This is a genomic window from Nocardia brasiliensis (assembly GCF_011801125.1).
Lineage (GTDB): Bacteria > Actinomycetota > Actinomycetes > Mycobacteriales > Mycobacteriaceae > Nocardia > Nocardia brasiliensis_C.
Genome location: NZ_CP046171.1, coordinates 2,511,664 through 2,569,334 on the forward strand (window position 1 = coordinate 2,511,664; position 57,671 = coordinate 2,569,334).

50 protein-coding genes (2 of these 50 only partly in view) are annotated in these 57,671 nt (G+C 69.7%); 34 read left to right on the plus strand and 16 right to left on the minus strand.

Features of this window, described 5'->3' with window-relative positions:
- Positions 1-107: the start of a phytoene desaturase family protein gene (locus F5X71_RS11390; RefSeq protein ID WP_167461912.1), read on the minus strand. 1,456 nt of this gene lie to the left of the window's left edge; only the first 107 of its 1,563 coding nucleotides appear in the window; its start codon is at positions 105-107; its stop codon lies off the left edge, out of view.
- 7 nt (positions 108-114) lie between these two features.
- Positions 115-750, minus strand: a complete 636-nt coding sequence (locus F5X71_RS11395) for a GNAT family N-acetyltransferase (RefSeq protein WP_167461913.1) — start codon at positions 748-750, stop codon at positions 115-117.
- Between the two features lie 145 nt (positions 751-895).
- On the opposite strand from F5X71_RS11395, the gene F5X71_RS11400 reads away from it, so the two are divergent.
- From F5X71_RS11400 to F5X71_RS11515, 24 genes are all read left to right on the plus strand, one after another.
- On the plus strand, positions 896-1,336 hold the full coding sequence (locus tag F5X71_RS11400) for an SAV_6107 family HEPN domain-containing protein (protein WP_167461914.1): 441 nt from the start codon (positions 896-898) through the stop codon (positions 1,334-1,336).
- Between the two features lie 147 nt (positions 1,337-1,483).
- Positions 1,484-1,909, plus strand: a complete 426-nt coding sequence (locus tag F5X71_RS11405) for a DUF3040 domain-containing protein (protein WP_167461915.1) — start codon at positions 1,484-1,486, stop codon at positions 1,907-1,909.
- A 461-nt stretch (positions 1,910-2,370) separates the two neighbouring features.
- Entirely contained in the window at positions 2,371-2,802 is a 432-nt protein-coding gene (gene mraZ, locus F5X71_RS11410) for a division/cell wall cluster transcriptional repressor MraZ (protein ID WP_014983152.1), read from the plus strand.
- A 196-nt stretch (positions 2,803-2,998) separates the two neighbouring features.
- The gene (rsmH, locus tag F5X71_RS11415; protein ID WP_167461916.1) at positions 2,999-3,988 is read left to right on the plus strand and encodes a 16S rRNA (cytosine(1402)-N(4))-methyltransferase RsmH; all 990 of its coding nucleotides are present in this window, start codon (positions 2,999-3,001) and stop codon (positions 3,986-3,988) included.
- 285 nt (positions 3,989-4,273) lie between these two features.
- The gene (locus F5X71_RS11420; protein WP_167461917.1) at positions 4,274-5,101 is read left to right on the plus strand and encodes a hypothetical protein; all 828 of its coding nucleotides are present in this window, start codon (positions 4,274-4,276) and stop codon (positions 5,099-5,101) included.
- Between the two features lie 134 nt (positions 5,102-5,235).
- Positions 5,236-6,999, plus strand: coding sequence for a peptidoglycan D,D-transpeptidase FtsI family protein (locus tag F5X71_RS11425; protein ID WP_167466390.1), 1,764 nt, complete (start codon positions 5,236-5,238; stop codon positions 6,997-6,999).
- 91 nt (positions 7,000-7,090) lie between these two features.
- A complete protein-coding gene (locus F5X71_RS11430; RefSeq protein WP_238815841.1) occupies positions 7,091-8,728 on the plus strand; it encodes a UDP-N-acetylmuramoyl-L-alanyl-D-glutamate--2,6-diaminopimelate ligase in 1,638 nt (545 codons plus the stop codon).
- Positions 8,725-10,230, plus strand: coding sequence for a UDP-N-acetylmuramoyl-tripeptide--D-alanyl-D-alanine ligase (locus tag F5X71_RS11435; protein WP_167461918.1), 1,506 nt, complete (start codon positions 8,725-8,727; stop codon positions 10,228-10,230). Before F5X71_RS11430 ends, F5X71_RS11435 begins: the two co-directional genes overlap by 4 nt.
- 76 nt (positions 10,231-10,306) lie before the next feature.
- A complete protein-coding gene (mraY, locus tag F5X71_RS11440) occupies positions 10,307-11,383 on the plus strand; it encodes a phospho-N-acetylmuramoyl-pentapeptide-transferase (RefSeq protein ID WP_029893591.1) in 1,077 nt (358 codons plus the stop codon).
- A gap of 49 nt (positions 11,384-11,432) precedes the next feature.
- Complete coding sequence (murD, locus tag F5X71_RS11445; RefSeq protein ID WP_167466392.1) at positions 11,433-12,875, plus strand: UDP-N-acetylmuramoyl-L-alanine--D-glutamate ligase; 1,443 nt, start codon at positions 11,433-11,435, stop codon at positions 12,873-12,875.
- Positions 12,872-14,320, plus strand: a complete 1,449-nt coding sequence (gene ftsW, locus F5X71_RS11450; RefSeq protein ID WP_167461919.1) for a putative lipid II flippase FtsW — start codon at positions 12,872-12,874, stop codon at positions 14,318-14,320. Before murD ends, ftsW begins: the two co-directional genes overlap by 4 nt.
- On the plus strand, positions 14,317-15,414 hold the full coding sequence (murG, locus tag F5X71_RS11455; protein ID WP_167461920.1) for an undecaprenyldiphospho-muramoylpentapeptide beta-N-acetylglucosaminyltransferase: 1,098 nt from the start codon (positions 14,317-14,319) through the stop codon (positions 15,412-15,414). Before ftsW ends, murG begins: the two co-directional genes overlap by 4 nt.
- A complete protein-coding gene (gene murC / locus F5X71_RS11460) occupies positions 15,411-16,901 on the plus strand; it encodes a UDP-N-acetylmuramate--L-alanine ligase (protein ID WP_167461921.1) in 1,491 nt (496 codons plus the stop codon). Before murG ends, murC begins: the two co-directional genes overlap by 4 nt.
- A 54-nt stretch (positions 16,902-16,955) precedes the next feature.
- Entirely contained in the window at positions 16,956-17,702 is a 747-nt protein-coding gene (locus F5X71_RS11465; RefSeq protein WP_167461922.1) for a cell division protein FtsQ/DivIB, read from the plus strand.
- A 410-nt stretch (positions 17,703-18,112) separates the two neighbouring features.
- The gene (ftsZ, locus tag F5X71_RS11470) at positions 18,113-19,339 is read left to right on the plus strand and encodes a cell division protein FtsZ (protein ID WP_167461923.1); all 1,227 of its coding nucleotides are present in this window, start codon (positions 18,113-18,115) and stop codon (positions 19,337-19,339) included.
- A gap of 98 nt (positions 19,340-19,437) precedes the next feature.
- Positions 19,438-20,163, plus strand: a complete 726-nt coding sequence (gene pgeF, locus F5X71_RS11475; protein WP_167461924.1) for a peptidoglycan editing factor PgeF — start codon at positions 19,438-19,440, stop codon at positions 20,161-20,163.
- Positions 20,163-20,927 (plus strand): YggS family pyridoxal phosphate-dependent enzyme, encoded by a 765-nt coding sequence (locus tag F5X71_RS11480; RefSeq protein ID WP_167461925.1) that lies wholly within the window; start codon positions 20,163-20,165, stop codon positions 20,925-20,927. Before pgeF ends, F5X71_RS11480 begins: the two co-directional genes overlap by 1 nt.
- Before the next feature lie 108 nt (positions 20,928-21,035).
- Positions 21,036-21,191 carry a hypothetical protein gene (locus F5X71_RS11485; protein WP_167461926.1) on the plus strand — a complete coding sequence of 52 codons (156 nt, stop codon included), beginning with the start codon at positions 21,036-21,038 and terminating at the stop codon, positions 21,189-21,191.
- Positions 21,188-21,997 (plus strand): cell division protein SepF, encoded by an 810-nt coding sequence (locus F5X71_RS11490; protein WP_167461927.1) that lies wholly within the window; start codon positions 21,188-21,190, stop codon positions 21,995-21,997. Before F5X71_RS11485 ends, F5X71_RS11490 begins: the two co-directional genes overlap by 4 nt.
- Before the next feature lie 89 nt (positions 21,998-22,086).
- Positions 22,087-22,389, plus strand: coding sequence for a YggT family protein (locus tag F5X71_RS11495; RefSeq protein ID WP_014983168.1), 303 nt, complete (start codon positions 22,087-22,089; stop codon positions 22,387-22,389).
- A 68-nt stretch (positions 22,390-22,457) separates the two neighbouring features.
- Positions 22,458-23,309, plus strand: coding sequence for a DivIVA-like cell division protein Wag31 (wag31, locus tag F5X71_RS11500; protein WP_167461928.1), 852 nt, complete (start codon positions 22,458-22,460; stop codon positions 23,307-23,309).
- A gap of 47 nt (positions 23,310-23,356) precedes the next feature.
- On the plus strand, positions 23,357-23,557 hold the full coding sequence (locus tag F5X71_RS11505; RefSeq protein WP_167461929.1) for a hypothetical protein: 201 nt from the start codon (positions 23,357-23,359) through the stop codon (positions 23,555-23,557).
- Between the two features lie 273 nt (positions 23,558-23,830).
- The gene (gene ileS, locus F5X71_RS11510; RefSeq protein WP_167461930.1) at positions 23,831-26,986 is read left to right on the plus strand and encodes an isoleucine--tRNA ligase; all 3,156 of its coding nucleotides are present in this window, start codon (positions 23,831-23,833) and stop codon (positions 26,984-26,986) included.
- 357 nt (positions 26,987-27,343) lie between these two features.
- The gene (locus tag F5X71_RS11515; RefSeq protein ID WP_428981485.1) at positions 27,344-27,832 is read left to right on the plus strand and encodes an NlpC/P60 family protein; all 489 of its coding nucleotides are present in this window, start codon (positions 27,344-27,346) and stop codon (positions 27,830-27,832) included.
- A gap of 102 nt (positions 27,833-27,934) precedes the next feature.
- Here the strand turns inward: F5X71_RS11515 and F5X71_RS11520 are convergent, their stop codons facing one another.
- Positions 27,935-28,819, minus strand: a complete 885-nt coding sequence (locus tag F5X71_RS11520) for a UTP--glucose-1-phosphate uridylyltransferase (protein WP_203218286.1) — start codon at positions 28,817-28,819, stop codon at positions 27,935-27,937.
- A 310-nt stretch (positions 28,820-29,129) separates the two neighbouring features.
- Between F5X71_RS11520 and F5X71_RS11525 the strand changes: the two genes are divergently transcribed.
- From F5X71_RS11525 to F5X71_RS11545, 5 genes are all read left to right on the plus strand, one after another.
- Positions 29,130-30,128 carry an IS481 family transposase gene (locus F5X71_RS11525; RefSeq protein ID WP_167461933.1) on the plus strand — a complete coding sequence of 333 codons (999 nt, stop codon included), beginning with the start codon at positions 29,130-29,132 and terminating at the stop codon, positions 30,126-30,128.
- Between the two features lie 67 nt (positions 30,129-30,195).
- Positions 30,196-30,537 carry a TfoX/Sxy family protein gene (locus F5X71_RS11530; RefSeq protein WP_167461934.1) on the plus strand — a complete coding sequence of 114 codons (342 nt, stop codon included), beginning with the start codon at positions 30,196-30,198 and terminating at the stop codon, positions 30,535-30,537.
- Entirely contained in the window at positions 30,534-31,967 is a 1,434-nt protein-coding gene (locus tag F5X71_RS11535) for a DNA polymerase IV (protein ID WP_167461935.1), read from the plus strand. Before F5X71_RS11530 ends, F5X71_RS11535 begins: the two co-directional genes overlap by 4 nt.
- A 160-nt stretch (positions 31,968-32,127) precedes the next feature.
- Entirely contained in the window at positions 32,128-32,661 is a 534-nt protein-coding gene (locus tag F5X71_RS11540; RefSeq protein ID WP_167466393.1) for a hypothetical protein, read from the plus strand.
- A gap of 123 nt (positions 32,662-32,784) precedes the next feature.
- Positions 32,785-36,090: an arabinosyltransferase domain-containing protein gene (locus tag F5X71_RS11545; protein WP_238815842.1), complete on the plus strand. Its 3,306-nt coding sequence runs from the start codon at positions 32,785-32,787 to the stop codon at positions 36,088-36,090.
- Between the two features lie 10 nt (positions 36,091-36,100).
- Here F5X71_RS11545 and rarD read toward each other — a convergent pair whose 3' ends face one another.
- On the minus strand, positions 36,101-37,036 hold the full coding sequence (gene rarD / locus F5X71_RS11550; RefSeq protein ID WP_167461936.1) for an EamA family transporter RarD: 936 nt from the start codon (positions 37,034-37,036) through the stop codon (positions 36,101-36,103).
- Between the two features lie 35 nt (positions 37,037-37,071).
- Here rarD and F5X71_RS11555 point away from each other — a divergent pair, with 35 nt between their 5' ends.
- Together F5X71_RS11555 and F5X71_RS11560 are read left to right on the plus strand one after the other, a co-directional pair.
- Positions 37,072-39,495 (plus strand): HAD-IC family P-type ATPase, encoded by a 2,424-nt coding sequence (locus F5X71_RS11555; protein WP_167461937.1) that lies wholly within the window; start codon positions 37,072-37,074, stop codon positions 39,493-39,495.
- Between the two features lie 80 nt (positions 39,496-39,575).
- Positions 39,576-40,394: a PhzF family phenazine biosynthesis protein gene (locus F5X71_RS11560; protein WP_167461938.1), complete on the plus strand. Its 819-nt coding sequence runs from the start codon at positions 39,576-39,578 to the stop codon at positions 40,392-40,394.
- A gap of 224 nt (positions 40,395-40,618) precedes the next feature.
- On the opposite strand, the gene F5X71_RS11565 is transcribed toward F5X71_RS11560, so the two are convergent.
- The 3 genes from F5X71_RS11565 to lspA all read right to left on the minus strand — a co-directional run bounded on the left by F5X71_RS11565 (position 40,619) and on the right by lspA (position 42,958).
- Positions 40,619-41,263: a hypothetical protein gene (locus F5X71_RS11565; protein ID WP_167466395.1), complete on the minus strand. Its 645-nt coding sequence runs from the start codon at positions 41,261-41,263 to the stop codon at positions 40,619-40,621.
- Positions 41,264-41,348: 85 nt separating this feature from the next.
- The gene (locus tag F5X71_RS11570) at positions 41,349-42,275 is read right to left on the minus strand and encodes an RluA family pseudouridine synthase (protein ID WP_167461939.1); all 927 of its coding nucleotides are present in this window, start codon (positions 42,273-42,275) and stop codon (positions 41,349-41,351) included.
- Positions 42,272-42,958 carry a signal peptidase II gene (gene lspA / locus F5X71_RS11575; RefSeq protein ID WP_428981468.1) on the minus strand — a complete coding sequence of 229 codons (687 nt, stop codon included), beginning with the start codon at positions 42,956-42,958 and terminating at the stop codon, positions 42,272-42,274. Before lspA ends, F5X71_RS11570 begins: the two co-directional genes overlap by 4 nt.
- Positions 42,959-43,037: 79 nt before the next feature.
- On the opposite strand from lspA, the gene F5X71_RS11580 reads away from it, so the two are divergent.
- Together F5X71_RS11580 and F5X71_RS11585 are read left to right on the plus strand one after the other, a co-directional pair.
- Positions 43,038-43,991 (plus strand): hypothetical protein, encoded by a 954-nt coding sequence (locus tag F5X71_RS11580; RefSeq protein WP_174817040.1) that lies wholly within the window; start codon positions 43,038-43,040, stop codon positions 43,989-43,991.
- Positions 43,988-44,710, plus strand: coding sequence for a hypothetical protein (locus tag F5X71_RS11585; RefSeq protein WP_167461941.1), 723 nt, complete (start codon positions 43,988-43,990; stop codon positions 44,708-44,710). Before F5X71_RS11580 ends, F5X71_RS11585 begins: the two co-directional genes overlap by 4 nt.
- 58 nt (positions 44,711-44,768) lie before the next feature.
- Here F5X71_RS11585 and F5X71_RS11590 read toward each other — a convergent pair whose 3' ends face one another.
- Both F5X71_RS11590 and F5X71_RS11595 read right to left on the minus strand, forming a co-directional pair.
- Positions 44,769-45,374, minus strand: coding sequence for an NADPH-dependent FMN reductase (locus F5X71_RS11590; RefSeq protein WP_167461942.1), 606 nt, complete (start codon positions 45,372-45,374; stop codon positions 44,769-44,771).
- Positions 45,371-46,270, minus strand: a complete 900-nt coding sequence (locus tag F5X71_RS11595) for an alpha/beta fold hydrolase (protein ID WP_167461943.1) — start codon at positions 46,268-46,270, stop codon at positions 45,371-45,373. The genes F5X71_RS11590 and F5X71_RS11595 overlap by 4 nt, the downstream gene beginning before the upstream one ends.
- Before the next feature lie 117 nt (positions 46,271-46,387).
- On the opposite strand from F5X71_RS11595, the gene F5X71_RS11600 reads away from it, so the two are divergent.
- Entirely contained in the window at positions 46,388-49,669 is a 3,282-nt protein-coding gene (locus F5X71_RS11600; RefSeq protein ID WP_167461944.1) for a BTAD domain-containing putative transcriptional regulator, read from the plus strand.
- Positions 49,670-49,834: 165 nt separating this feature from the next.
- Here F5X71_RS11600 and acs read toward each other — a convergent pair whose 3' ends face one another.
- The 7 genes from acs to F5X71_RS11635 form a co-directional block, all read right to left on the minus strand.
- Complete coding sequence (gene acs / locus F5X71_RS11605; protein ID WP_167461945.1) at positions 49,835-51,781, minus strand: acetate--CoA ligase; 1,947 nt, start codon at positions 51,779-51,781, stop codon at positions 49,835-49,837.
- A 52-nt stretch (positions 51,782-51,833) separates the two neighbouring features.
- The gene (locus tag F5X71_RS11610) at positions 51,834-53,462 is read right to left on the minus strand and encodes a solute symporter family protein (protein ID WP_167466397.1); all 1,629 of its coding nucleotides are present in this window, start codon (positions 53,460-53,462) and stop codon (positions 51,834-51,836) included.
- Positions 53,463-53,467: 5 nt separating this feature from the next.
- Positions 53,468-53,824: a DUF485 domain-containing protein gene (locus tag F5X71_RS11615; RefSeq protein ID WP_167461946.1), complete on the minus strand. Its 357-nt coding sequence runs from the start codon at positions 53,822-53,824 to the stop codon at positions 53,468-53,470.
- A gap of 145 nt (positions 53,825-53,969) precedes the next feature.
- Positions 53,970-55,724, minus strand: a complete 1,755-nt coding sequence (locus F5X71_RS11620; protein ID WP_167461947.1) for a cation acetate symporter — start codon at positions 55,722-55,724, stop codon at positions 53,970-53,972.
- 91 nt (positions 55,725-55,815) lie between these two features.
- On the minus strand, positions 55,816-56,193 hold the full coding sequence (locus tag F5X71_RS11625) for a hypothetical protein (RefSeq protein ID WP_167461948.1): 378 nt from the start codon (positions 56,191-56,193) through the stop codon (positions 55,816-55,818).
- A complete protein-coding gene (locus F5X71_RS11630) occupies positions 56,178-56,945 on the minus strand; it encodes a LytR/AlgR family response regulator transcription factor (protein WP_238815992.1) in 768 nt (255 codons plus the stop codon). Before F5X71_RS11630 ends, F5X71_RS11625 begins: the two co-directional genes overlap by 16 nt.
- Positions 56,946-57,024: 79 nt before the next feature.
- Positions 57,025-57,671 carry the 3' portion of a sensor histidine kinase gene (locus F5X71_RS11635; protein ID WP_167461950.1) on the minus strand. 553 nt of this gene lie beyond the right edge of the window, so the window shows 647 of its 1,200 coding nt (coding positions 554-1,200); the start codon falls outside the window, past its right edge; its stop codon occupies positions 57,025-57,027.

The following is a 57,671-nucleotide window of genomic DNA, read 5'->3' on the forward strand; positions in this document are numbered from 1 at the left end:
CCGAGCACCTCGTCGCGCTCGAGCACCTCGACCTCGTGTCCGGCGCACGCCAGATAGCAGGCGGCGACCAGCGCGTTGTGGCCGGAACCGACCACGATCACCGTCACGTGACCCTCACGACTGCTCGGTCGTGGCCGGGTACAGCGGCAACCGCCTGCCGAGGATGGCGAAGGGCCGGTTGTCGCCTGCGAACACGAAATTCCGCACCACGTCACCGAATCCCTGCCGCCGGTACAGCCGCCAGGCCCGGTTGTCCTCCCGATCCACCTCGGGGGTGGACAGCAGCACGGCCTGTTCGGTGCGCTCGCGCAGCAGCCGTTCGAGCAGCGTGGCGCCGATGCCGCGGCCCTGCGCCGTCGGGTGCACGTGCAGCTCGGTGAGCTCGAAGTAGTCCGAAAGCAGCTCGCGCGCAGAGTTTTCCGGCCAGCCGGAGCGTCGCATCCCGCTGTGCACCTGCTGGTGCCACCACTGGTGCGCCGCGCCACGGTAGCCGTAGGCGATCGCCACGATCGGCGCCGAACGCAGGTCCACCTCGCCGGAGTCCTCGGGGACGACGGCGGCGACCGCCTGCCAGCCCGCCCGTGTGGTGTGCTCGGTCCACATGGGCGCGCGATGGTGTTCGGTGCCGCGCGGATAGTCCATCGCCGCGACGTACACCGCCAGCGCATCGTGCAGCCGGGAGCGCAGGGTCGCGACGGAGAGGTCGACGACGACAGGTGCGGGAGTGTGATTGGGCTTGACGGCGGTCATGGCTCTCGTCGGTCCACAGCGCGGGCGCGGAAGTTTGTCGGTGGGCGTCTCTATATTCAATCTCAATTCAAACGTTCGAATGCCTGTTCGGTCACACCAAGGCTGTGTTGGCTCCAGGTGCTCAGGTCGTGAAGGGACTCCGGAGATGTCTGGTCGGATCGAACATCCAGGGCAGCCCGGTCGTGCGGGCAAGCTGCTGAAGCGGGCCGATGGCCTGCTCATGGAGGCGGCGGGGGAGCGTGACCCGAGGGAACGGTTCCGCACCGCCTATCTCGCCGCGTTGCGCGGCGCAGGCGCGGTGATCGCGCTGACCGGAGCCGATCGCGCGCCGCGGGCGCGCTCACGCAACGCGTGGGTGCTCATGCAGGGCGCCGCACCCGAGTTCACGATGTGGGCCGACTACTTCAGCTCGCGCTCGGAGTTGCGCGCCGCGCTGGAGGCCGGACTCGATCGTGATGTCGACGAGCGGGAGGCCGACGAGTTCTCTTCGCGGGTAGGCGCATTCCTGCACGACGTGGAGGATCTGCTGTCCGCATCAGCCCGTTTGCGACCCGCGCCGGGCTGGACGGGCGGCCTGACCGGATAGTGACAGGCGGCACGACCGCATAGTTATGGTCGACTAGGTGGTACGCCCCTGATCGAACTCGTATCATTGGTGACAGATAGCCGCCAAGGTCGGCTATCAGTCGCCTACCCGGAGGCGACAGCCACGCCTAGTGCCGGGGGAGGTACCGTGCCACTCTCCGAGCACGAGCAGCGCATGCTCGAACAGATCGAGAGCGCGCTCTATGCTGAGGATCCGAAGTTCGCGTCGTCCGTCCGCGGCGGACGCCTTCGCTCGACCTCGAGTCGTCGCAGACTCCAGGCCGCGGCCCTGTTCGTCCTTGGTCTGTTTCTACTTGTCGCCGGCATCGCTGCTCCAGTGAAGCCGGGCGGCTTTCCGATCATCAGTCTGGTCGGATTCATCGTGATGTTCGCCGCGGGCGTGCTTTTGCTGCTCGGCGGATCCAAGAGCATCACCACGGGCGATCGGTCCGGCGGTGACGCCGCTCCCGGTGGTCCGAGCAACGGACCGAGTGGGCGTAGCCGCCAACGCAAGTCGGGCGGCTTCTCCGAGCGCATGGAAGATCGCTTCCGACGCCGGTTCGAGCAGGAATAGGACTCGCCAGGCGGGTTCGGTGCGGACCGGTGACGACGTCCGCACCCACCGCGGTGAACAGCCTGCTCGGCGCCTGACAACTTCAGCACAGACGGCGACGCCGCACCGATGAGGTGCGGCGTCGCCGTCTCGTGTCTCGGGGTGGGTCGACGCGCCGCATCAAGATTCCCCACTCCGCCCCACGCGGTTGCCCCACTCTGCCCCCTCTGTGGCCGGGTTCGACCCGCACCCGGGGTGTTTGCTGAGTGTTTCCGGGCGTTTGTCCAGGCGGACCGTGCGTGTCGGCAGAACACGCAAAAAGTTCTCCACCTGGGTGATAGCTGGGGTGACCTGCGGAATCGTCTGGACGGGGAGCCAGATCACCGGCGGTTTCGATTGAAAGTGGGGGAAAGTGGGGTAATGTGGAGCGCGCACCACAGGAAAGGCCGACCATCGAGGTGATCGACTAGGGAGGTATCGAGTTGTTTCTCGGTACCTACACACCTCGCTTGGACGACAAGGGGCGACTCACGTTGCCTGCGAAATTTCGAGACGATCTGGCGGGAGGGTTGATGGTCACGAAGGGTCAGGACCACAGCCTTGCCGTGTACCCCAGAGAAGAGTTCACCGCGCTCGCTCGCCGAGCCGCGGCGGCGTCTCGAAGCAACCCGCAGGCTCGCGCGTTCGTCCGGGCACTCGCGGCCGGTACGGACGAACAGCGTCCGGACGCGCAGGGCCGGATCGTGTTGTCGGCCGAACATCGGCGCTACGCGAACCTGCAACGGGATTGCGTGGTGATCGGCTCGGTCGATTTCCTCGAAATATGGGACAAGCAGGCGTGGGACTCCTACCTCGCCGAGCACGAGGAGGATTTCTCGCAAGCGAGAGACGAGTCGCTGGGCGGAATCTTCTAGCCCCGAGCGAACGAGTGCCGCGCGGCCTCTGCCCGGACGCGGACCCTGACGTACTTCCCCGACGCCAGGTGCCGCGGCTCGGTCAGAGACCACGGGGCATTCGTCTCCGGCAACGGTTTCTTATGCAAAAGCATTGTGGAACAAGGCGACCCGTGCGCGGTGCGCAACGAAGCGAGGCAGATCCCGGGAGGTCGAGGTGAACCATGAACAGCACCTGGACGACCCGCGTGAGCCCCGGCATATTCCGGTTCTCCTAGGCCGCGCCGATGCGCTGCTCGGTCCCGCGCTCACCGAGCCCGGCGCCGTGTACCTGGACGCGACCCTCGGATTAGGCGGGCACGCCGAGCATTTCCTACGCACCTATCCCGGCCTGCGCCTGGTCGGACTGGACCGCGACACCACTGCCCTGAAATTGGCCGGTGACCGGCTCGCGCCCTTCGCGGACCGAATCACCTTGGTACACACTCGATATGACGGCATCGCGGCGGCGCTGAGCGAGGCTGGCCTGCGCGCCGTCGGCTCGGTCTCCGGCATTCTGATGGACCTCGGCGTCTCGTCGATGCAGCTCGACGAGGCCGAGCGCGGCTTCGCGTATTCGATCGACGCGCCGCTGGACATGCGGATGGACCCGACCACCGGGCGTACCGCCGCCGACGTGCTCAACACCTACAGCCACGGCGAGCTGGCCCGCGTTCTGAAAACCTATGGCGAGGAACGCTTCGCGGGCAAGATCGCCTCGGAGGTGGTACGCCGTCGGCAGCAGCGGCCGTTCACCACCAGTGCCGAGCTGGTCGAGCTGCTCTACGCGACCATTCCCGCGGCGACCCGGCGAACCGGCGGACATCCGGCCAAGCGGACCTTCCAGGCCTTGCGGGTGGAGGTGAACAGCGAACTCGATTCGCTGCGCGCCGCGCTGCCCGCGGCCATGGACGCGCTGCGGGTCGGCGGCCGGATCGTCGTCATGTCGTATCAATCGCTGGAAGACAAGGTGGTCAAGCAGGAGTTCGCGCCGCGCGCGGCCTCCAGGACCCCGGTGGACCTGCCGGTCGAATTACCGGGCATGGGACCGGAATTCCGGATGCTCACCCGCGGCGCGGAGAAGGCGACCGAGGCGGAGATCGAGGAGAACCCGCGTGCCGCTCCGGTGCGCATGCGCGCCGCAGAGCGAATCCAGGAGCGGGGATGAGACGCGCACACGTGGCGCTCGCCCCCGCGGCCGAGCGCGGATGGCCCGCCTGGACACGCGGCCGATGGAGACGGATGCGGGTGCGTCCCGCATCGATCACAGGAGGTCGGAGGGGACGCGTCGGCGCTGTCGCCCTCCGGCGGACCGGGTGCGGGACCTGGACAAGGGAGGCCGGACGTCCCGCACAGACTCTCGAGGGGACTGAAACATGAGCGAACGTAGTGAGCGAATCATGTGCCGGCGTGCCATGCACATGATCGGGTCGAGCGGCAGCGAGGCGCGATCATGAGTATTCGGACGCGGACCGTCCAGTCGCCGGGGCGCATCGCCCGCCGGGCGCACGAGTCGGAGCGGGTGAAGTCGGGCGCCGCGCAGCGGGCCTACGCGCGGCGCCGCACGCGCGCCGAAAGCCGTTCGGACACACCCGATCTGCCGCTGCGGCGGGGTTCGGTCATGGCCACGCGGATTCCGTTCGTGGTGGCGATCATCGCGCTGCTCGGCTGTGGTTTGGCACTGACGCTGCTGCTGACCACCCGCGCCGCCGAGGACAGCTACCAGCTCGGCGATATCCGGGCGACCAACAAGCGGCTCGCCGACGAGCGTGCGGCCCTGCAGCGCGAGGTCGAGGGCGCCGATTCCGCGCCGGAGCTGGCCGCCCGCGCCCGTGAGCTGGGCATGATCCCGGCCAAGGACCCGGCCCGCATCGTGCTCGCCCCGGACGGCACCGTCACGGTGATCGGCAAACCGACTCCGGCGCAGGGACCGCCGGTGCCGCCGTTGAACGTCTCGCCGTCCGCGCCCGCACCGCTGCCCGTGGACAACGCCCAGGCGCGCGGTGAGCGGGTGATGCCGGTGACGACCACGCCGTCCACCCCTGCGGCGCCGCTGCCGTTGCCCGGCAACAATATTCAGGCCAACGCCGCCCCGGTGAGCCCGGTGCCCGCCAGCCCGGTGCCCGCGTCGCCGGTGCCCGCCGCGCCGCAGCCGGAGGCGATCCCGCAGGCGGAGGCGGCCGCGCAGGCCGAAACACCGCAGCCGGCCGCCGATCCGGCTCAGCCCCCCGCGGAAACCCCGCAGCCGCAAGAACTTCCGGGCGACGGAGGCCAACGGTGACGCAGACCAGGCCCGCGCCGCGTCGCCGCCGTGGGCCTGGTCCAGCCAGGACCACCCGGTCCAAGGCCGCCAAGCCCGGCAAGGGCGGTAAGGGCGGCCCGCTGCGGCGGCGGCTCGGCGCCGGCCGGATCGCGATGCTGCTCGCGCTCGGCGTCGTCGCGTTACAGCTGTTACAGATCCAAACCATCAAAGCCCCAGGACTTTCCGCGCAGGCGGCGAGTCAGCGGGTGACCAAGGAGCCCGACTACGCGGTGCGCGGGCCGATCACCGATCGCAACGGAAAGTCGCTGGCGTTCACCGTCGCGGCGAAGGAGCTGACCTTCCAGCCGGTGATCGTGCGCAAGCGGCTCGCCGACGCGAAGGCCAAGAGCGCCAAGGCGCCTGATCCGCAGGAGCGGTTGAAGGCGATCGCGAAGACGGTGCACACGCTGCTCGGCAAGTCCGGCCCCGCGGAAGCTGATCTGCTCGCCAAACTGAACAGCGACGAACCGTTCGTCTACCTGGCGCGCGGTGTCGATCCGCGGATCGCCGCCGATGTCCGTACCCAATTCCCCGAGGTCGGCGTCGACTCCCAGTACCCGCGCGAGTATCCCGGTGGGTCGTTGGCGGCCAACGTGATCGGCGCCACCGGCTGGGACGGGCACGGCCAGATCGGCCTCGAATCGTCGCTGGACTCGGTGCTCGCGGGCACCGACGGTTCGCACACCTACGACCGCGGCTCCGACGGCGCGGTCATCCCGGGCAGCTGGCGCGACGAGCAGAACGCCGTGAACGGCAACGGCGTCGAGTTGACCATCGACTCGGATCTGCAGTACTACGTGCAGCAGCAGGTGCAGCAGGCCAGGGACATGTCCGGCGCGCAGGGCGCCTCCGCGGTGGTGCTCGACGCCAAGACCGGCCAGGTGCTGGCCATGGCCAACGACAACACCTTCAACCCGCAACTGCCGCCGTCCACGTGGGATTCGGCCGGGATGAGCAATCCGTCGGTGACCGCCCCGTTCGAGCCCGGCTCGGTGAACAAGATCGTCACCGCGGCCGCCGCGATCGAGTACGGGTTGACCACTCCCGATGAGGTGCACCAGGTTCCGGGCAGCATTCGGATGGCCGGGGTCACCGTCAACGACGCGTGGGAGCACGGTGTCGCGCCCTACACCACCACCGGCATCTTCGGCCGCTCCTCCAACGTCGGCACGCTGATGCTGGCCCAGCGGGTCGGCGAGGACCGTTATGCGGACATGCTCTCCCGGTTCGGCCTCGGCCAGCGCACCGGGGTCGGCCTGCCCGGCGAGAGCAGCGGGCGGGTGCCTGCCCGGGATCAGTGGTCCGGCGGTACGTTCGCGAACCTGCCCATCGGGCAGGGGCTTTCGATGACCACGCTGCAGATGACCGGCATGTACCAGACCATCGCGAACGACGGTGTGCGCATCCCGCCGCGCATCGTCAAGGCCAAGATCGGGCCGGACGGCACCCGCAGCGACGAGCCGCAGCCCGACGGCGTCCGGGTGGTGAGCCCGCAGACCGCGGCCACGCTGCGCACCATGTTCCAGGCCGTGACCCAGCGTGACCCGATGAACGCCAACCAGAACGGCACCGGCGCGTCCGCGGCGGTCGAGGGCTACCAGATCGCGGGCAAGACCGGCACGGCGCAGAAGACCGACCCGCGCTGCCACTGCTACTCCAGCGACAGCTACTACATCACCTTCGCGGGCATCGCCCCGGCGGACAATCCGCGCTACGTCGTCGGCCTCATGCTCGACGACCCGGTACGCAGCTCGGACGGCAGTGGTGGTCAGTCGGCGGCGCCGCTGTTCCACAGCATCGCCTCCTGGGCGTTGCAGCGCGACCGCGTTCCGCCGTCGCCGGAACCGTCCAAGAAGTTTGTCCTGCAAGCCGGGTAATGCCTCCGGTGCAGACCGTGCGTGTCGCGCGGTGATCGGTCGCCGGTAACCTGACACGTCGATCGTCGCCGCCGAGAGGAGCCTGATTTCTGTGCAGTCCGGTGAACCGCGTACGTTGCGGCCCGCCCAGCCACCTGTGACGCCGCTGGCCGCGCTGGCCGCCGCCGTCGGGGCGGAGCCGACCGGCGTGCGGTCGGTGGACGCGGTGTCGGTGACCGGCATCGAACAGCGCTCGGGGGCGGTGGTGCCCGGTGATCTGTTCGTGGCCCTGCCCGGGGCGCGGGCGCACGGTGCCCGGTTCGCCGCGGACGCGGTCGAACGCGGCGCGGTGGCGGTGTACACCGACGCGGCGGGGGCCGAGCTGGCCGGGGCGCTGCCGGTGCCCGTGCTGGTGCGGGAGGATCCGCGCGCGGCGCTCGGTGAGCTGTCCGCGGCCGTCTACGGCCGTCCGTGCGAGCGGCTGCGCATCATCGGGATCACCGGCACCTCGGGCAAGACCACCACCTCGTACCTGGTGGAGGCGGGCCTGGCCGCCGCGGGCCTGTCCACGGCGCTGATCGGCACCATCGAGACCAGGATCGGCGGTCGCCGGGTGCCGAGCGCGCTGACCACGCCGGAGGCGCCGCAGCTGCACGCGATGTTCGCGCTGATGGTCGAGCAGGGCGTGGACGCGGTGGTGATGGAGGTGTCCAGCCACGCGCTCGCGCTGGGGCGGGTCGACGGCGTGCGGTTCACCGTCGGCGCGTTCACCAACCTGTCGCAGGATCACCTGGACTTCCACGCCGATTTCGAGGACTACTTCGCCGCCAAGCGCAGGCTGTTCGAACCGGCCTCGCCGATCGCCGCGCGCACCGCGGTGGTCTGCGTCGACGATCAGTGGGGACGCAGGCTCGCGGACGGTCTGGACGCGCCGATCACGGTCTCCACCGTCGAGCTGCGCCCGCACGCCCCGGAGCAGACCGCCACGCCGGAGCACGTCGCGACCAGTGATTGGTCGCTCGACGGCGCGATCACCGCGCACGGCGGCGAGCAGGAGTTCACCGCCGCGGGCCCGGACGGCACCGTCGATGTGCGCCTACGCCTGCCCGGCCGCTACAACGTGGCCAACGGCCTGCTCGCGGTGGCGATCTGCGCGGCGGCGGGTGTCGATGCCGCGGTGGCCGCGCCCGCGCTGGCCACCGTGGACGTGCCGGGGCGAATGCAGCGGGTCGAGCGCGGCCAGGACTTCCTCGCGATCGTCGACTACGCGCACAAGCCCGCCGCGCTGGAATCGGTGATCGCCACGCTGCGTGGCTATCTCGCCGACGACTCACCCCAGGCGCCGGGGCGCCTCGCCGTGGTCGTCGGCGCGGGCGGGGACCGCGACGCGGGCAAACGCGCGATGATGGGCGCGGTGGGCGCGCACGCCGACCTGCTGATCATCACCGACGACAACCCGCGCAGCGAGGACCCGGCGAGCATCAGGGCGGCACTGCGGGCGGGTGCGCTGGAACTGCCCGAAGCCGCGCGCGGTACCGTGCTCGAGCTCGGTGATCGTGCCGAAGCCATTGCGGCGGCAGTGAATTGGGCACGGCCCGGCGACGTGGTTCTGGTCGCGGGCAAGGGCCACGAGGCAGGGCAGGAGATCCAGGGCGTGAAGCACCCGTTCGACGATCGCGAGGTGCTCGCGGCGGCACTGGACAGGCGAAGTCCGCACCACGCGGACGCGGAGGACTTGACGGTTTCATGATCGAGATGACACTGCGGGAGATCGCGGACGTCGTGGGCGCCACGCTGCACGACGTGCCCGACCCGGAGGTGCGCGTAACCGGTTCGGTCGAATTCGATTCGCGCCGAATCGGTCCCGGTGATCTGTTCCTGGCCCTGCCGGGGGACAACGTGGACGGCCACGACTACGCGGCCGCGGCCGTCGCCGCGGGGGCGACGGCCGTGCTCGCCGCGCGCCCGGTCGGCGTGCCCGCGCTCGTGGTCACGCCGAACTCCGGCGCGGTGCCGTCGAGTTCGGTTGCGCTGAGCGGGGATTCGGATGGATCGGGCGCGGCCGCGCTGGCCGCCCTCGCCGACCTGGCCCGCGCGAGCGTGCAACGGCTCACCGCCGCGGGAACTCTCACGGTGATCGGGGTGACCGGTTCCTCCGGTAAGACCTCCACCAAGGACCTGCTCGCCGCGGTGCTCGCCCCGCTCGGCCCCGTCGTCGCCCCGCCCGGTTCGTTCAACAACGAGCTCGGTCACCCGTGGACGGCCTTGCGCGCCAATGCCGATACCCGATTCCTGGTGCTCGAGCTCTCGGCCAGGGGGCCGGGACACATCGCCGCGCTGGCCGAGGTCGCCCCGCCGACCGTCGGCGTCGTGCTCAATGTCGGCACCGCGCACCTCGGCGAGTTCGGCAGCCGCGAAGCCATCGCCAAGACCAAAGGCGAACTGGTGCAGGCGCTTGCGCCGACCGGCCTCGCCGTGCTCAACGCCGACGACCCGCAGGTGGCCGCGATGGCCGCGCGCACGACCGCGCGGGTGGTGACCGTCGGGCTCTCCGAGGGTGCCGACATCAGGGCCACCGACGTCCGCCTCGACGATCAGGCACGCGCCGTCTTCACCGTGCACACCGCCGCGGGCAGCGCGCCGGTGCGCCTGGCCGTGCACGGCGAACATCAGGTCGGCAACGCGCTTTCCGCGATCGCGGTCGCGCTGGAGTGCGGTGCCGAGTTGGACGCGATCGCCGCCGCGCTCTCCGGCGCGCGCGCCGCGTCCGAGCGCCGGATGGACGTGCGCACCACCGCCGACGGGGTCACCGTCGTCAACGATTCCTACAACGCCAACCCGGACTCGGTGCGAGCCGCGCTCAAGGCGCTGGTCACCATGTCCAGGGCCGGGCAGACCCCGCGCCGCAGCTGGGCGGTGCTCGGCGAAATGGGCGAACTGGGCGAGGAATCGGTGATCGAACACGACCGCATCGGACGGCTCGCGGTGCGGTTGGATGTGGACCGGCTGATCGTCGTCGGATCCGGAAGGCCGTCCCGCGCGATGCATCAGGGAGCGGTGATGGAAGGCTCATGGGGTGAGGAGTCGATCCTGGTGCCCGATATCGGCGCCGCCATCGCGTTGCTCGACGAGGAAGTCGCCGCCGGGGACGTGGTGCTGGTGAAAGCGTCGAAGTCGGTGGGCCTCTGGGCAGTCGCCGAGCATCTGATCAATACCGAGCGCGACCACAACGAGCCGGAGGCGTTGCAGTGAGGCAGCGGAGCGAGCGAACCATGGGCGCGGCGACCCCTGGCCTAGCGGCGGCGCCGAGCGTCAGTGAGGCAGTGTCGTGAGGCAAATCCTGTTCGCGGCGGCGATCGCGCTCGCCGTCTCGATCCTGCTGACCCCGTTGCTGATCAAGATGTTCGCCAAACAGGGTTTCGGCCAGGAGATCCGGGTCGACGGCCCGGCCAGTCACCAGGCCAAGCGCGGCACCCCCACGATGGGCGGCGTCGCGATCATCGTCGGCATGTGGGCCGGATACCTCGGCTCGCACCTGATCGGCATCGGCTACAACGCCGATGGCCCTTCGGCATCGGGTCTGCTGGTGCTCGGCCTGGCCACCGCGCTGGGCGGGGTCGGCTTCGTCGACGACTTCATCAAGATCCGTAAGCAGCGCAACCTCGGCCTCACCGCCGCGGGCAAGTATCTCGGTCAGCTGACCTCCGCCGTGGTCTTCGGCGTGCTCGCCCTGCAGTTCCGCGGTGCGAGCGGGCTCACCCCGGCCAGCAGGCACCTGTCCTATGTGCGCGACATCAGCACGGTGACAATGGGTGTCGTCGTATTCCTGGTGTTCGTCTGCCTGGTCGTCGTCGCCTGGTCCAACGCGGTGAACCTCACCGACGGACTGGACGGGCTCGCGGCCGGTTCGATGAGCCTGGTGCTCGGCGGTTATGTGGTGATCACCTTCTGGCAGTACTACCACGCCTGCGAGACCAAGCCCGAAACCGGTTGCTACAACGTGCGTGACCCGCTCGATCTGGCGCTGGTGTGCGCCGCGGGCGCCGCCGCGTGCGTCGGGTTCCTGTGGTGGAATGCCGCGCCCGCCAAGATCTTCATGGGTGACACCGGTTCGCTGGCGCTGGGCGGCCTGCTGGCCGGGCTGTCCATCACCACCCGCACCGAACTGCTGATGATCGTGATCGGCGCGCTGTTCGTCGCCGAGACGCTCTCGGTGGTACTGCAGGTGGCGGTGTACCGCACCACGCGCAACCGGCTGTTCAAGATGGCGCCGTTCCATCATCACTTCGAACTCAGTAAATGGGCCGAAACCACGGTGATCATCAGGTTCTGGCTATTGGCCGCGATAGCGTCCGCGGTCGGACTCGGTTTGTTCTACAGCGAATATCTCTCTGCGGTCGGGTGAACTAGCGATGGTCGAACATTCTCCCCGGGCCCTGCGCACACCAGGGCCCATGCTCGAATTCCTGCGTGGCCGTGACGTTCTCGTCGCGGGCTGGGGCGTATCGGGGCGCTCGCTGGTCGAGCCGCTACGCGATATCGGGGCGCGCCCGGTGGTCACCGACGGCGGCGCCGCGGCGCTGGCCGAGGCGGCCGGGCTCGGCCTGGACATCGCCACCTGCGTCGAACTCGAATCCACCGACTGGAGCCGGTTCGCGCTGGTGATCACCAGTCCGGGCTGGCGGCCCGACTCGCCGGTGCTGGCCGCCGCGGTCGCCGAGGGCACGCCGGTCTGGGGCGACGTCGAATTCGCCTGGTGGGTGGATCAAGCCAGGATCTACGGGCCGGTGCGCAAGTGGCTGGTGGTCACCGGCACCAACGGCAAGACCACCACCACGCAGATGACCCACGCCATCCTGCGCGCCGCGGGCATCCCCAGCGTCGCGTGCGGCAATATCGGCCTGCCGATCCTGGACGCGTTGCGGCGCAACCCCGGTCCGCAGGTGCTCGCCGTCGAGCTGTCCTCGTTCCAGCTGCACTGGGCGCCCTCGGTGCGTCCCGAGGCGGGCGTGGTGCTCAATGTGGCCGAGGATCACCTGGATTGGCACGGCGGCCTCGACGCCTACGCCGCGGCCAAGGCGCGGGCGCTGTTCGGTCGCGTCGGCGTGGTCGGGCTCGACGACCCGGTGGCGGCCGCGCTGGCCCGGCGCAGCAAGGCGCGCCGGACCGTCGGCTTCCGGATCGGCGTGCCCGCCGACGGCGAACTCGGCGTGGTCGACGGCAAGCTGCTGGATCGGGCGTTCACCAAGGCCGCGATCCTCGCCGAGGTCGGCGACATCAGCCCGCCGGGACCGGCGGGTGTGGCCGACGCGCTCGCGGCCGCCGCGCTGACCCGTGCCATCGATGTTGCCCCGCAGTTCATCCGGGAAGGCCTGGTCGAGCACAAGGTCGGCCCGCACCGCTCGGCGTTCGTCGCCGAGGTGGGCGGGGTCGAGTTCATCGATGACTCCAAGGCCACCAACCCGCACGCCGCGCGCACCGCGATCCTGGCCCATCCGCAGGTGGTCTGGCTCGCGGGCGGACAGCTCAAGGGCGCCCAGATCGAGGATCTCGTCGAGGAGGTCGCCGATCGGTTGGTCGCCGTGGTGCTGATCGGGGCCGACGCGCCGGTATTCGCGGCCGCGTTGGCGCGACACGCGCCCGAGGTCCCGGTCGTCGAGCTGATCGCGGGAGACGATGCAGGGATGGGTGCCGACGCGTCGAGAACCGACAAGGCCGACGCCGTGATGGCGCGGGCGGTACGGGCCGCGGCCGGGTTCGCCCGTCGCGGAGACACCGTACTGCTCGCCCCCGCCGCGGCGTCGTTGGACATGTTCACCGATTACACGCATCGGGGCCGCAGTTTCGCGGCGTCGGTGCACGCACTGGAAGACGGTGACGTCGGGCGGCAGCTATGACCGATTCCGCGCGGCGTAGCGATCCAGGAGCCGGTGCCCGGTTCGTGGCCTGGCTGGCGCGGCCGCTCGCGTCGTTCCACCTGGTGGTCACCATCGCCACGCTGCTGACGGTGCTCGGCCTGGTGATGGTGCTCTCGGCGTCGAGCGTGGAGGCCTATGCCGACGGCGGCTCGGCGTACTCGCTGTTCATCCAGCAGGCGATGTTCGCGGCGATCGGCGCGGTGCTGTTCTATCTGGCGCTGCGGATTCCGTTGCGCAGGCTGCGGCAGTGGTCGTTCCCGCTGTTCGTGATCTCGGTGCTCGGGCTGGTGCTGGTGCTGGTGCCCGGCATCGGTTCCAAGGTGCAGGGCGCGCGGCGCTGGATCGATCTCGGCCTGTTCTCGGTGCAGCCGTCGGAGATCGTGAAGGTCACCCTGGTCGTCTGGGGCGCGCACCTGCTCGCGTCGCGGCGCTCCGAGCATGCCGGCCTCAAGGACATCCTGATGCCGCTGGTGCCCGCGGGCCTGCTCGTCTGCCTGCTCGTGGTGGTGGAACCGAACCTGTCCACCACCATCGCGCTCGGCATCGTGCTCGCGGCGCTGCTCTGGTTCGGCGGCCTGCCGCTGCGCCTGTTCATCACGATCTCGGTCTCCGGCATGATCGCCGCGGCGGTGCTCGCGCTCTCGGCCGGCTACCGGTCCGATCGGATGCGCGCGTTCTTCAACCCCGGTGACGACCCGCAGGGCATCAACTACCAAGCGCGCCAGGCGTTGTTCTCGCTGGCCGACGGCGGTATCTGGGGCCGAGGCCTCGGGCAGAGCCGGGCCAAGTGGAGCTATCTGCCCAACTCGCACAACGACTTCATCTTCGCCATCATCGGCGAGGAACTCGGCTTTCTCGGCTGCGCCCTGGTGCTCGGGCTGTTCGCGCTGTTCGTCTACACCGGGCTGCGCATCGCGAGCCGCTCGGTGGATCCGTTCTTGCGGTTGCTCACCGCGACCGCGACGACGTGGATCACCGGGCAGGCCCTGATCAACATCGGCTACGTGGTCGGGCTGCTGCCGGTGACCGGCCTGCAGCTGCCGCTGGTGTCGGCGGGCGGCTCGTCACTGGCCATCACGCTGTTCATGTTCGGCATCATCGCCAACGCGGCCCGGCATGAGCCGGAGGCGGTTTCGGCGCTGCACGCCGGGCAGGACGGTAGATTCAGCAGGCTGCTGCGCCTGCCCAAGCCCGAGGTGTACTCGCCGGCGCGGGCCGGCGCCGCCAGGGCGAAGTCCGCGCAACGGGGTAGGGCACCGCGCTCGGGCCGACCGGCCGCGCTGCCGCCCGGCCGACGTGGCCAGGGCGAATCGGGCAGGCGCCGCTCGCCGGAGAGCCGGGGTACCAGTTCGCTGCGGGCCACCAGGGCATGGGAGCCAAGCTATCCGGTCAACCACGCAAGAGAACGGGGAAGATCTAGGTGATCTCGGTAATCGTCGCCGGCGGCGGCACGGCGGGCCACATCGAGCCGGCGCTGGCGGTGGCGGACGCGCTGCGTCGGCTCGACGATTCGATCCGGGTGACGGCGCTCGGTACCGAACGCGGCCTGGAAACCCGGCTGGTCCCCGAACGCGGTTATCCGCTCGAGCTGATCCCGCCGGTTCCGTTGCCCCGCAAGCCCACCGCGGATCTGCTGTGGCTGCCCGGCCGGGTGCGGGCCTCGGTGGCGCAGACCAGGGCCGTGATCGATCGGGTCGAGGCGGATGTGATCGTCGGCTTCGGCGGCTATGTCGCGTTGCCCGCGTACCTGGCCGCCGGGCCGGGTCTGCTGCGGCGGCGCCGCGCGGTGCCGGTGGTGGTGCACGAGGCCAACGCCAAGGCGGGCATCGCGAACAAGGTCGGCGCCCGGCGGGCCCGGCGCGTGCTCGCCGCCGTGCCCGATTCGGGCCTGGCCGGGGCGCAGGTCGTCGGCATCCCGGTGCGCGCGGCCATCACCACGCTGGACCGCGCCGCGTTGCGGGCCGAGGCGCGTGCGCATTTCGGGTTGCCCGCCGAGGGGCCGGTGCTGCTGGTCTTCGGCGGCTCGCAGGGCGCGCTGAGCCTGAACGACGCGGTGTCCGGCGCCGCCGCGCAACTGGCCGCGGCGGGCATCTCGGTGCTGCACGCGCACGGCCCCAAGAACACACTCGAGGTCGCGTCCGGTGACGGTGCGGCGCGCTATGTCGCGGTGCCGTATCTTTCCCGGATGGACCTCGCCTATGCCGCCGCCGACGCGGTGGTCTGCCGGTCGGGCGCGATGACCGTCGCCGAGGTGTCGGCGGTCGGGCTGCCCGCGTTCTACGTGCCACTGCCGCACGGCAACGGTGAGCAGGAGCTCAACGCCGGACCGGTGGTCCGGCAGGGCGGTGGCAGAATTGTCCCCGATTCGGAGCTGACGCCGAAATACGTGATCGATGAGGTGATTCCGCTGCTCATGGACCCCGCACGGCTGATCGAGATGGGCCGTGCCGCCGCCGGTGCCGGGCACCGCGACGCCGCCGACGAGGTGGCGCGCATCGTGCTGGGGGTCGCCGGATGACCGAGGAGGATCTCTCGGCGTTGCCGCCCTCGCTCGAGCGGGTGCACATGGTCGGCATCGGCGGTGCCGGGATGTCCGGGATCGCGCGCATCCTGTTGTCCAGGGGCGGCGCCGTTTCCGGGTCGGATGCCAAGGAGAGTCGCGGGGTGCTCGCGCTGCGGGCGCGCGGCGCGCAGGTGCGCATCGGTCACGATGCCAGCGCACTCGACCTCTTACCCGGCGGCCCGACCGTGGTGGTCACCACCTACGCGGCCATCCCGAAGACCAATCCCGAACTGGTGGAAGCGAATCGGCGCGACATCCCGGTGCTGCTGCGCCCGGCCGTGCTCGCCTCGCTGATGCAGGGGCATCGCACGCTGCTGGTGTCGGGCACACACGGCAAGACCTCGACCACCTCGATGCTCATCGTGTCGTTGCAGCACTGCGGCTTCGACCCGTCCTTCGCGGTCGGCGGCGAGCTGAACGAGGCGGGCACCAACGCCCACCACGGCACCGGGGATATCTTCGTCGCCGAGGCCGACGAGAGCGACGGCTCGCTGCTGCAGTACGAGCCCGACGTCGCGGTGGTCACCAACATCGAGTCCGATCACCTGGACTTCTTCGGCACCGACGAGGCCTACGTGCAGGTCTTCGACGACTTCGCCGACCGGTTGAGCGCGGGCGGGCTGCTCGTCGTCTGCCTGGACGACCCTGGTTCGCGGGCGCTGGCCGAACGGGTCGGCGCGCGCCTGGCCGAGAAGAACGTGCGGGTACTCGGTTACGGCTCCGGCGAACTCGCCGACGCGCCCGTTCCGGTCGGGGTGCGGCTGCACAGCTGGGAGCCGCGCGACGTCGGCGGCATCGCCCAGTTCCAGCTCGCCGACGAGGCGACCCCGCGCACCCTGCGACTGGCGGTGCCGGGCAGGCACATGGCCTTGAACGCGCTGGCCGCGCTGCTCGCGGCCCGCGCGGCCGGTGCGGACGTGGACGAGATCGTTCAAGGCCTGGCGGGTTTCGGCGGTGTGCACCGGCGGTTCCAGTTCTCCGGCCGGGAGAACGGGGTGCGCGTCTTCGACGACTACGCCCACCACCCGACCGAGGTGCGCGCGGTGCTCGGCGCCGCGGCCGAACTGGTGCAGCAGGAGGCCCGCGACGGCGCCCGCTCCCGCCAGGGCCGCGTCATCGTGGTGTTCCAACCGCATCTGTACAGCCGCACCGCCACCTTCGCCGCGGAGTTCGGCACCGCGCTCAGCCTCGCCGACGAGGTGGTCGTGCTCGATGTCTACGGCGCGCGGGAGAAGCCGCTGCCGGGGGTGAACGGCGCGCTGGTCGCGCAGGCGGTCACCAAACCCGTGCACTACCAACCGGATATGTCGCGGGTGGGCAAGCAGGTCGCCCGGCTCGCGCTGCCCGGTGACGTGGTGATCACCATGGGCGCGGGGGACGTGACCATGCTCGGCAGTCAGATCCTGGACGGTTTACGGGCGCGGCCCCAGTACGGGCGGTGAGCGCCGTGACGACGCGGCCGCGCCCGCATCGGCCGCCGAGCGAGCGGAGTCGTGATGGCCAGGCGTGACACCAGGGGTGACGGCGCGACCCGGCGCGGGTTCGCCGCGGCGCGTTCGGCACGCGAGCGGTTCGGCGCGGGGGAGGCCCGACGGTTCTGGCTGTGGGGATTGCTGGGCGTGTGCGTCCTCGTGATCGTCGCGGCCGTCGCGTGGTTCACCCCGGCGCTTTCGGTGCGCACGGTCGAGGTCGACGGTGCGGTCGCGGTGCCCGAACAACAGGTGCGCGACCTGCTCGAGATTCCGTCAGGTCGCTCGATGCTGCGCATCGACACCACCGAGATCGCGCGGCGGGTGGCGCGCATTCCCAAGGTGCGCACCGCGCGGGTGCAGCGGGTTTTCCCGTCGACGGTGAAAGTGACCGTCGTCGAGCGGGTTCCGGTGGTGTTCTTCGAGAGTCCGCAGGGCGCGCACCTGTTGGACGCGGAGAGCGTGGAATTCGCGATCGAGCCCGCGCCGATCGGGGTGCCGAAGCTGATCACCGATCATCCCGCCGGCGACGACCCGCTCACCAGGGCGGCGGTCGCGGTGCTCACCGTGTTGCCGCCTGCGCTGGGCGTTCAGGTGGACGAGGTTGTGGCGCGGTCCATTTCAGATATTTCCCTGAAACTGAAGGATGAGCGCACGGTACTCTGGGGCGGGACCAACGACGCCGAGCGCAAGTCGGCGGTCGTACTGCCGCTGCTGACCCGCCCCGGAACGGTGTTCGATGTTTCGAGTCCTAATCTGGTCACGGTAAAGTGATCGATACCCATTGCGCCCGCGTCGAATTGCCGCATTCGACGGGCGGCGCTCGCGGTCCCATCGTGGATCGGCGAGCCGCTGCCTCCGGGCCTGACGCTCACGCCGCCGGGCTGATACAGGCCGGCGGGCGGGGCGCCGGGGGGCAACCGTTCACCATACTTCGTGTGGGTCGGCGAAACGAGAGGGATCACACAAGATTCTGTGTCTCGTTCCGGCGCGCCTGCGCGCGGTTTGCGGCGGCGGCGAATAGCGTTCCGCAGCAGTCGGATACTTGACATAACGCTAACCCTATGGTTGAGCTTTAGGGTTTGCCCGAGCGGCGGTTCGCTGAGTTGGCCGCTCAGGCGAAACCGGCGGAGTGTCTCGAATCCGAAAACGACAGGCTTTAGATCGAAGGAAGGCGAGAGCCCATGACGCCCCCGCACAACTACCTTGCCGTGATCAAGGTCGTCGGTATCGGCGGCGGCGGCGTGAATGCCGTCAACCGGATGATCGAACAGGGTCTCAAAGGTGTCGAGTTCATCGCGGTCAATACCGACGCGCAGGCTCTGCTGATGAGTGATGCCGACGTCAAGCTCGACGTCGGCCGCGAACTCACCCGTGGTCTCGGAGCGGGCGCCGACCCCGAGGTCGGTCGCAAGGCGGCCGAGGACCACAAGGACGAGATCGAAGAGGTGCTCAAGGGCGCCGACATGGTCTTCGTGACCGCGGGCGAGGGCGGCGGCACCGGCACCGGTGGTGCGCCGGTCGTCGCCCAGATCGCCCGCAAGCTCGGTGCGCTGACCATCGGTGTGGTCACCCGCCCGTTCTCCTTCGAGGGCAAGCGGCGCGGCAACCAGGCCGAGGTCGGCATCAACCAGCTGCGCGAATCCTGCGACACGCTCATCGTGATCCCGAACGACCGGCTGCTGCAGCTCGGCGACGCGGCCGTCAGCCTGATGGACGCGTTCCGCTCGGCCGACGAGGTGCTGCTCAACGGTGTGCAGGGCATCACCGACCTGATCACCACGCCGGGTCTGATCAACGTCGACTTCGCCGACGTCAAGAGCGTGATGTCGGGCGCGGGCAGCGCCCTGATGGGCATCGGCTCCGCGCGCGGCGAGGGCCGCTCGGTGAAAGCGGCGGAGTCCGCGATCAATTCGCCGCTGCTCGAGGCGTCGATGGACGGCGCGCACGGCGTGCTGCTCTCGATCGCGGGCGGCTCCGACCTCGGCCTGTTCGAGATCAACGAGGCGGCGTCGCTGGTGCAGGAGGCCGCGCACATCGAGGCCAACATCATCTTCGGCACGGTGATCGACGACTCGCTCGGCGACGAGGTGCGCGTCACCGTGATCGCCGCGGGTTTCGACGGCGGCGGACCCGCTCGCCGGACCTTCGACACCACCGGCCGCAGCACCATCGGGTCGGCCCGCTCCGGCGAGATCGGCCAGAACCGCGGCACCGAGGTCGCGGCCCGCGGCACCGACACCGCGGCCACCGGCGCGAGCGCCTCGACCCGCGGCGCCGTCCCGAGCTACCGCGACTCCGAACGGGCCCGCCTCGCCGAGCCGACCGTCGCCAACAACCCCCGCGCCCACATCGAACCCCCCGACGACGATGACGACGACGTGGACGTCCCCTCCTTCATGCGCCGCTGACCCACCCCCGCGTCCCCTGACTCGACTCACCCGCACAGGTGCGGGTTCCTGAGAAACAGGGGCGAGGGGGTTAAGGGGCGGCGACTAGGCTCGAGTGCATGACTTCTGCGCCGACGCTGACGGTTCGACGGGTGACAACTACTCGAGCGGGGGGCTTTTCGGCGCCGCCGTACGAGTCGTTCAATCTCGGCGATCACGTCGGGGACGATCCGGCGACGGTGCGGCGCAACCGGGATCGACTGGCCGAGGGAATCGGGCTGACGCCGGACCGGCTGGTGTGGATGGAACAGATCCACGGCCGCAATGTCGAGATCATCGATGGCCCGCGGGCCGAGCCGGTGCCCGCGACCGACGCGATCGTGACGAACGTGCCCGGCCTCGCGCTGGTGGTGCTGACCGCCGACTGCGTGCCCATCCTGCTCTCCGACGACGAGGCCGGTGTGCTCGCGGCCGTGCACGCCGGTCGCATCGGCGCGCGCATCGGCATCGTGCCGAAGGTGCTCGAGGCGATGCTGTCGCTGGGCGCGCGAGCGGAGCGGATCGGCGCGTTCCTGGGGCCCGCGGCCTCGGGCAGGCAGTACGAGGTGCCCGCCGCGATGCGCGCCGACGTCGAGGCGCACCTGCCCGGCAGCGCCACCACCACGGTGCGCGGCACGCCCGCGCTCGACCTGCGGGCCGGAATCCGCAGGCAGCTCACCGAAGCCGGGGTCGGCGCGGTCGCGGTCGACCCGCGCTGCACCATCGAGGACCACACCCTGTTCAGTCACCGGCGCGGCGCGCCCACCGGGCGGCTGGGCAGCGTGATCTGGTCGGAGGTGCGCTGATGTCCCCGGAATCGGTTGCGGCACAGGTGGACGAGCGCACCGCGGAGCTGGCGACGAACCTGGCCGCGTTGCAGGGGCGCATCGACGCCGCCTGTCGTGCGGCGGGCCGCGCACCGGACTCGGTGCGTCTACTCCCCGTGACGAAATTCTTCCCGGTCGGCGATGTCGCGATCCTGCACCGGCTCGGTCGGCGCGAGTTCGGCGAGTCGCGCGAACAGGAGGCGACCGCCAAGGTCGCGGCACTCCATGAGCACATAGGTGACGAAGACCTCTCGGATGTGCGCTGGCACATGATCGGACGGCTGCAACGCAACAAGGCGCGGGTCGTGGCGCGGTGGGCGCACACCGTGCACTCGGTCGACAGCGAACGTCTGGCAACCGCCTTGGCCACCGGTGCGCGTGCCGCTTTGGACGCGGGGGAACGAACCGAGCCGGTGCGCGTCTTGCTGCAGGTGAGCCTGGACGAGGACCCGTCCCGCGGGGGTGCCGCACCGAATGAATTGGGCCCCTTGGCCGCACAGGTCGCGGCCGCTCCTGGATTACGACTGTCCGGTCTGATGGCTATTCCGCCATTGGGGGCGGAGTCTGATGCGGCATTTGCACGCCTTGCGACTTTGCACACCCTGCTACTGGCCGAGCATCCCGATGCGACAGAACTTTCCGCAGGAATGTCCGGCGATCTGGAAACCGCCATCGAACACGGCTCGACGGTTGTGCGTGTCGGTACCGCCTTGATGGGCGCTCGACCGATAACCTCGGCGTAGCAAAGAAACCTCATCAGTCACATTCGACACATATGCTTGGGGCAGACGAGGGGCTGAGCAAGACTTCAACACCCGGCCGCCACCGGGGCCGAAGGAAGGTCGACCAAAATGAGCGAGCGCAGCGAGCGAGTATTCGACGCAGCCATCGTGGTCACGACGCCGCGCATGAGCGGGGCAGTCTTGCGTGAGCGCAGCAAGCGCTCGAAATACGCAGCCACGAGCGTGCTCGTGACGGAGCCTGGCGTCAGCGAGGTGCGGTCATGAGTACCCTGCACAAGTTCAAGGCTTACTTCGGCATGGTTCCACTCGAGGATTACGAAGACGACTATGTCGACGATCGTGCTCCTCGGGTCGCCGACGACCGCGGCGCGCGCAGGGCTCGGCCCCGTGACTACGCCGACCGCGGTGCCTACGGCGCTGATCGCTATGCCGAAGATCGTTACGGCGCAGAGCATTACGGTGCCGACGGGTTCGAAAGGGACGAGCCCGACTACCCGGAGCCCGCCTACAAGTCGCCGTACAAGGCCGGATACCCGGTATCCCGGCGCGACGATTACGCCGACGAGCCCTATGGCGAGGATCGTTACGAGGCGCCGCGGCGTCCCACCCGGATCGAGACCGCGCCGTCGTCCGGCCGGTTCCGCGCGGGCGGCAGCGTGCCGTCGCTGCGTGGCGCCACCCGTGGTGCGCTCGCCGTCGATCCCGAGGCCGAAGAGCGGCGGCTGGAGGAGCGTGTGCGCCCCGAGCCGGCACCCGCGCGCAGGCCGGGGATCTTCGAGGACGGAGGTCCCTTGTCCAAGATCACGACGCTGCGCCCGCGCGACTACAGCGAGGCCCGCATCATCGGTGAGCGCTTCCGCGAGGGCAACCCGGTGATCATGGACCTGGTCGACCTGAGCAACGCCGACGCCAAGCGGCTCGTTGACTTCGCGGCCGGACTGGCGTTCGCGCTGCGCGGTTCCTTCGACAAGGTCGCCACCAAGGTGTTCCTGCTCTCACCGGCCGATGTCGACGTATCAGCCGAGGAACGCCGTCGCATCGCCGAAACCGGCTTCTACAACCAGAAATAAGGTCGTGATCTGGGGGGTGGTGCGGACCGGTCGCTTGCGGTGCGGCGCGGTCATTTTGCGCAAAGCGGATTTTGCGGCAGAGTGAACTCGTGGCCTTGTTCGCGGTGCTGTACTTCGTACTGTTCATCTTCTGGCTGTTGCTGATCAGCCGGGTGATCGTCGAGTTCATCCGTAGCTTCGCACGGGACTGGCGTCCGACCGGTGTCGTGGTCATCATCCTGGAGGTGATCTTCACGATCACCGACCCTCCGGTGAAACTCCTGAGGCGGTTGATACCACCGGTGTCACTGGGAGGAATTCGCCTGGATCTGTCGATTATGGTCCTGCTTTTCATCGTCTTCATCTTGATGTCGATCGTGGGCAGGCTCGGGCAACCGGTAGCCCCGGTGTGACAGAATGGGCCGTGAAGTAGCTTGCTAGATCTGCTAGATCTCCAAAAGACGCGTGAAGGGATCCTTCCATGCCGCTGACTCCAGCCGATGTGCACAACGTCGCGTTCAGCAAACCGCCGATCGGGAAGCGCGGCTACAACGAGGATGAAGTCGACGCCTTCCTGGATCTCGTCGAGCAGGAACTCTCGCGTCTGATCGAGGAAAACGCCGATCTGCGCCAGCGGGTCGCCGAACTCGACGCGGAACTGGCCGATGCCAAGAAGAATCGCGGCCCCGCGGTGCCTGCCAACGTGAAAGCGCCTGTGCAGCAGGCGCCGCCGCCCGAGCCGATCAAGCCGCCGGTCCAGGTGGCCCCGCCTGCGCCGATGCCGGCGCCGCCCGCCCCGAAGGACGCGCCGGGTGTCGACGCGAACCTGCAGGCCGCCAAGGTGCTCAGCCTCGCGCAGGAGATGGCCGACCGGCTCACCAGTGACGCGAAGGTGGAGGCGGAGAACCTGCTGTCCAACGCGCGGGCAAACTCCGAGCGTCTCGTCGGTGACGCCAGGACCCGCTCCGAGGGCATGATCGCCGACGCCAGGCAGAAGGCCGACGCGATGCTCTCCGACGCGCAGTCGCGCTCGGACAACCAGCTGCGCCAGGCCAAGGAGAAGGCCGACGCCCTGCAGGCCGACGCCGAGCGCAAGCACACCGAGATCATGGCGACCATCACCCAGCAGCGCAGCGTGCTGGAGAGCCGGATCGAGCAGCTCAAGACCTTCGAGCGGGAGTACCGGGTGCGGCTGAAGTCCTACCTGGAATCGCAGCTCGAAGAGCTGGAGAACCGCGGTTCGGCGGTGCCGGTCGACGGTGGCGAGGCGTTCGCGGACGCCAACACCGCCAACAACCTGCAGCCGGCCACGTTTGCCAAGGGTGGCAAGTAAGCCGCTCATACTGAGCACGCGCCACCCGGCATGCCTTGGGGGTCACCATGCTCGTCTTGACGCTTGTCCTTGCCGCTGTCGGATTCGCCCTACTGGTCACCGCGCTGACCACCGGATCGGTGATCTGGGCGTGGGGCTGCATCGTGGTGTGCGTGATCGGTGCGGTGCTGCTGCTGGTCAGTGCCCTGTCTATGCGGCGGCCGGACGGCGATGCCACGCCGCCTCCGGGGCGCCACGCCAAACGGTGAGGGAGCGCCGTCCAGAGGTTTGACCGTACTGGCTAGAATCAAACATGAATATGGTGTGGATCCGGTCATCACCGGGGAGCCTTCGGAAGAACAGTGCGGTGCACCGGCACGGTGGCCGCGCCAAGTAGAACCGAACGGGTGAGCCCGTCACAGCTCACAACGAGAGGTCCGGCGGCTCGTCGCCGGGCAAGCGGGGTGGTACCGCGGTATCGACGCACCTGGCGTCGGCATCGTCCCCGTGCCAACGACAAGGCACGAGGAGACGTATCCGCGATGGCGGACCAAACTTCCAGCAACAGTGCGTACCCCCGCGTCGACCTCGGCGTCGCCGGGTCTTCGTTCCCCGAGATGGAACGCCGCGTGCTAGACGCATGGGCGGCCGCCGACACCTTCCGTGCGAGCATCGAAAACCGTTCCGGGGCAGCGGCTTCGGGTTCCGCGCCGGCTCCGGAGTTCGTCTTCTACGATGGCCCGCCCTTTGCCAACGGTCTGCCGCATTACGGGCATTTGCTCACCGGATACGTCAAAGACTTGATCCCGCGTTTCCAGACGATGCGCGGCAAGCGCGTCGATCGCCGTTTCGGCTGGGACTGTCACGGATTGCCCGCGGAAATCGAGGCGGAAAAGCAGCTCGGTATCACGGACAAATCACAGATCGACGCAATGGGTCTGGCCGAATTCAACGCGGCCTGCAAATCCTCGGTGCTGCGCTACACCGGGGAATGGCGCGACTACGTCACCCGCCAGGCGCGTTGGGTGGACTTCGACAACGACTACAAGACCCTCGATCTCGACTTCATGGAGTCGGTGCTGTGGGCGTTCAAGTCGTTGCACGAGAAGGGCCTGATCTACCAGGGCTTCCGGGTGCTGCCCTACAGCTGGTACGAGCAGACGCCGCTGTCGAACCAGGAGACCCGCCTCGACGACGCGTACAAGATGCGCCAGGATCCGGCGGTCACCGTCGACATGGTGCTGCGCGTGCCCGCCGAGCATCCGCTGCACGCCCTCGACGGCGCGAACGCGTTGATCTGGACCACGACCCCGTGGACGTTGCCGTCGAACCTCGCGATCGCGGTGCACCCGGACGTGCGCTACGTGCACCTGCGCGCCGCCGACGGCAAGCGCTATGTGCTGGCGGCCGAACGCGTGTCGCACTACGGCCGCGAGTTCGGGGAAGAGCCGGAGGTGCTCGGCGAGTACGACGGCGCCGCGCTGGTCGGTCTGTCCTACGCGCCGCCGTTCGAGTTCTTCCTCGGCCACCCGAACGCGCACCGGGTGCTCGGCGCGGACTACGTGACCACCGACTCCGGCACCGGAATCGTGCACCTCGCACCGGCTTTCGGTGAGGAGGACATGGATGTCGCCACCGCCAACGGCATCGAGATCGTGCAGCCGCTCGATCCGGGCGGCAAGTTCACCTCGATGGTGCCGCCGTACGAGGGCCTGATGGTGTTCGACGCCAACCCGGTGATCATCAAGGACCTCAAGGCCGCGGGAAAGCTGTTGCGGCACGAGACGATCGAGCACTCCTACCCGCACAGCTGGCGCTCGGGTCAGCCGCTGATCTACATGGCGGTGCCCTCCTGGTTCGTCGCGGTCACCAAGTTCCGCGATCGCATGGTCGAGCTGAACCAGCAGATCAGCTGGGTGCCCGAGCACATCAGGGACGGTCAGTTCGGCAAGTGGCTCGAGGGCGCGCGAGATTGGAACATCAGCCGTAACCGCTACTGGGGCAGCCCGATCCCGGTCTGGGTCTCCGACGACCCGGCTTACCCGCGCATGGACGTCTACGGGTCGCTGGACGAGCTGGAGCGCGACTTCGGCGTGCGCCCGACCGACCTGCACCGGCCGATGATCGACGAGCTCACCCGGCCGAATCCCGATGACCCGACCGGCAAGTCGACCATGCGCCGGGTGCCCGAGGTGCTCGACTGCTGGTTCGAGTCGGGCTCGATGCCCTTCGCTCAGGTGCACTATCCGTTCGAGAACAAGGAGTGGTTCGACAGCCACTTCCCCGGCGACTTCATCGTCGAGTACAACGGCCAGACCCGCGGCTGGTTCTACACACTGCACGTGCTTGCCACCGCGCTCTTCGATAGTCACGCCTTCAAAACCGTTGCCGCGCACGGCATCGTGCTCGGTGACGACGGCCTGAAGATGAGCAAGTCGAAGGGCAACTACCCGAACGTCAACGAGGTGTTCGACCGGGACGGCTCCGACGCGATGCGCTGGTTCCTGATGAGCTCGCCGATCCTGCGCGGCGGCAACCTCATCGTCACCGAGCGTGGTATCCGGGAGGGCGTCAGCCACGCGCTGCGGCCGCTGTGGAACGCGTGGACCTTCCTGCAGCTGTACGCCTCGAAGCCGGGGACATGGCGCACCGACTCGCCGCACGTGCTGGATCGCTACATCCTGGCCAAGCTGGCGCAGACGCGCGAGGTGATGACCGAGGCGCTCGAGACCTACGACATCGCGGGCGCCTGCGAGGAGCTGCGCGGTTTCGCCGACGCGCTCACCAATTGGTATGTGCGCCGGTCGCGTTCGCGGTTCTGGAGCGAGGACACCGACGCGGTGGACACGCTGCACACGGTGCTCGAGGTGGTCACCCGGCTGGCTGCGCCGCTGCTGCCGTTGATCAGCGAGGTGATCTGGCGCGGGCTCACCGGCGGCGAGTCGGTGCACCTGGCGGACTGGCCGAAGGAGGGTGAGCTGACCCGCGATCCCGAGCTGGTCGCCGCGATGGACGAGGTCCGGGTGGTCTGCTCCACCGTGCTGAGCCTGCGCAAGGCGCAGAACCTGCGGGTGCGCCTGCCGCTGGCCGAGGTGACCATCGCGGCCGCCGACGCGCGGCGGTTGGCGCCCTACACCGACATCATCGCCGACGAGGTCAACGTCAAGCAGGTGGACCTGACCACCGATGTCGCCGCGCACGGCCGCTTCGAGCTGGTCGTCAACGCCCGTGCCGCGGGTCCGCGCCTCGGCAAGGACGTGCAGACGGTGATCAAGGCGGTGAAGGCGGGCGAATGGTCGGAGTCCGCCGACGGCGTCGTCACCGCCGCCGGAATCGCCCTGCTCCCCGAGGAATACACGCAGCGACTGGTTGCCGCCGAGCCCGAGTCCACCGCCGCGCTGCCCGGCAACGCGGGCCTGGTGGTGCTGAACTCGGTGGTCACCGAGGAGCTGGAGGCCGAGGGCTGGGCCCGCGACCTCATCCGCGACCTGCAGGAGACCAGGAAGGCGGCCGGGTTCGATGTGTCCGACCGGATCACCGTGGTGCTCGAGGTGCCTGCCGAGCGCAAGGCGTGGGCCGAAACCCACCGCGATCTGATCGCCGGTGAAATCCTGGCCACCACACTGGCTTTCGGTGACGCGGGCAGTTCAGCCGCCGACCTCGTCGGCGGTGTGCGCGCCCAGGTCGCCAAGGCCTGACGTACCGGCGCGGCAGGACGGGACCGGCTACCCGTCCTGCCGCCCGTCCAGTTCGGCTCCTGTGCGGCGTGTCGCTACGCAGTGATGTAGATCACATGCTGTAGATTTGCTGAACTGTCATCGCAGGTCCAGGGCTCGCGGCAGAATCGGCAGTGGTGCTGCTGTTGCGGAGATGGACTGCTGGGATGGCAGTGAGTTCGTGGATTGTCCTACCTGAACTGCGCCGCTCCGGACGTCCGGTGCGGCGGCTGCGGCCCCTGCTCGATGGCGCTGCTCGACCTGGCATCGACCGGGGCCGCCGGATGGCGACCCGCCCGCCGGGCTGCCGGAAGGGACGAGCACGTGAACAGAAAACCCTTGCGCCGCATCGCCTTCGGACTTCTCCTCGCAACCGCCGCGACGTTGCTCATGGCCGGTCCCGGCTGGTCCGACACCGGCAGTGCCACCGGCAGCGCCGAATCCCTCTCGGCCTCGGGCTCCGCCGCGATCCCGCTGCCCAGCTCGAACGGGGTCGGCGCGCTGGCCGCCGCGGTCTCACAGACCGGAAAGCCCTACGAATGGGGCGGCACCGGCCCGTTCACCTGGGACTGCTCCGGCCTGGTGCAGTGGGCGTTCCGGCAGGTCGGCGTCAACCTCCCCAGGACCACCTGGGAGCAGGCCAAAGTGGGCGCGCCCGTCCCGTTCTTCGCGCTCTCCCCGGGTGACGTGGTCGTGCTCAACACCGACGGTTCGCACGTGGGCATCTACGCCGGTTTCGGCCAGATCTTCAACGCCTACGACTGGGGCGTCCCGGTAGGCCTGAGCCCGCTGCGCCAGTTCGACATCTACGCCATCCGCCGCTTCTGACCACCGCCGTGCGCATCCGGACCCGCGGATGTCCACGGCGCCTTGCGGATTCGACCGAAGGGCCGAGACTCGGCGCCGAAGTCCTTGACCTCGGCACGTGGCCTAATCGGTCTCTTCGGCGAGGGAGCGCAGTAGGGGTCCGTACTGGGGGTTGGCCAGCGCGGAGGCGAACTGGGCGACCAGGTAGTCGGCGGGGTTGCCGGTGTCGTACCAGCGACCACGGATGACCTGGCCGAACACCGGGTTGTCGGCGGCGTGCACGTTGATCGCGTCGGTGAGGTAGACCTCGCCGGTGCGGTGTTCGTACCAGGCGCGGGTCTGGGCCCGCAGCTCCTCGATGACACCGGGGGTCACCACGTAGCCGCCGATCGCGGCGTAGTTGGAGGGCGCGTCCTCGGGCTTGGGCTTCTCGCGCAGGCCGGTGATGCGCAGCAGTCCGTTGCCCTGGTCGTCGGCGACCACCGGGACGCCGTAGCGCTGCGATTCGGTCGGGTCCATCGGCATCAGGGCGAGCACCGGTGCGCCGGTCTGCTCGTAGGCGTTGATCAGCTGCTGGGCGCGCGGCACGTCGGCGACGAACACGTCGTCGGGCCACAGCACCAGCATCGGCTCGTCGCCCAGATTGCGCGCGGCGTTCAGCACGGGGGTGCCGTTGCCGTACGGACCGTGCTGGTCGAGGTAGGTGATATGCCCGAGCCGGGACAGCTCGCCGACCTCCTCGACCGCGTCCGCGTAGGCGGTCTTGCCGTCCGCGCGCAACTGCGCCACCAGGGCTGGGTTGGGCCGGAAGTGGTCCTGGATCAGCGACTTTCCGCTGCTGACCACGATGGTGATGTCGGTGATGCCGGAGGAGACCAGCTCGCGGACCGTGTGCTCGATGACCGGCTTGTCGCCGACCGGCAGCATCTCCTTCGGGATGGCCTTGGTCAGCGGGAGGAGCCGGGAACCGATACCGGCGGCCGGGATGACGGCCTTGCGGATCTTCATGGGTCCGATCATCACACATCCCGCGCCGTGACAACGGCGGTCCCCGCGCTTCGCCGAATGTTCACCGAGACCGTGTATTGCGCCGATTGCGCCGACATAATCGCTGGTCACAGGCTTGTTGGTCGGTTGCTGGGCGGCGCGGCGGGATCGGGGTCCGCGCGCGGATCCGCACAGGCAACCGAGGGCTAGCTGTTGTGGGTCGTGACGTTGGTGACGCGGGGCGTGGGGTGGGCTGAAAGGGGGCGGTTCTTCCGGCGGCAGGATGTGAAGCGCCAACTCACACATCCGCCACGCGACCGAAAGAACCGCCGTGTCTCACCGTAATGCCCCGTTGACTGTCGAGGGCCGCCACCGGCTCGTGGACCGCTGCCGGACCCGCCCGATCGCCCATGTCGCCGCCGAGATGGGCATCTCCCGCCGATGTGCGTCGAAGTGGGTCAACAGATTTCGTCAGCACGGCGAGCTCGGGCTCCTCGACCGGTCCAGCGCCCCGCATCTGTCACCATCGGCCACGCCAGTGCAGGTGGTGGCCCGGATCGAACTGTTGCGCCGGACCAGGAAATGGTCCGCTCGCCGGATCTCACTTGAACTGGCAGCCGAAGGCACCCGGATCTCGGTGCGGACCGTGGGCCGGCACCTGGTCCGGCTCGGGCTGAACCGACGCCGGTTTCTGGACCCCAACGGTGAACCGAACCGGGCCCCGCGCCGGATCATCGCCCGCCGACCAGGCCATATGGTCCACATCGATATCAAGAAGGTCGGAAAGATCCCCGACGGCGGCGGCTGGCGCATCCACGGTCGAGGATCGGCCCAGGACAAAGCCGCCCGCGCGGCGAACAAACGTTGCAGGCCCGGTTACGTGTTCCTTCACACCGCTGTCGACGGCTACTCGAGGCTGGCCTACACAGAAGCCTTGCCGGACGAGAAAGCAGTCACGACAATCGGTTTCGCGTTCCGGGCCCGGGCATTTTTCGCCGCTCACGGCATCACCAGCATCGAACGGATCGTCACCGACAACGGTGCCTGCTACAAAGCCCGCGACTTCGCGAAGGTGCTCCTCGGTGCCCGCCATCAGCGGATCACGCCCTACACACCGCGGCACAACGGCAAGGTCGAGCGTTACAACCGGATCCTGGCCGAGGAATTCCTCTACGCCCGCGAGTGGACTTCAGATCTGCAGCGCCAGCAGGCGCTGCAGATCTGGAACATCCACTACAACTATCATCGACCACACTCGGCCGCTGGAAACCGGCCACCAGCGAGCCGCCTCCGAACCGGCGTCACCAACGTCATGGCCTCATACAGCTAGCCCACAGTGACCGGACAGCGTCGCCGCCTGCGCGGAGTTGTCGGTGCGCGGGCGTAGATTCCGAACGGTGAGTACAGACAAGGCGACGGTCGCCGTCGTCCTCGAGTCGCTGGAGCCGCTGGACGTCCGAGCCAGGGCGATGTTCGGTGAGTACGGCCTGTACTGCGACGACAAACTGGTCGCGCTGCTCGCCGACGATCACGTCTTCGTCGAACCGACCGCGGCGGCCGCCGGGTACGCCGAGCAATCCTGGCTCGCGCCACCGTATCCCGGTGCCAAGGACTACTACCGCGTTCCCGACCGGCGGTTGACGGATTCGTCCTGGTTGCGAGAGTTCGTGCGGCACACCGCGGATGCCTTGCCCGCACGGGTGCGCAAGCCCAGGAAATCTTCGGCGAAACGGCGGTGAGCGGGCAGCATCCGGCCGAGCGCGCCGACGCGCACAGCACCGCCCGGCGCTGGGTGCTGCACATCGACATGGACGCGTTCTTCGCCTCGGTCGAGCAGCTGACCCGGCCCACGTTGCGCGGCAGGCCGGTGCTCGTCGGCGGCACCGGCGGGCGCGGTGTGGTCGCGGGGGCCAGTTATGAGGCGCGGGTGTACGGCGCGCGCTCGGCGATGCCGATGCACCAGGCGCGCAGGCTGGTCGGCGCCAGCGCGGTGGTGGTGCCGCCGCGCGGCGCGGTGTACGGGGTGCTGAGCGGGCAGGTGTTCGACACCTTGCGCGCCAGGATCCCGGTGCTGGAGACGCTGTCGTTCGACGAGGCCTTCGGCGAACCCGCCGAACTGGCCGGCGCCACCGTGGCCGAGGTGCACGAGTTCTGCGCGCGGTTGCGCGCCGCGGTGCGCGAACGCACCGGGCTCACCGCTTCGGTCGGCGCGGGCACCGGCAAGCAGCTGGCCAAGATCGCCTCCGGGCTCGCCAAACCCGATGGCATCCGGGTGGTTTCGCCGGACGAGCAGCAGCGGATGCTGGCCGCGCTGCCGGTGCGCAAGCTGTGGGGGATCGGCCCGGTGGCCGAGCACAAGCTGCGCTCGCTCGGCATCGAGACGGTGGGCGCGTTCGCCGCGCTGCCGGAGTCCGAGGCGGTGTCGATCCTCGGCGGCAGCGTGGGCGCGTCGCTGCACCGGCTGGCCCGCGGGGTCGACGACCGCCCGGTCGCCGAGCGGGCCGAGGCCAAACAGATCAGCGCCGAGACCACCTACGAGAGCGATATCGTCACCCTCGCCCAGCTGCGCCCCGCGATCGAGGCGATGGCGGCGGCCGCGCATCGCAGGCTGCGCAAGGACGGGCGGGCGGCGCGCACCGTGGTGCTCAAGCTGAAGAAGTCCGATATGAGCATCGTGACCCGTTCGTTCACCCTGCCGTATGCCACCGAGGACCTCACCACGCTGTCCACCGCCGCGCAGCGCTCGGCGATCGATCCGGCCGAGCTCGGCCCGATCCGCCTGGTCGGGGTCGGCTACGGCGGATTGTCCACGGTCCGGCAGGAATCGCTGTTCCCCGAGCTGGACCAGGCGCCCGTCATCGACCAGCGCACGGCCGTCGCGGACGAGGGGTGGACCGCGGCCGGGCCGGTGCCTGCGCCGAGCGTATTGGTTCCGGCCCAGCTGCTGCCCGAGGTCTCGCCCGCTCAGTCCGCGCTGTCGGTCCCGATCTGGCACCGCGGCATGGATGTCGAACATCCCGAGTACGGCCACGGCTGGGTGCAGGGCGGTGGTTACGGCGTGGTGACCGTGCGGTTCGAGACCCGCTCCACCGGACCGGGCCCGGCGCGCACCTTCGCCGCGGATGACGCGGATCTGACCAGAGCCGATCCGTTGCGCAGTCTGCGGTGAGCGCGGCGGTGAACGGCTCGACATCGCCGAGCGCGGCGCGTACGTTCGCTGCCGACGACATCAGTCCGTCCCGTGTGGATCCATGCGGTACTCCGCTGTGCCGGTAGCCTGGGAGCTCGTGCAGCGCCGCCGGTTCGGGTGGAGGCTGCCATCAGTGGACATGACACGGACCTACTCGAACGCAAAGGACGAGCAGTTGAAGCTTCGTAAGACTGGACGCATCGCGATCGCCGGATTGGCTGTCGTCGCGGCGCTTGGCATGACCGCGTGCGGCGATGACAAGGACAGCAAGCCGGCCGCCAAGACGACGACCAGCGCCAAGGCGTCGGCGTCGGCGAGCGCGAACCTGCCGCCGGTCCCGACTCCGGCCGAACTGAACGCCCAGCTGCAGCGGGCGCTCGACCCGTCGGTGCCGAACGCGGAGAAGCTGGACGGCGTGCAGGGCGCGGAGGCCGATCCGGAACTGCCGAACCGTCTCGCCGAGGCGGCCAAGGGCGCCAATGTCAACGTCGAGGTCACCGATGTGACCGCGTTCGGTGACAGCGTCAACGCCAAGGCCAAGGTCGTCCTCAACGGCCAGGAGAACATCGTCGACGTGCCGTTCGTCGCGGAGAACGGCAAGTGGAAGATCCAGAAGGCATGGGCGTGCGGCATGCTGACCAACCTCGGTCAGCAGTCCGTCGCCTGCGGCTAGTACCGACGTCGCCGCGGCCGGCTCGATGAGCCGGCCGCGCGGCGCAAGATCCGAGTCACCGATTCGGACGCAGGTACCTGGCACTCTGTGTCATCCGATGTTTACGCGCTAGCATGCACCGTCGTGACTGTCTCTGACGCTGTGCGCGAATCTCCTCAACCGTCGGCGCAGCGTGCGGACCAGTACGAAGAGCGCGGCACGAAAGACGCTGGGCGCCTGCGTCTGCTCGCGATCGTCAGCGGGCTCGTCGCGGTTCTCGCCGCGGTGTCGCTGCCTTTTCTGCCGGTGCGACAAGATCAGGCGAGTGTGTCGTGGCCGCAGGCCGCGGCGGTCACCTCGGTGACCGCACCGCTGATCACCTACGCGCCGATGAACCTGACCGCCGAGGTCCCGTGCGCCGCGTTCGACGCGCTCGCCGACACGGGTGGCGTTGTGCTGTCGACGATTCCGCGACAGTCCCCGGAGCTGGAACGCTACGGCTTGGTCGTCAAGGTCGTCGCGGACACCGCCGACCGGCCGGGCCGGGTGGACGTGGTCTCGCGCAACATGCTGCTGTGGTCCTCGTCGTTGAGCGCGGTCCGTAATGGCAACTGTGCCATCGCGATCGAGATGAGTATGCCGCGCAGCACCGTCTCGGTGCGCGGCCTCGACGACGCCGGGAAGGTCTTCGACAGCGATGTCCGGCCGCAGGTGGTCGGCGTGTTCAGCGAGCTGACCGGTGCCGCGCCGCCCGGCCTGCACGTGAATGTCGCGGTGGATTCCCGGTTCTCGTCCTCGCCCACGGTGCTCAAATCGGTCGTGATCGGCCTCGCCGCGCTGGCCACGCTGGTCGCCCTGGTCGCGCTGTACCGGTTGGACGCCGGGGACGGTCGCCGGACGCGGCGCTTCCTGCCCACCCGGTGGTGGCGACTGCGGGCGCCGGACTACCTGGTGTTCGCCACCATGCTGGTGTGGCATTTCATCGGCGCCAACACCTCCGACGACGGCTACATCCTCGGGATGGCGCGCGCGTCGCGCAGTTCGGGCTTCATGTCGAACTACTACCGCTGGTTCAGCATCGACGAGGGACCCTTCTACACGCCCTACACCGACATGATCGCGCTGCTGACGCACGTGTCGTCAGTGAGCCCCTTTGTCCGCCTGCCCACCTTGCTCGTCGGCGTGCTCACCTGGTGGGTGATCAGCCGTGAGATCCTGCCGCGCCTCGGTGTCGCGTTGCGCGACAACAGGATTGTGGTATGGACAAGTGCGCTGGTGTTCCTCGCGTTCTGGTTGCCCTACAACAACGGCCTGCGCGCCGAACCGTTCGTCGCGCTCGGCGTGATCCTCACCTGGGCCTCGGTGGAGCGGGCGATCGCGACCCGCAGGCTGCTGCCCTACGCCATGGCCGTCATCATCGCGGCGTTCACCTTGACCGTGGCCCCGTCCGGCCTGATCTGCCTCGGCGCGCTGGCGGCCGGTGCGCGCACGATGACGGCGGTACTCGTGCGGCGGGCGAAGCGGTCCGGCTATCTCGCGTTGCTGCTGCCGGGGCTGGCGGCGGGCGTGGTGGTCCTCACCGTGGTCTTCGCGGACCGGACCCTGGCAGGCACCATGGAAATGTTCTACGTGCACGACAGGATCGGGCCCGGTGAATCGTGGTTCTTCGAGTTCCTGCGCTACCAGTACCTGCTCCAGATCAACGCCGACGGCTGGCTGACCCGGCGGTTCGGCATGTTCGTGCTGCTGCTCGGCCTGGTGGCCTGCGTGGTCACCATGCTGCGCCGGGGCGGGCACATCCCGGGGACCGCGGTCGGTCCGTCGCGCAGGCTCATCGGCATCACCTGCGCCGCGATGGTGTTCCTGATGTTCTCGCCGACGAAGTGGACCCACCAGTTCGGCGTGTTCGCCGGCCTGGCCGGCTGCGTCGCGGCGCTCACCGCGGTCGCGATCAGCCCGCGCGTCATGGGCCCGCTGCGCAACCGGGCCTTGTTCGCCGCCGCGATCTTCTTCGCGCTGGCGCTGACCTTCGTCGGTGCGAACGGCTACTGGTATGTGTCGGCGTGGGGCATCCCGTGGTGGGACAAGCCGCCGACGTTGGCCGGCTTCGGCCTGTCGAGTTTCGCGGCGGGGCTGTCGGTGCTCGCGCTGGCACTCGCGGCGTGGTTCCACGTGCGCCCGCGGAGCCAGCCGCGTGCGGGCTCGGTGCCGGGCCGGATCGCGCGCGTGCCGGTGCTCGCCGTCGTCGCGGCGGCGATGGTGCTGTTCGAGGTGCTCTCGTTCGCGAAAGCGGCTGTGGCGCAGTATCCGTCGTATTCGCTCGCGCAATCCAACCTGTCCGCCGCGGTGTCCGGCGGCTGCGGCCTGGCCGACCAGGTGCTGATCGAGACCGATCCCAACGCGTCGGTGCTCAGCCCGCTGACCGGTCCGGCCGCGACGGCGCTGGCCGGCCCCGGCACCACCGGCTTCACCCCCGACGGGGTGGCCATGGACCTGACCTCCGACGAGGTCGAATCCACCACGGGCAAGGCGAATTCCGTCACCAGCGCCGACTCCGCCGATACCGCCGACCCGAAGGCGGGGGCGACCTCGCCCGGGTCGGAGGCCGGTACCTCGGGCGCAGGCATCAACGGCAGCAGCGTCCCGCTGCCGTTCGGTCTGGATCCGGCGGCCATTCCGGTGCTCGGCAGCTACCGTGACGGCGCGCAGGTGCCCGCCGAACTGACCAGCGGCTGGTACCGACTTCCGCAGGACCACAACGGAAGTCGCGGCCCGATCATCGCGATCTCGGTGGCGGGCCGGATCCGCCACGTGGACAGCGACGGCATCGTGCACCCCGGCCAGGACCTGCGCGTCGAGTACGGGCGGTCCGGGGCCGACGGCACGGCGGTCACCCTCGGCAGCGTCGACCCGATCGATATCGGGCCGTCCCCGTCGTGGCGCAACGTGCGCGTACCGTTCGACCTGCTGCCCGCCGACGCCGATGTGGTCCGGATCGTGGCCGGTGACAAGGATCTCGGCAGGGACCAGTGGCTCGCGGTGACACCGCCGCGGGTGCCGCAGCTGAAAACCATGACCGCCGTGGTGGGTTCGCAGACGCCGGTGCTGCTGGACTGGGAGGTCGGCATGAACTTTCCGTGCCAGAACCTGGCGCCTACCTACGCGGGCGTGGCGGACCTGCCCGTCTACCGCATCCTGCCGGACCGCAACGGCGCCACCATCACCAACCTCTGGCAGGCGCATGACGGCGGCGGTCCGCTCGGCTGGACTCAGTTGCTGTTCAGCGCCCGCACCCTGCCCACGTATCTGAAGGACGACTGGGATCGCGACTGGGGCTCGATCGAGCAGTACCTCCCGCTGGACGCGAACGCCAAGCCCGCGCAGGTGCACATCGACGAGACCCGTCGCTGGGGCACCTGGACTCCCGGCCACATCAACACCGTCTGGTAGCGGCGGGGCGTCACGCGTCGGCGGTCGGCGCCGTGGACTCGGTGGCCGCCGCGGCCCGGCGCGCGGCGTCGCGGGTGCGGCGGGCGCGCAGCAGGGCGTGGGCGGTGAAGACGGCCAGCGCGGTCCAGATGAGCGCGAAACCGGCCCAGCGGGAGGCGGGCATGGGTTCGTGCGCCACGGCGACGCCCCAGGCCATCTGCAGGGCGGGCGTGAGGTACTGGAGCAGGCCCATGGTGGACAGCGGAACCCGCTGCGCGGCGACCGAGAACAGCAGCAGCGGCACCAGGGTGACCGGTCCTGTGGCCAGCATGAGCGCGGTATGCGCTGGGCTGGAAGCGAATTCGCTGCGCCCGAGCAGCGCGAGCGCGAGCACGAAGCTCAGTGCGATCGGCGCGGCGACCACGCCCTCCGCGGCGATCCCGCGCAGCGCGTCCAGTGGGATCACCTTCTTGACCAATCCATAGGTCGCGAACGAGCAGGCCAGGACGAGCGCGATCACCGGCGGCCTGCCGTAGTCGATGGTCAGCACGGCCACCGCCGCGGCCCCGAGCCCGAGCGCGGCCCACTGCGCGGGCGCCAGCCGCTCTCGGAACAGCACCACGCCGAACGCCACGGTGACCAGCGGGTTGATGAAGTACCCCAGCGCGCACTCCACGACGTGCCCGGAGATCACCCCGTAGACGTACACGCCCCAGTTGACCGCGATCGCCGCCGAGGCCAACGCGGCCAGCCGCCAGGTACGCGCGCCGATGCCGCGCAGCTGACCGAGCCGCCCGGTCAGCGCCAGCGCCGCGAGCACCACCACCAGCGTCCACAGGATGCGCTGCGCGACCACCTCCGCGGCGTCGGCGAACGCCAGCAAGCCGAAGAACGCTGGGAACAGACCCCAGAGAAAGAAGGCGCTCGTACCGAACGCAACACCTGGGATGGACCGGTTCCGCTGCACGCTTGCGACGCTACTTCTCACGTAGCCTTGCGGTCATGTCGACTACCGTGCAGGCATCGCGTGCCACCGGACTGACCGCGGCGGAGGTCGAGCAACGTCGCCGCGACGGGCTCACCAACGACGTACCCGATCGGGCCAGTCGCTCGGTACGCGACATCATCCGGGCCAACGTCTTCACCCGGATCAACGCCATCCTCGGCGTGCTGTTCATCCTGGTGCTGTCCACCGGTTCGATCATCGACGGCATGTTCGGCCTGTTGATCGTCGCGAACAGCGCGGTCGGCATCATCCAGGAGATCCGCGCCAAGCGCACCCTGGACCAGTTGGCCATCGTCAGCCAGGCCAAGCCGACCGTGCGCCGCGACGGCAAGGCGGTCGAGGTCGCCCCGCGCGAGGTGGTGCTCGACGATCTGATCGAGCTCGGCCCTGGCGATCAGATCGTAGTGGACGGCGAGGTGGCCGAGACCGCGCTGCTCGAGGTCGACGAGTCGCTGCTCACCGGCGAGGCGGACCCGATCGACAAGCAGGTCGGCGATCAGGTGATGTCGGGCAGCTACGTGGTCTCCGGCTCGGGCTGCTACCGCGCGACCAAGGTCGGCAAGGACGCCTACGCGGCGAAGCTGGCCGAGGAGGCGAGCAAGTTCACCCTGGTGAAGTCGGAGCTGCGCAGCGGCATCGACACCATCCTCAAGGTGATCACCTACCTGCTGATCCCGGCGGGCGCGCTGAGCATCTACAACCAGCTGGTCTCCAGCAAGGAATCGTGGCGGCCCGCGGTGACCGGCATGGTCGCGGCGCTGGTGCCCATGGTGCCCGAGGGTCTGGTGCTGATGACCTCGGTCGCGTTCGCGGTGGGTGTGGTGCGGCTGGGCCGGCGCAAGTGCCTCGTGCAGGAGCTGCCCGCGATCGAGGGCCTGGCCCGGGTCGATGTGGTGTGCGCGGACAAGACCGGCACGCTGACCGAGAACGGCATGCGCCTCTCGGCGATCAAGACGTTGGACTCGTTCGCGGACAACGACGTTCGGCAGGCACTTGCCGCGCTGGCGGCCGACGATCCGCGCCCGAACGCGAGCGTGCAGGCCATCGCCGAGGCACTGCCGGACGGGCCGGGCTGGCAGCGCACCGCGGTCGCCCCGTTCTCCTCGGCCAAGAAGTGGAGCGGGTGCTCCTACGGCGAGCACGGCGACTGGCTGCTCGGCGCGCCCGACGTGCTGCTCGACCCGGCCTCCGAAGACGCCAGGGTGGCAGAGGAACTCGGCTCGTCGGGGCTGCGCATCCTGTTGCTCGCGCGCAGTGACCGCCCGGTCGACGCTGCCGACGCGCCGGGCACCGTGCGGCCCGCGGCGTTGGTCGTGCTGGAGCAGCGGGTGCGCCCCGATGCCAAGGAAACGCTGGAGTACTTCGCCGACCAGAACGTGTCGATCAAGGTGATCTCCGGCGACAACGCCGTCTCGGTCGGCGCGGTCGCGTCCTCGCTGGATCTGCCCGGCGGTGAGCACGCCGTCGACGCGCGCCGCTTGCCCGAGGACCGGGACCAACTCGCCGACGTGCTCGAGGACAAGACCACCTTCGGCCGGGTCCGCCCGGACCAGAAGCGCGCCATGGTGGCCGCCCTGCAGTCGCGCGGGCACACCGTCGCGATGACCGGTGACGGGGTCAACGACGTGCTCGCCCTGAAGGATTCCGATATCGGCGTCGCGATGGGCGCGGGCAGCCCCGCCACCCGCGCGGTGGCGCAGATCGTGCTGCTGGACAACAAGTTCGCCACCCTGCCGTACGTGGTCGGCGAGGGCAGACGAGTCATCGGCAACATCGAGCGGGTCTCGAACCTGTTCCTCACCAAGACCGTCTACTCGGTGCTGCTGGCGTTCCTGGTCGGCCTGGCGGGCGTCGGCTCGCAGATCTTCGGCTACGACCCGATCGGCTATCCGTTCCTGCCGCGCCACGTGACGATCGCGGCCTGGTTCACCATCGGCATCCCGGCCTTCATCCTCTCGCTCGCGCCGAACAACGAGCGGGCCCGCAGCGGATTCGTCCGGCGCGTCATGCGATTGGCCATTCCCTCCGGCGTGGTGATCGGTGTGGCCACCTTCGTGGCCTACCTGATCGCCTACGCCGGACCGGAAGCCTCCCAGCAGCAGAAGGAACAGGCGGGCACCACCGCGTTGATCACGCTGATCATGATCGCGGTGTGGGTGCTCGCCATCGTGGCCCGGCCGTACGTGTGGTGGAAGGTGGTGTTGATCAGCGCCTCGGTCGCGGCGTATGTGTTCTTGTTCACGGTGCCGTTCACCCGGGAGTTCTTCAAGCTCGATCCGTCCAATGTCGCGCTCACCACGGCCGCGTTCATCTGTGGCGCCGTCGGCATCGTGCTCGTGGAGCTGGCCTGGTGGGTGAGCGCGGCGCTGCTCGGCGACAAACGGGAACTGTTTCCGACCGCAAATAGTGCAGGAGCCTGACAAACTGGACACCTGACCCGGCGCGCCGCGAGAAGCCTTGTGCGAGGCGCGTATTCAGTGTTGGAGTACCTTCTCCCATTATGGAGGTACTGCTGCACCAGATCGACGCGTTCGCGGACGCACCGTTCTCGGGCAACCCAGCCGCGGTGATGCCGCTCCCGTCGTGGCTCCCTGATACGTTGCTGCAACACCTGGCCGAGGAGAACAACCTCGCCGAAACCGCCTTCTACACCGCGGAATTACCGCCGGACGCGGGCCCGCCGCCGGGTGCGTGGCCCGCGTTCCATCTGCGCTGGTTCACCCCGGAGGTGGAGGTGGACATGTGCGGGCACGCCACGGTAGCCAGTGCCGCACAGATTTTGGAGGACATGCATCCCGGCGCCGACCGGGTGAGCTTCTTCACCCGCAGCGGCTGGCTGCACGTCGACCGCACCGACGACGACGAGTTCGTGCTCGATCTGCCCGCGGTGCCCGCGACCGAGGTCGAGCCCGATCTCGTGCTCGTCGCCGCGCTCGGGGTGCGCCCGGTGCGCGCGTTCACCGGCGTCGACGAGGTGATCGTGGTGGCCACCGAACAGGAAGTCCGCGACGCCGAACCGATTTTCACTTCGTTCCCACCCATGACCCGCGGCGCGATCGTCACCGCGCGCGGTACGAGCACCGACTTCGTCTCGCGCTTCTTCGCTCCCGGTGTCGGCGTGCCGGAGGACCCGGTCACCGGATCGGCGCACGCGCAACTGGTTCCGCTGTGGGCGGACGAACTCGGCCGGACCGAGCTCACCGCGCGGCAGCTGTCCCGCCGCGGTGGCGGCCTGCGCTGCGAGCTCGCCGGCGACCGCGTGCTGCTGTTCGGCCGGTGCCGCCGATATCTGGACGGCGTTGTGCGCCTACCGGACTGACCGGACCACGCGCGACCCCGGCGAGCGCCCGTCGGCGGGCCGGAGTCGCGTTCTGCCACCGCGGTGCCCCATGGCCGCACCGCGGTGTAGCGGGCCTCTGCCAGGATGACACGGGGTTGACTCATCCCGGCAGAGGCCCGCTCTTCGTCCGCTGCCGTCCCTGCTCGATCGCACCGGTCGGAAAGCGGGTGGGGCTCAGGAGATATCGGACCGGTCTGTCGCGACTACCGGTCGGGGACCGGGCCGTCGTCCGGGCCGGGCACGGCCGTGTCGAGTTGGTCGGGGCGCAGCGCGACGACGGCGAACCGGCCCGCGACGGCGTCCGCGGGCAGCGCCTCGACCGCGCGGATGCCGTTCTGGGCGGCCAGGTTTCGCAGGCGATCGAGGGGCCCGCGCACTACAAGGCCGACGCCGCAGGCGCAGCCGTCGCGCAGCCGGGCCGCCGAGACCGCGATGACCCGGGCGCCGCGTTCGTCGGAGGTGGACGGGAGCAGCCAGGCCGCGTCGGCGGCGGAGGCGACCGCCGCGGCGTCTCCCGCGGGCACCGGGACGAACACGAGCGGGGTCTGCACGCGGGGGAGCGGAACCTGATAGAGCACCTGCGCGATGCGCAGACCCCCGCTGTGTTCCGGCAGCTGATCGGGGGTGAGCGGTGCGGTGAACGAGACCAGCGCCCAGTGCTCGGCGTCGTCGGCACCGCCGAGCGAATCCCGTGCGCGGGCAAGGTAATCGGCGATCGGCTCGCCCCGCTCCGGTCCGAGCCGATCGGTGAACACCCCCGCCTCGCGCGGCGGGTTCAGCACGCCGAGCAATCCGACGAGAGCGACGACGACAACGACCGCGGCCCCGTAGCCGAGGCCGCGCCACAGCGACCGGCGGCGCTCGCCGGGTACCGCAGTATCCGGCGAGCGGGCGGGATCGGGTTGTGCCGCAGTGGAGTCCGTCGCCTGCCGGTCAGGCATTGCGCAGGACGTCCACGGCGTTTCTCAGGTCGTCGGGGTACTCGCTGGTGATCTCCAGCCAGCGGCCGTCGGCCGGATGGGCGAACCCGAGCGAACGGGCGTGCAGCCATTGCCGTTCCAGGCCGAGCCGTTCGGCCAGGCGCGGGTCCGCACCGTAGGTGAGGTCACCGCAGCAGGGGTGGCGGATCGCGGAGAAATGCACCCGGATCTGATGGGTGCGCCCGGTTTCCAAGTGGATGTCGAGCAGGCTGGCGGCCTGGAAGGCCTCGATGGTGTCGTAGTGGGTGATGCTGGGGCGGCCGTCGGCGGTGACCGCGAACTTCCAGTCGTTGCCGCGCGCCCGGCCGATCGGCGCATCGATGGTGCCGCTGCTCGGATCCGGATGACCTTGCACCAGTGCGTGATACCGCTTCTCGATGGTGCGCTGCTTGAACGCCCGCTTGAGCACCGTGTACGCGTGCTCGGACTGCGCGACCACCATCACCCCTGAGGTGCCGACGTCGAGCCGGTGCACGATGCCCTGGCGCTCGTGCGCGCCGGAGGTGGAGATGCGATAGCCCGCCGCGGCGAGCCCACCGATCACGGTCGGACCGGTCCAGCCGACGCCGGTGTGCGCCGCGACGCCGACCGGCTTGTCCACCGCGACGATGTCGTCGTCGGCGTAGAGGATTCGCATGCCCTCCACCGGCGCGGCCTCGATCTTCAGCTCCCGCTTGGGTTCCGGGAACACCACCTCGAGCCAGGCGCCCGCGGCGAGCCGATCGGATTTGCCCGCCGCGACGCCGTCGAGCTGCACGCTGCCCTCCTCGGCGAGCGCGGCGACCGCCGTGCGGGACAGGCCGAGCAGCCGGGACAGTCCCGCGTCGACCCGCATGCCGTCGAGCCCGTCGGGCACCGGCATGGTTCGTGTCTCCCTCATGCCGCGTTCCCTTCGGTGCCTGCCTTGCTCGGTGCCGGCGCGTCCGCGTCGTCGTCGGTGGTGTCGCGCCCGGTGCGCGTGCCGTTCGGCTCGAAGCCGAACACGGTCAGCACCACGAGCAGGATCGCGCCGCACACGATCGAGGAGTCCGCCACGTTGAACACCGGCCACCAGCCGATCGCGATGAAATCGACCACGTGGCCCTGCAACGGTCCCGGTGCGCGGAACAACCGGTCGACCAGGTTGCCCAGTGCGCCGCCGAGCACCATGCCGAGGCCGATGGCCCACCACAGCGAGCGCAGCGTGCGCCCGATCCGGACCACGCCGATCACCACGGCCGTGGCGACCAGGGTCAGCAGCCAGGTCATGCCGGTCGCCATGGAGAACGCCGCGCCGGGATTGCGGACCAGGCTGAACCTGGCGAAATCGCCGATGATCGAGACCGGCTCGCCCGGTTTCAGGTTCGCCACCACGATGCACTTGGTGAGCAGGTCCATGGCAAGCAGCACCGCGGCGATGATCAGCAGGGTGCGCAGCCGCTGGGGCGGACGGGCCTGCTCAGTCGGTGTCTCGGTCGCGCCCGACGGCGTCGCCGACGGTGCCGATGGCGCGGCGGCCGCCGCCCCCTCAGGTGTCGGTGTGGGGTTCTCCTCGGGCGGCGGGTCATCACTCACACGCACCATCATCGCTCGAGCGACGCGACACCTTGTGCGGTGGTCACCCGCAAGTCCCAGCTGACACTCAGGAACCGGTCGTACCCTGATGCTCGTGACGGTGTTGTCTTCCCCCCACATTCCCCGGCGTGCGCGCTCAGGGATGCTGCTGATAGTGCTTGCACTCGGCCTGACCACGTTCGGAACCGGCTGCAGTGACGGGGCTCAGTCGCGTTCGGAGGCGGACAGCACCGAGCCGCTGGGTTACGGAAAAGAAGTGACCGTGCCGATTCCGGCCGCGATCACCACCGTCGTGTCGGCCGGGGAGCAGCCGCGCTCGCTGCTGCGGCCCGACTACCCGGCGGGCACCGTGCAGCAGGTGACGCTGCACACCTCGCACCGGATCGAACAGCAGATCAACGATCAGGACGCGCGTGACTTCTCCACGCCCGCGTTGTCGATCCCGATGACCGCGAAAACCGACGCGGACGGCATCGATCTCACGCTCGGCGCCGTCACCACGCCCGACCCGACCCTGGCCAAGGCGTTGACGAAAACCGACGGCTCGCACGCCGGTTTCGATCTGAGCGACCTCGGCGCGATCACCGCGCTGCGGCTCGAGCCGGCGCCGGAGACCTCGAACCCGGCCAGGGCCGCGCTGGAACAGGCCTTCTACCAAGCGGTCTACCGTTCGATCGCGTTCCCGGATCAGCCGGTCGGCGAGGGTGCGGTGTGGACGGTGCGCCAGGAGGTGACCGGCGGGGTCGTCCTCGAGCAGATCACCACCGCCACGCTGACCAAGCGCGAAGGTGACCGGCTGACCATCGAATTGGACGTCACTCAGCAGCCCAAGTCGTCGGTGTGGCGTCTGCCCAACAACGCGGGCAAGCTCGACATCCAGGACTACGTCATGCAGGGCACCGGCACGATCACCGTCGACCTCGGACTACCGCTACCGGTCGCCGGGTCGATCACGGTCGGCGGGCACCAGGCCTATCACGATCCGCGCAGCGAGAGTGTGTTGCAGCAGACGATCGACACGCAGGTGTCGTGGACGGAATGACCCGTGGCCGTGGCCTGTTGCTGGCCGCGGCGACCACCGCGTTCGTCTCCGCGTGCGGGTCGTCGTCCACGCCCTCGACCGCCCCGTCCGCGCCGGAGCTGCCGCCGCTCGGCCCGGTCGTGACCGCCGCGCCGGTGCAGCGGCCGCCGACCACCGACGCCGATCGGCTCTATCGCCAACTGCTCACCGGCGCCGACCTGCCGCCCGACTTCACCGCGTTGCCCGCGCGGCTCGACGCGCCCGCCGGTGCGCCGCCCACACCGACCGACCCGGCGGACTGCGCGAAAGTGCTCACACCGCTGGGCGAGCAGCGTCCTGGCGCGCTCGCGCAGGCCGCGATCCAGCATGCCGGGCCGAACTTCTCCAGCATCGATATCGATGCGGCCAGCTACCGCGCCGACGCGGTCGCGCCCGCGTTCGCGGAGGTGCAGGCGCGGCTGCGGCAGTGCGCGCACTATACCGGGGCCGACGCCACCGACATCGCGATCGACTACCGCGTCGGCGGTCTCACCCAGCCGCGGGCCGGCGACGCCGCCACCGCCTTCCAGGTGCGCACCACCAGCGAGGGCCTCACCCTGCACTCCGCGGTGGCGCTCGTGCAGGTCGGTGCGACCCTGGCACAGATCGCCGTCACCGCGCCGGAAGCCGTGGACGAGCAGGTGCTCAGCGAACTCACCGCCGCCCAGGTACGCAAACTCCAAGGCATCACCGGCCCCTGATTCCCCGAGATCGCCCTCTTTCGACCCCTGAACCACCTGGCTTGCCGGGGTGCGGTTTTCACGGGATGAAGGGGGTGGTGGTGCGGGCGGTGCGGAGGGCGGTGGCCCACCAGAGGAGCTGGTCGACGGTGGCGACGGTGGCGGCTTCGAGGTCGGGGTCGCGGCGGGGCCAGGAACCGTTGGGGGCGAAGCGTTGCCAGGCCTTGGTGATGGTGAGGGTGCGCCGGATGGGGACCGCGTTGAGCTCGCCGAAGATCTGGCGCAGCTGGGTGGCGGCGTGCCCGCCCTCGGCGTCGGTGCCGTAGCCGACGACGGTGACCGGTTTGGCCGCCCATTCGGTGTCGAACCAGTCGATCGCGTTCTTCAGCGCGGCCGGGAAGCTGCGGTTGTATTCGGGGGTGACTACGACGAACGCGTCGGCGGCGGCCAGCCGATCACCGAAGGCCAGCACCGCGGCGGGCGCGGGTTCGTCGTGGCCGGCCAGCTGATCGGGCAGCCCGGCGGTGGCGAGATCGAGCCGATCGACCTGCAGATCGCGCCTGCGCAGCTGTCGCGCGAACCAGTCGGCCACGGTCGGCCCGAACCGCCCGGCGCGGGTGCTGCTCTGGATGAGCACCACCCGCAACCGCTCCGGGGCACCCGCGCCCCGACGTGCCTGGGTCACAGCGTGTCCTTCACCGGTGCGTCGAGAAAGGCCGGGATCATCGGCAGCAGCAGCTCCGGCCGATGCACCAGCGTGACGTGCGAGGTGCCGGGCAGGATGGCCAGCTGCGCGTTGGGCAGCCCGGCCGGGGTGTCGCCCATGATGCCGCCGCCGAAGAGCCGGAACATCTCGACCGCGTGCTCGGGCCGCACGATGTCGGAATCACCGATCACGGTCAGGGTCGGCGTCTTGACCTTGCGCGCGTCCTCGGGCGCGACCTCGGGGATGCCGTTCATGTCCTGCTCGCGCACCCGCTCGACCAGGCGCGGGAAGTCCTCGGGCCGCGGCGCGTTCTTCAGGTAGTCCGCGTGGAACGGTGACCCGTGCAGCATTTCGGGCTTCAGCTCGGCCAGCCCGTCGAGCAGTCCGGGATGCATGCCGCCCGTGCCGAGCGAGCCGGCGGCCAGGATCTGCTTGCGCACCAACTCCGGATGCTTCAGCGAGATCTCGAGTGCCACACCGGCGCCCATGCTGTAGCCGAGGATGTCCGCGCGTTGCACGCCGATCTGCCGCAGCAGCGCCACCGTGTCCGCCGCCATCTGCGGGGTGCGCAGCAGCCGGTCGATGTCGGCGGTGCGCCCGTGTGCCTGCTGTTCCACCGCGATCACCCGGCGGGTCTTGCACAGTTCGGGGATCAGCTGTCCGAAGTCGGTGTCGATGCCCGAGAGCGCGCCGTGTAGCAGCACCAGTGGCGGCTGGTCGGTCTCGGCGCCGTGCACCTCGTAGTACATGTGCAGGCCGTTGACGTCGGCGTAGGCGCCGTGCGTCGGCTGCTCGGCCTGCTCGGCGGTTCCGCAACCGGTCAGCAGCGCGGTGGCGGCGAGGGCAGCGGCGGCGAAAACGGTGGTGAGTCTCATCGAAGGCTCTTTTCTGTGCGGGGTTGGTTGCCTCGTTGTCGCCCACTGTGCGCGGCCCACCTTCCGGTTTGTTTACGGTGTGATTCCGCCGTTCGCGGGCGTGATTAAGCTGCCCGTATGCGGTTTGGCGTGCTCGGTCCGTTGACGGTCTGGACGGACGGCGGCACTGTCGTGCCGATTCCCGGGACGAAGGTGCGGGCGCTGCTCGCCGATCTGCTGGTGCACCCGGGGCAACCGGTCTCGGGTGACCGGTTGATCGATGACATCTGGGCCGATGACCCGCCCGGCAATCCGGCGGGCACGCTCGCGGCGAAGGCCTCACAATTGCGCCGCGCGTTCGAGGACGCCGAACCCGGTGCCCGTGAGCTGGTGGTCTCACCGCCGCCGGGCTACCGGCTGGCGAGCGCCGCGGTGGACGCACTGCGATTCCGTGAACTGGTCGCGACCGCACGCGCGGCGAGCGAACTGAGCGAGCGGGCGCGCATCCTCACCGCCGCGCTCGCGCTGTGGCGCGGACCGGCTTTCGCCGACTTCCACGACGCCGCGTTCGCCCAGCCCGCGATCGCGCAGCTGACCGAGCAGCGCCTCGTCGCGGTGGAGGAACTGGCCGAGGCGCGCCTGGGACTCGGTGAATACCGGGATGTCGCAGGCGAACTCGCCGCCGAGGTGGCCGAATATCCGCTGCGGGAACGGCTTCGGGCCGCACAGCTGAAGGCGCTGTACGGTGCGGGCAGGCAGGCCGAGGCGCTGGACAGTTACGCGGACCTGCGCAGGCAACTCGCCGACGAGCTGGGCCTGGATCCCAGCCCGGAGCTGGTCGCATTGCACGGCTCGATACTCGGCCAGGAGCTGGTGCTCGCCGCGGCGCCGCCCGCACCCGTGCTGCGGCGGCGCACCTCCAACATTCCCGCGCAACGCACCGAACTCATCGGCAGGGCAAGCGATCTCGCCGAGGTGCAACGCGCGGTGGGCGCGGCCGGGCTGGTCACCCTGACCGGCCCCGGCGGTGTCGGCAAGACCCGGCTGGCGCTGGCCGCGGCGGCCGCGCTGACCGACCGGTTCGCACAGGGCACGTGGCTGGTCGAGCTGGCGCCACTACAACCCACCGCCGCCGACGGGCCATGCTTCCTCGTCGACGCGGTCGCGCAGGTGCTCGACATCCGGACCGACGACGGCGGCGACCCTGTCGAGCTGGTCCGCGCCGCCTTGGCCGAGCAGGAGCTGCTGCTCGTGCTCGACAACTGCGAACACGTCATCGACTACGCCGCCGACCTGGCCGAACTCTTGCTCGGCGCCGCACCGAACCTGCACATCCTTGCGACCAGTCAGGAGCAGCTGCGGCTGCCCGGGGAGCAGGTCGTCGCGGTCGAGCCGCTGACCGTGCCCGCCGTGGACACCGAACTCGATGAGCTCGAAAATGTCGGTGCGGTACAGCTTTTCGTGGCCAGGGCGCGCGCCGGCGACCGCGGTTTCGTCCTGGACGCCGACTCCGCGGCCGCGGTCGCCACCCTGTGCCGCCGACTGGACGGCATCCCGCTCGCCCTGGAACTGGCGGCGACCAGGGTTCGTGCGCTCGGTGTGCACGAGATGGTCGCGCGGCTCGACGACCGCTTCCGCCTGCTGGCCACCGGTCATCGCGGCGCACCGCCACGGCAGCAGACGCTCACCGCGATGATCGACTGGAGCTGGGGGCTGCTGGACGAGACGGAACAGACGGTGCTGCGCCGCCTCGCCGTGCATGCGGGCGGCTGCACGCTGGAGGCGGCCGAAATCGTCTGCGCCACCGCCGGATCGCCGGACGCGCACCCCGCCGTACCGGTCTCCGGTAACGGCGGTACCGTGCCCGCCGCCGTGCTCGAGCCGTCGACGGTGGCCGATGTCGTTGCGCGACTGGTGGATCGATCGCTCGTGCAGATGGTCGGCCGTCGCTATCGACTGCTCGAATCGGTGGGCGCGTTCAGCATGGATCGCCTGGCCGATGCGGGTGAGTTCGACGCGACCTTCGCCGCGCACCATCGGTACTACCTGGCGCTGGCCGAGCGGGCGGCACCCGAACTGACCGGCGCGGACCAGCGCCGCTGGCTGCTGCGGCTCGACGCGGAGGCCGCGAATCTGCGGGCGGCACTGGACGGTTACCTGCGCGCCGGCGCGGCCGAGCACGCGCTGCGGTTGGTGAACGCGCTGGCCTGGTACTGGTTCCTGCGCGGGCGGCTGGCCGAGGCCCGGCGCTGGTTCGACGCCGCGCTGGCACTGGGCGGTGCGCCGCGGCAGCGTGCGCCCGCGCTGGCCTGGCGGGCCGGGTTTGCCTTTCAGCAGGCGGAATTCACCGGTGGCGCGGCCAAGCGGGCCGAGGTGTTCGCGGTGTTCGACGCCATCGACGATCCCGCGGGCCGAGCCAGGGCCGAGCTGTTCCTCGCCGTCTCCGCGCTCGACTCCGGCGACCTGCCCGAGCTGGAAGGCCTGGTGCACCGGGCGCTTGCGGTCTGCGAGCGGCTCGGCGATCGCTGGGGCGTGGCCACCGGGCATGTGGCGCTGGCCCAGGCCGCGCACAGCCGAGTAGATCTGACCGCACTGGCCGACCACGCGCGCACGGCCGCGCGCCTGTTCGCCGAGATCGACGATCGCTGGGGCAGGTTGCAAGCCGCCGAATGGCTGGGTGGCCTGGCGGAATTGACCGGCGACCTGACCGGTGCCGCCGACATCCACACCGAGGCTTTGGGTTTGGCGCAGGAGCTGGAGCTGTGGGGGCAGGTGTGCACCCATCTGTGCTGGCTGGGCTGGATCGCCATGCAGCACACCGAATTCGAGCGTGCCCGCGACATGGGCGAGCAGGCGTTGCGGCTCGCCGCCGAGCACGGTTACGGGCCGAGCCGGGTGTTCGCCTCGACCGTGCTGGCGTTCACCGCGCGCCGCGACGGCGAACCCGAACTGGCTGAACGCATTCTGCGCGAGGTGCTGGCCATGACGCCGACCGAGGGCGAGCAGACGCCGCTGTTCCTGCCCATGCTGCAAGTCGAACTCGGTTACCTGCACGAGGTACGCGGCGAGTTCGCCGCTGCCCTCGCCATGCACCTGGACGCGCTCGACGGCGCCCAGCGCATCGAGGCGCCACGCGACACCGCATTCGCGCTGGCCGGGCTCGCCTCCGCCGCCGGGGCGCTGGGCGAATTCGATACCGCGGCGCAGCTTTTCGGGACCGCCGAGGCCGTACGCGAGGCGAACGGCATGCCCCTGCTGCCCGCCGAGCGCCCGGACATCGAGCGGCCCACCGCCGTCGTGCGGGCCGCGCTCGGTGCCGCCACCTTCGCCGAGGCGCATACGGCAGGCACGAAACTGACCGTCGCCGAGGCGCGGCGGCTGGCGGCGGCGTGCGCACCGGCACCCGCCGAGTCGAGCTGACCGAAACACCCACCGATGGGGCGGACCCGGTCCCCCTCATCGGCGGGTGGCCGGGTCCGCCGTGATCGGGTTACCCCGCGGCGATCGTGGCGAAAACCTCCGATCCGTGCCGCGGCGGACCCGGCCCGCCCCTCGTCAGTCGGCCGGGTCCGCCGCGATGCGGGTTCACCCGCGGGCGATGGCCTCGAAGACCTTGGGGTCGACCAGGGTCGAGGTATCGCCGAGTTCGCGGCCTTCGGCCACGTCGCGCAGCAGCCTGCGCATGATCTTGCCGCTGCGGGTCTTCGGGAGCTCGGGCACGAGGTGGATCTCGCGCGGCCGGGCGATCGGGCTGATCTCTTGCGAGACCGCCGCTTTCAGCTCGGCGACGAGGTCGGCTCCGGTGTTCGCCGCGCCCGCCGCGAGGATGACGAACGCGACGATGGCCTGCCCGGTGGTCTCGTCGCTGGCGCCGACTACCGCGGCCTCGGCGACCCCGGAGTGTGCGACCAGTGCCGATTCCACCTCGGCGGTGGAGATGCGGTGGCCGGACACGTTCATCACGTCGTCGACCCGGCCGAGCACCCACAGGTCGCCGTCCGCGTCGAGCTTCGCGCCGTCACCGGCGAAGTACCAGCCCTGTTCGGCGTAGCGCTCCCAGTAGGTGTCCCGGTAGCGCTGCATGTCGCCCCAGATGCCGCGCAGCATGGACGGCCACGGCTGGTCGAGCACCAGGTAGCCGTTGGCCTCGGTTTCCCCGCGCTGCACCGGTTTTCCCTCTTCGTCGACGACCAGCGCCGAGATGCCGGGCAGCGGCGCCATCGCGGCGCCGGGCTTGGCGGCGGTGACGCCGGGCAGCGGGGAGATCATGATCGAGCCGGTCTCGGTCTGCCACCAGGTGTCCACGATCGGGGTGCGGCCCGCGCCGATGGTGTCGCGGTACCAGCGCCACGCCTCGGGGTTGATCGGCTCACCGACGCTGCCGAGCAGCCGCAGCGAGGACAGGTCGTGCGCGTCGGGGATCTCGCGGCCCCACTTCATGAAGGTGCGGACCAGTGTCGGCGCGGTGTAATAGATACTGACGCCGTACTTTTCGACGATCTGCCAGTGCCGGTGCTCGTCGGGGAAGTTCGGGGTGCCCTCGTAGACGACCTGGGTGGCGCGGTTGGCCAGTGGTCCGTAGACGATGTAGCTGTGGCCGGTGACCCAGCCGATGTCGGCGGTGCACCAGTAGACGTCGTGTCCTGCTTTGTGGTCGAAGACGTTGTGGTGGGTGTAGGCGGTTTGGGTGAGGTAGCCGCCGCTGGTGTGCAGGATGCCTTTGGGTTTTCCGGTGGTGCCGGAGGTGTAGAGGATGAACAGTGGGTGTTCGGCGTCGAAGGCCTGTGCCTGGTGTTCAGCCGACGCGTTCGCCACCGTCTCGTGCCACCACAGGTCGCGGCCTTGGGTCCAGGGCGCTTCGATTCCGGTGCGGCGCACCACCAGTACGTGTTCCACGGTGGAGGGCGTGTCGTCGAGTGCCTCGTCCACCGCTGCTTTGAGTGGCGCGGCTTTGCCGCGTCGCCATTGTCCGTCGGTGGTGATGACCAGCCGGGCTTGGGCGTCGTCGACGCGTTGGCGCAGTGCGGTGGGGGAGAAGCCGGCGAACACGACCGAGTGGGTGAGGCCGAGCCGGGCGCAGGCCAGCATCGAGACGATGGCTTCGGGCACCATCGGCATGTAGATCGCTACTCGGTCACCGGCGCGCAGGCCGAGTTCGGTCAGATAGTTCGCGGCGCGGCTCACCTCGGCGAGCAACTCGCGGTAGGTGATGTCGCGGGCGTCGCCGGGTTCGCCCTCCCAGTGGATGGCGACCTGGTCGCCGTGCCCGGCGAGGACGTGCCGGTCGACGCAGTTGTAGGCGACATTGAGCCTGCCGCCGACGAACCAGCGCGCGACCGGCGCGTCACTCCAATCCAGCACCTGCGTCCACGGTTGTGCCCAGTCGAGCCGGTGCGCCTGTTGCGCCCAGAACTCCAGCCGATCCTCGGCGGCCCAGCTGTACAGGGACGCATCGGCATTCGCCAGTGCGGCGAATTCGGTGCCGGGCGAGTAACCGGTGGTGTCGCGGGCATCGGTGGTGGTGCTGGACAACGGGATATCTCCTAACAGGCGAGCACAGGGAACAACATGGGGCGAGCGACGATCAGTGCACGACCGCCTTCTCCGCGCCGACTCCGGTCAGCGAGCGGACCTCCATCTCCGCGGCCTTGGCCGGGTCCTCGTCGGGCTTGCCGATCAGGGTGCCGACGATGCCGAGCGCGAAGGCCAGGGGAATGGACACGATGCCGGGGTTGGACAGCGGGAACCAGTCGAAATCGGACCCGGGCAGCATCGCGGACTTGTTGCCGGACACCGCGGGTGAGAAGACGATCAGCACGATGGTCGAGATCAGACCGCCGTACATGCTGAACAGCGCACCGGTGGTGTTGAACCGCCGCCAGAACAGCGAGTACAGGATGGTCGGCAGGTTCGCCGCGGCCGCCACCGCGAAGGCCAGCGCCACCAGGAACGCGATGTTCTGCCCGTTCGCGAGGATGCCGAGACCGATCGCGATCACGCCGATCACCACCGCGGTGATCCGGGAGACCTTGACCTGCTTGGCGTCATCGACCTTGCCGCGCTTGACGACCCCGGCATAGATGTCGTGGGCGAACGAGGTCGCCGCGGTGATGGTGAGGCCGGCGACCACCGCGAGGATGGTGGCGAAGGCGACCGCGGAGATGACCCCGAGCAGGATCACGCCGCCGAGTTCGAACGCCAGCAGCGGAGCCGCCGAGTTCTGACCACCCGCCGCGGCGAGGATCCGGTCCGGGCCGACGATGGCCGCCGCGCCGTAGCCGAGCACCAGGGTGAACAGGTAGAACGCGCCGATCAGCCCGATCGCCCACACGACTGATCGGCGCGCCTCCTTCGCGGTCGGCACGGTGTAGAAGCGCATCAGCACGTGCGGCAGACCCGCGGTACCGAGCACCAGCGCCAAACCGAGAGACAGGAAGTTCAGTTTCGAGGTGGCGCTGCCGCCGTACTGCGCGCCGGGGGCGAGCACGTCCCTGGCGGCCACGGCCTTGTTCGTCGAGTCGGCGACGTGTTCCTGCGCCGAGCCGAGGATGTCGGAGAGGTTGAAGCCGAACTTGGCGAACACCATCACCGTCATCAGCGCCGCGCCGGTGATCAGCAGCACGGCCTTGATGATCTGCACCCATGTGGTGCCCTTCATACCGCCGACAAGTACGTAGACGATCATCAGCACGCCGACCACGGCGATCACGATCGACTGGCCGGTCTTGTCGGAGATATCGAGCAGCAGCGCGACCAGACCACCGGCGCCCGCCATCTGCGCAAGCAGATAGAACAGCGACACCGCCAGCGTGGTCAGCGCCGCCGCGGTGCGCACCGGGCCCTGCTTCAAGCGGAAGCTGAGCACGTCGGCCATGGTGAATTTGCCGGTGTTCCTGAGCATCTCGGCGACCAGCAGCAGCGCGACCAGCCAGGCGACCAGGAAGCCGATGGAGTAGAGGAAGCCGTCGTAGCCGTACACCGCGATGGCGCCCGCGATGCCGAGAAAGCTTGCTGCGGAAAGATAGTCACCCGCGATGGCGATGCCGTTCTGCGGGCCGGAGAAGCCGCGACCGCCGGTGAAGAAGTCCGCGGCGGTGGCGTTGTTGCGGCTGGCGCGGATCACCACGACCATGGTGATCGCGACGAACAGGCCGAAGATGGCGATGTTCGCGACGGGTTCGCCGACGGTGGCCTCGGCGGCGTAGGTGCTCAGGTGATTCACGCCCGGTCTCCCTCGAGCTGGTTACGGATCGCCGCGGCGCGCGGGTCCAGTTCCTGGTTGGCGAACCGGACGTAGAGCGCGGTGATGACGAAGGTCGACACGAACTGCGCTAGCCCGAGCAGCAATCCGACATTGATGTTGCCGAACAGCTTGTGCGCCATGAAGTCGTGCGCGTACGCGCCGAGCAACACGTAGCTGAGGTACCACAGCAGAAACAGTGCGGTCATCGGAAACACGAAGCGCCGCAAGCGCGTTCGTAACTCCTGGAACTGCGGGCTGGCCTGCACTGCGATGAACTCGGCTGCACTCGGGGTGCGCCGGGCGGCGTCGCCGTCGAGTTCGGTACTGGTCATGATGGTCCTAGCGTGTGACATGGCTTACTTGCTCTGCACGGTAGCCAGGCCCGCGGGTGGGCAGAACGCTGTGGCGTGTGTCACTCCGGGAAGGCGGCCGATTGTGCGGTGAGCGGTCGCTGTGCCGCGACGAGCGGTCGGCGATTCAGGTGGAGCGCAGGCTGCGTTCGCGGTCGGCGCCCATACCCAAGCGTTCCGGCGCGTGCATCCGCACGAAGATCCGGCCGACCCGGCGCGTGCCCGGCCCCCTGGTCACCTTGCTGACCAGCATCATGGTCGCGAACGCGAGCGGGACGCTGATCGCCGCGGGATAGCCGAGCAGTGCTGCGGGCCAGCCGTTTCCGAGTTCGTCGGACAACCCGCCGGTCACCGAGATCACGGTGGCGCCACCCGAGATCAGCCCGCCCGTGATCAGCCCGGCCGCCGCGCCGCGCGCGGTCAGCCCCCGCCACCAGATGCCGAGCACCAGCAGCGGGCACAGCGTCGAGGCCGCCACCGAGAAGGCGAGCCCGACCGTACGGGACAGGTCGAGTGAGACCACGGTCAGCGAAAGCGCGAGCGGCACAGCGCCTGCCACCACGGCGGCGGCGCGGAAGTCGCGGATCCGCCCGCGCAGCATGTCGGTGCTGAGCACGCCCGCGATGCTCACCAGCAGCCCGGAGGAGGTGGACAGGAACGCCGCGATCGCGCCTGCCGCGACCAGCGCTGCGAGCAATTGGCCGGGCAGCCCGGCGACCACCGAACCCGGCATCAGCACCACCGCGGCATCGGAGGTCCCGGTGATCAGCAACTGCGGCACATACAGTCGCGCGAAAGCTCCGAGCAGCACCGGGAACAGATAGAACAACCCGACCAGGCCGATCACCGCCAGCGCCGTGGCCCGCGCGGCCCGGCCGTCGGGATTGGTATAGAACCGCACCAGCACGTGCGGCAGGCCCATGGTGCCGAGGAAGGTCGCGATGATCAGCGAATAGATCTGGAAGGTCGGATGTTTGCCGCCGAATCCGCCGCCGGGTTCGAGCCAGGCGGCGCCGTCGGCGGGCGCACCGGCCACCACGGGCACCTCGGTGCCCGCCTCGAGCACCAGTTCGGTGCCCGCCGCGAGCTCGTGGGTGCCGGGCGCCAGCGTCACCCGGCCCTGCACCGGCCGGCCGTCCAGCTGCCCGGTGAGCGAAACCTGTTGTGCGGCATCGACCTGCACCACCACGTCGGTGCGCACATCGACCGTGGTCCGCTCGGTCACCACCGGGGGAGCGGGCGCGCCGAGCGGCCGGTCCTCGCCGAGGAAATGGCCGAGCAGCACCAGCGCGGGGATCGCCACCGCGGTCAGCTTGAGCCAGTACTGGAAGGCCTGCACCAGTGTGATCGACCGCATGCCGCCGCCTGCCACGTTCGCGATCACGATCGCGCCCACCGCCGCGGCGCCCACCCAGTCGGGCAGGTTGAGCAGGGTGTGCAGGGTCAACCCGGCGCCCTGGAACTGCGGGATCAGATACACCGCGCACACCAGCACCACGACCAGGGCGGCCAGCCTGCGCAAGCGCACGGAGCCCAAACGGAACTCGGCGAAATCCGGGACCGTGTACGCGCCCGAGCGGCGCAGCGGCGCGGCGACGAACAGCAACAGCGCAAGGTAACCCGCGGTGAACCCCACCGGGTACCACAGCGCGTCCGCGCCGTACTTCGCGATCAGCCCGGCCACGCCGAGAAACGAAGCGGCCGAAAGATACTCACCGGAGATCGCCGCGGCGTTCCAGCCGGAGCGCACACTGCGCGAGGCGACCAGGAAGTCAGAGGTGGTGCGTGCCAGGCGAACTCCGTAGGCGCCGATCGCGACCGTCGCCAGCGCCGCGAACAGCAGCGCGAGCACGGTGAGCACCGGCACCGAGCCCGCGCTCACGGGACGATCCGGTTTCGGGCTTGCGCCGCGCGCGTCCGCTGCGGCACGGTCCCACCGGGGCGCGGAGTCGGAAGAGGTGCGCCTGCGTCCATCAGTCCTCGGCCAGGTCCAGAAAGTCCTGCTCGTTGTGCTCGGCGAGACGAACGTAGAGGCGCCCGATCAGATACAGCAGCGGGTACACCGCGACGCCGAGCAGCAGCCAGGGCAGCCGAATGCCGAGCACCACCACCGAACCCACCCGGCCGATCCCGAAAAGCACCGGCAGCGCGCACAATACGACGACGGTGACCAGGCCGAGCCGCAAAGCCAGCCCCAGCTGGGCGCGGATCAGCCCGCCGATCAGTGCCTCGCCGATCTCGGTCTGCTCGGCCACCTCCACCCGGGTGCGCACCCGGCGCGCGCCGCGTCGTTCCGAGAGCACGACACGCTGGCGCGCCGGCCGCTGCGGCCCCGTCACTGGCCGGTCCATTGCTGCCGGGGCCGGTGCACCAGACGCTGTTTGAGCTCCCGGACCTGTCGGCGGCTGACCGGCAGTTCGACCGCACCGGCGTTGCCGTCGGCGCGCAGGCACACCACGGTGCCGGTGCCGACGGTGCGCAAACCGGTGACCAGGCGCAGCGCCACCAGGTAGGACCGGTGTACCCGCAGGAACCCGGCGTCCTGCCAGCGGGACTCCAACGCGGACAACGGGATCCGCACCAGATGCGAGCCGCCGCTGGTGTGCAGCCTGGCGTAGTCGCCGTCGGCCTCCACCCAGCTCACGCTCGACCGCGGCACCAGTGTGGTCACGCCGCCGAGCTCGACCGGGATAACCTCGCTCGGGTCGGCCCGCGGCGCGTCGGCGATCGGCGCCGGGGTCGCGCGGGTACTGACGATCCGGCGCAGCGCCTCGGCCAGCCGCGCCTCCCGCAGCGGCTTCAGCAGATAGTCCACCGCCCCGAGGTCGAACGCGGCCACCGCGCGATCGTCGTGCGCGGTCACGAAGACCACCGCGGGCGGGTTCGCGAACTCTGAGAGGATGCCCGCCAGTTCCATCCCGTCCAAGCCGGGCATGTTGATATCGAGGAAGACGGCGTCGATCGGGTGCGCCCGCAGTACCCGCAGGGCGGTGGTCGCGTCGGCGGCGGCGTGGATCTCGCCGACACCCGGCTGGGCGCGCAGCAAATAGACCAGCTCGTCGAGAGCCGGTCGCTCGTCGTCCACGGCGAGTACCCGCACCACGCCACTCACCTCAGCGCTCCTGGCCACAATCGCTCCATCGTAAGCGCAGCGCCCGCGCGTGCCGCCGTCGTTCGCGCGATCACGCCTGGATGCCCGCGCGGAACTTCGGCACGCGCAGCGAGACCTTGGTGCCCGCGCCGGGCGCGGTCTCCACGATCAGGCCGTAGTCGTTGCCGAAGGCGGCGCGCAACCGGTCGTCCACGTTGGCGAGGCCGACATGCGCGGCCTCCCCGGAACCGGCCGGGCCCTTGCCGGTTTCGATGGAGTCCAGCGCGCCCGAGCGGAGCAGCTCCGGGTCCATCCCGACCCCGTCGTCCTCCACGCTGATCAGGCAGTCGGTGCCCGCGTCGGCGGCGGTGATGTGCACCGTGCCGCCGCGGGCCGCGCCCGCGAGGCCGTGCCGCACGGCGTTCTCCACCAGCGGTTGCAACGCGAGAAAGGGCAGCACGACGCCGAGTACCTCCGGCGCGATCTGCAACCGGACGTCGAGCGCGGCGCCGAAGCGGGCGCGTTCGAGCGCGAGGTAGCGCTCGATATTGCGCAGTTCGTCGGCCAGCACGGTGAATTCGCCCGCGGCGCGGAAGGAATAGCGGGTGAAGTCGGCGAATTCCAGGATCAGCTCGCGGGCCCGATCCGGGTCGGTGCGCACGAACGAGGCGATGGTGTTGAGCGCGTTGTAGATGAAATGCGGGCTGATCTGGGCCCGCAGCGCGCGGACCTCGGCAC

Excerpts from the sequence above, each read along its gene's own strand:
- F5X71_RS11395 (WP_167461913.1), bottom strand. The coding sequence starts at position 750 with ATGACCGCCGTCAAGCCCAATCACACTCCCGCACCTGTCGTCGTCGAC.
- F5X71_RS11400 (WP_167461914.1), top strand. The coding sequence starts at position 896 with ATGTCTGGTCGGATCGAACATCCAGGGCAGCCCGGTCGTGCGGGCAAG.
- F5X71_RS11420 (WP_167461917.1), top strand. The coding sequence starts at position 4,274 with ATGAGTATTCGGACGCGGACCGTCCAGTCGCCGGGGCGCATCGCCCGC.
- F5X71_RS11425 (WP_167466390.1), top strand. The coding sequence starts at position 5,236 with ATGCTGCTCGCGCTCGGCGTCGTCGCGTTACAGCTGTTACAGATCCAA.
- F5X71_RS11435 (WP_167461918.1), top strand. The coding sequence starts at position 8,725 with ATGATCGAGATGACACTGCGGGAGATCGCGGACGTCGTGGGCGCCACG.
- murD (WP_167466392.1), top strand. The coding sequence starts at position 11,433 with ATGCTCGAATTCCTGCGTGGCCGTGACGTTCTCGTCGCGGGCTGGGGC.
- ftsW (WP_167461919.1), top strand. The coding sequence starts at position 12,872 with ATGACCGATTCCGCGCGGCGTAGCGATCCAGGAGCCGGTGCCCGGTTC.
- murC (WP_167461921.1), top strand. The coding sequence starts at position 15,411 with ATGACCGAGGAGGATCTCTCGGCGTTGCCGCCCTCGCTCGAGCGGGTG.
- F5X71_RS11465 (WP_167461922.1), top strand. The coding sequence starts at position 16,956 with ATGGCCAGGCGTGACACCAGGGGTGACGGCGCGACCCGGCGCGGGTTC.
- ftsZ (WP_167461923.1), top strand. The coding sequence starts at position 18,113 with ATGACGCCCCCGCACAACTACCTTGCCGTGATCAAGGTCGTCGGTATC.
- pgeF (WP_167461924.1), top strand. The coding sequence starts at position 19,438 with ATGACTTCTGCGCCGACGCTGACGGTTCGACGGGTGACAACTACTCGA.
- F5X71_RS11480 (WP_167461925.1), top strand. The coding sequence starts at position 20,163 with ATGTCCCCGGAATCGGTTGCGGCACAGGTGGACGAGCGCACCGCGGAG.
- F5X71_RS11485 (WP_167461926.1), top strand. The coding sequence starts at position 21,036 with ATGAGCGAGCGCAGCGAGCGAGTATTCGACGCAGCCATCGTGGTCACG.
- F5X71_RS11490 (WP_167461927.1), top strand. The coding sequence starts at position 21,188 with ATGAGTACCCTGCACAAGTTCAAGGCTTACTTCGGCATGGTTCCACTC.
- wag31 (WP_167461928.1), top strand. The coding sequence starts at position 22,458 with ATGCCGCTGACTCCAGCCGATGTGCACAACGTCGCGTTCAGCAAACCG.
- F5X71_RS11505 (WP_167461929.1), top strand. The coding sequence starts at position 23,357 with ATGCTCGTCTTGACGCTTGTCCTTGCCGCTGTCGGATTCGCCCTACTG.
- ileS (WP_167461930.1), top strand. The coding sequence starts at position 23,831 with ATGGCGGACCAAACTTCCAGCAACAGTGCGTACCCCCGCGTCGACCTC.
- F5X71_RS11520 (WP_203218286.1), bottom strand. The coding sequence starts at position 28,819 with ATGAAGATCCGCAAGGCCGTCATCCCGGCCGCCGGTATCGGTTCCCGG.
- F5X71_RS11540 (WP_167466393.1), top strand. The coding sequence starts at position 32,128 with ATGACACGGACCTACTCGAACGCAAAGGACGAGCAGTTGAAGCTTCGT.
- F5X71_RS11555 (WP_167461937.1), top strand. The coding sequence starts at position 37,072 with ATGTCGACTACCGTGCAGGCATCGCGTGCCACCGGACTGACCGCGGCG.
- F5X71_RS11560 (WP_167461938.1), top strand. The coding sequence starts at position 39,576 with ATGGAGGTACTGCTGCACCAGATCGACGCGTTCGCGGACGCACCGTTC.
- F5X71_RS11570 (WP_167461939.1), bottom strand. The coding sequence starts at position 42,275 with ATGAGGGAGACACGAACCATGCCGGTGCCCGACGGGCTCGACGGCATG.
- lspA (WP_428981468.1), bottom strand. The coding sequence starts at position 42,958 with ATGGTGCGTGTGAGTGATGACCCGCCGCCCGAGGAGAACCCCACACCG.
- F5X71_RS11580 (WP_174817040.1), top strand. The coding sequence starts at position 43,038 with ATGCTCGTGACGGTGTTGTCTTCCCCCCACATTCCCCGGCGTGCGCGC.
- F5X71_RS11585 (WP_167461941.1), top strand. The coding sequence starts at position 43,988 with ATGACCCGTGGCCGTGGCCTGTTGCTGGCCGCGGCGACCACCGCGTTC.
- F5X71_RS11595 (WP_167461943.1), bottom strand. The coding sequence starts at position 46,270 with ATGAGACTCACCACCGTTTTCGCCGCCGCTGCCCTCGCCGCCACCGCG.
- F5X71_RS11600 (WP_167461944.1), top strand. The coding sequence starts at position 46,388 with ATGCGGTTTGGCGTGCTCGGTCCGTTGACGGTCTGGACGGACGGCGGC.
- F5X71_RS11615 (WP_167461946.1), bottom strand. The coding sequence starts at position 53,824 with ATGACCAGTACCGAACTCGACGGCGACGCCGCCCGGCGCACCCCGAGT.
- F5X71_RS11625 (WP_167461948.1), bottom strand. The coding sequence starts at position 56,193 with ATGGACCGGCCAGTGACGGGGCCGCAGCGGCCGGCGCGCCAGCGTGTC.